The sequence below is a fragment of the Halostella salina genome, assembly GCF_003675855.1.
Classification (GTDB): domain Archaea; phylum Halobacteriota; class Halobacteria; order Halobacteriales; family Natronoarchaeaceae; genus Halostella; species Halostella salina.
In genome coordinates this window covers 1-57,671 of the sequence record NZ_RCIH01000012.1, presented here as the reverse complement: position 1 = coordinate 57,671, position 57,671 = coordinate 1, and the positions used below count along the sequence as shown (strand labels likewise).

Here is a 57,671-nt window from a genome sequence, read left to right as displayed (position 1 = left end):
GACTACGAACTTTGCGCCACCGCTGGGACCGTCGGTCACGCGAATCGACCAGCCGTGGGCCTCGACGATCGTCCGGACGATTGCGAGACCGATGCCGGCGCCGTCTCCCGTCGACACGCCGTACTCGAAGATATCGTCCCGCACCGACTCGGGCACACCCGGACCGTCATCGGCGACGGCAAAGCCCGTCTCCGTCGGTTCGATCCAAACCGTCGTCGCGGTGGCCTCCCCATGAACCCGCTCGACACCGTACTCGCGAACGTTGCCGAAAAGGTTCTCGAACAGTTGCTGAAGACGGGTCGGATCCCCCGCTAACGTCCGGTCCCCGCCCAGTTCGAGTTCGAGGTCGCCGGTGTCGGTCACCGCCCACGCGTCGGCGGCGATATCAGCGAGCGAACACTCGACGGCCGTCTCGACGTCCGTACTCTCTCTGGCCAACCGCGGCAGGTGGTCGGCAAAGCTCTCGAGGCGGTCCAGCGTCGCTCCGAGACGTGCGATGGGTTCGGCGACGGACTCGTCCGGCTCTTCCAGTTCCAACTCGAGCAACTGCAGGAGTTTCGTGGCCGTCGACAGTGGCGTCTGTATGTCGTGGGCGATTACGTCCGCCAGCCGCTCCAGCCGACGATTCTGCGTCTCGATGCGCGTCTCGTAGCGCTTGCGATCAGTGACATCGCGCGTGAGTGACAACAGGCCGTAGCGGGTGCCGTCCTCGTCGACGACAGGCGCGGTGTACCGGTCGAACCAGCGTCCGTCGATCAGTTCGATTTCCGTGCGTGCCGCCTCGTAGGGGGGCTCGTACAGCTCCTCCGTTGCCTCCCGGAAGCGCTCCGGATTCACGACGGTGTCGAGCACCTGCTCGATCGCCCGCTCGTTGTCGACTGTGTTCTTGAGGACCTCTTTCGGAAGGTCCCACATCTCCCGGAACTGGGCGTTGTACCAGAGTATTTCGCGGTCGGTCCCGACGACGAGTACGCCTGCGTCGATGGACTCGGTGACCGCCTCGAACAGAGCTGTGCGGTAGCTGAGTGTCCGCTCGCGTTGCTTGCGCTCGGTGACGTCACGGATTGTCACCATGATCCCGTCGATCAACGGGTCGTCCAGATAGTTGCCGCCGCGGGCCTCGGTCCACTTGATCGACCCGTCACTCGCTCGGACGCGGTAGTCGACCCGATGCTCCGCACCGGGCGTTTCGAGTTGGTCCACGAACGCGGACCGCACTCTCTCCCGATCCTCCGGTACCACGTACTCGAACGCGTCCGTACCGACGACCGCGTCGGGCGCGTATCCGAGCGTCTCTTCGACGCCCGGTGACGCGTACTCGATGACGCCCGGTTCCGAGAGGATCACCACGTAATCCGATAAGTGGTCGAGTATCCGACGGTACCGCGTTCGTGCCTCGGCCAGTTCGGTTTCTCGCTCCGGTCGTTCGCTGATCGGCCGGACCGTCGTCAACACGACGTCGACGTCATCGACCGTCACCACGGTGCTGTGGGCCGCTAGGAGGAACACGTCTTCGCTGGCCGTTTCCAGCGGCCAAGTCCACTGGACCGGCCCGTCGTCGGGCTGGGAGAGTCGGTTGGAGCCGACTATCGAGTCGGACATCCGGTGGCCTGTCGCGGTGTGAGATGAGAGAGTCGTTCCCCGGACGGCGGACTGTTCGACCCCGAGCAGTTCACAGAGCTTCTCGTTGACCGCCAAGATCTCGCCCGTTTCGGGATCCGAGGCGAGTGCGCCGTCGGGGACCCGCTTGAAGAGATCGGCATCGAGGCCGTCCGTAGTCATCCGTTCGGTCCTCTATCATATCGTTCAACCGAGAAACCGTATAATTATCGGGGCTCGAGAACCGGAGCGGCTGGACACCGCCCTCGGTACCCTATGCAGGTACCACGTTTATCCCGATGCCGAACCATCCCCCGACAATGACCGTCTCCTCTCGCACGTCGACCGACAGCGCGGTGATACCGGAGGAGGTGACGGTGCTACTGGTCGACGACGACGAGCACTGGGCGTGGGCGACCGGCGAACTCCTCGAGCGGGAGGGCGACTTCGACGTCGAACTCGCACACAGTCTCGCGGCGGGCAGGGAGCGGTTCGCCGAACTCGATCCGGACTGCGTCGTCTCGGACTACCAGCTGGGTGACGGCGACGGACTGGAACTCTTGGCGACCGTTCACGAAGCGGATCCCGATCGTCCGTTCGTGCTCGTTACCGGCCGGGGCGACGAGAGCGTCGCCAGCGAGGCCATCGGCCGCGGCGTAACCGACTACGTCCGCAAGGGCGAGGACGACGCCGGCGAGGTGCTCGCGAGCAAGGTCGCGACCGGGGTCCACACCTATCGCACCGACCGCGCACTACAACGCCAGCGCCGGACCAAGACGGCCGTCCTCGACGTCCTCCGGGACACCGCGAGCGAGGCGGCCCTCTGCCGGCAGTTCTGCCGCCGTCTCGTCGAGGACGACGCGTACGCGATGGCCTGGATCGGGACCGCCGAGCCTGACGGAACTATCCGTCCCCGAACGAGCGCCGGTCACGACGATTATCTGGATGCCGTGACGACGACCGACGGGCTCCAGGAGGGCGAACCCGTCCGGCGAGTCAACTTGGAAAACGAGACGGTCGTCGTCTCGGACCTCGACGGCAAGGCGGCGTCCGCAGAGTGGGCAAGAGTCGCACGAAACTGTGGGTTCGAGAGCGTCATCGCTACGCCGATTCAGTACGAGGGCGTGCAAAGCGGCGCCCTCGGCGTGTACCTCTCCTCAACCCCGCCCGATCCCGACGAAGCGCGTGTGGTCGAGGAGTACGCCGAGACCGTCGGCTACGCGCTCCGGTCACTAGACCGCAAGCGCTCCCTGTTAGCCGACCAGAGTGTCCGGGTGGAGGTCACCGTTTCGGATCCGGGTGTCCCGCTACTCGCACTCGCCGGGACCCTGCCCGGTACTCCCCGGATCGAGTGTCCGTCCGTCGTCGGCCGGACCGACGGCTCGACGGTGTACCTCTGTCACTTCGATGGGCACTCACCCGAGGCGGTTGCCACAGCCGCTACCGACGTTTCCACCGTGACCGTCGATGATGTCGACGTGTCGGACGGATCGGTCCGCTGTGCGGTGGTTGCCGAGCCACCAACGCCCGAGGAGGTGCTCGGCTCCCAGGGAGTGCGCTTCGAGCGGACCATCGTCGAAGACGGCACGGCGACGGTGCGGGGGCGCGTCGGCGAGGAGCAGCCGGTCTCCGGTTTCCGATCGGCCCTCGAACGCGAGTTCGAGGGCGTCTCCGTGCAGACGATTTGGACCGACGACGACAGCGACCTGGTCACGACCCACCCGTTCGACGACCTCACCGACAAGCAACGCGAATACCTCCGCCACGCCTTCCACGAGGGGTACTTCGATCGGCCGCGGGGCGCGAACGGGACCGAGATCGCCGAGCGGCTCGGTATTGCGCGACAGACGTTCACCCAGCACCTGCGTACGGCCCAGCGGAAGGTCGTCGACCGGCTGCTGGACGAGTGGCACTCCGGCTAAGGTCGGCGCCGGCCATCCTACTCTTCTCCGAGACGTGTCCCGAACCGGACGCCGCCCGTCTTCGGTGCCCCACCTCCTAATGGTCTGAGGGTCGGACCGTCCGAGAGCTGACTCGGGAGAGAGCAAGCAAAAATGCCAGTGCGAGGACGAGACCGCCGATCGACTGCAACCACGTGTGTGCTTCGGCAAGTGGCCGAGCAACGACCATCCCGAGCGCCACGACTATGAGGGGAACGAACCGCCGATCGACGAGCGACAGATAGCCAGCTGGTGTCATCGCATACAGGACGTGGCTCGAAATGTCCCAGAAGGGCGTGATGAGGAGGTGAGGAACGGTCACTCCCACCAGAAGGAGAGCGAATTCGGGCACAGTGCTTCCCCAGTCCCATATTCGCCACCCAAACCAAATTACCAGTATACCGATAGCTAATCCTGCACTTCCCGTTGCGTTAGTTCCCCACTCCGGAAGTGTCCCAACGACTCGTGGAACCCCCTGATAAATAGCAAATGCGATGCCCCATCCACACGCGACAACAATGACACGCTTACTGAGCCCCCCGAGAGAACCCTCCGACGACGTGCGCCACTCGTAGCCGACGACGAGCAGACTACAGAGAAGCACAAAAAGTTCGGGGGCGAACATCTCCGAGTACGTCCGCGCCACCTCCAACATAGGTTAGCTCACCGCTCGGACCCTTTGTGTGGATTTCGATTCGGTCGAACGCTGTCTATCGGAGCTAACCGACTGCAACCGATGCCTGAGGTTTTTTAGCGGCGCGTCTGTGGATGAGCGTGCGATGATCGTACTTCATGCTTCGTTCCCGATTGCGCCCGAAAAGCGCGAGGAAGCACTCGACCTGATCGAGGATCTCGTCGAACGGTCCCAAGCCGAAGAGGGGATGATCGACTACCGGGCAACGACCGACGTCAACGACCCGAACGTGGTGCGATTCTTCGAGCAGTACGAGGACGAGGCCGCCTTCGAGGCACACACTCGGACCGACCACTTCCAAGAGTTCGAGGCCGCGCTCACCGACCTGCTCGACGGTGAGCCCGAAATCATCCAGTTCGAAGTCGACTCCGCAACCGAACTGGAACTGTAACGCTGAACGGATCCTTCACTCCCCCAACCGTGGGCACCCGTAGTAGGGCGACGGATCACCTTCTATCCTCACCACAAATCAAAAAATGGGTGGTCGCTCACCCGATTCTGATGGAGAGCTATGCTCTCGACGATTCCCAACGGCACCTCGAACAGCAGGGCGAGCTGTCGCTGTCCAGTCCCCAGTTCAGCGACGGCGAGCTGATGACGAATTCAGTAACGATGTTCATTGTATTCTCCTACGGTCTACGGGCGCTTAAATTCTGGAGAGAAGGATTAGAGGATCGTTCTTAGAGTAGGCGAGACCGCTACACACTCCAGTAGGGGTCAGTGATGGGGGCAGCGATAACGACCCGAAATCGGAGTAGTGTCCCAGGAATCTGACCGGAATCAGTACTGTTACACCTGCGTGTTAGGCGTTGGTCAGATGCTGATCGAAGAATTCGGTCAGCTTCTCCACGGCCGGAGAGACGTACTCGTCCTTGTCGTAGAGGTCAACGTACGTCGCACCCTCGAGCATGACGAGTTCGGCGTTCTCGCCGGCCTGATCGATCGCGTCTTCACTGTGGGGTAGCGTGGATGCTTCAGTACCGGCGATCATCAGCAGGGGTCGTGGAGCGATCTTGTCGATGTCGGCGAACGCGTCGAACTGATCGAGCAGGTCGGCGCTGCGGGCCACCCACTTGTTGGTCGACCGGGGGTGCTGGCCGCGGGGCGTCTTGTAGTAGTCGACAAACTCACGGACGGTCTGCGGAGTCGAGTCATCGACTTCCTCCGGTTCAGGCAGCGCACTGACCAGCTTAGCGGGGAAACCGACGGCCTCCTCGCTACGCAACGCGCCTGCCTGTTTGACCATCTCCTGGAATGCTTCGGGATCAGGCTCTCGGAAGTATCGCGCAAGGTCCACTGCGCTGACGGTGGCCACAGCCTTCATCCGGTGGTCGGTCTGTGCGGCGAACGGGACGTAGCCGCCCGATCCGCAGATTCCGAGCACGCCGATCCGTTCGGAATCGGCCTCTTCGCGGGTCGTTAGGTAAGACACGGCGTTGCGGAAGTCCTCTGCGCGCTGGAACGGATCTTCTAGACCGTGGGGCTCGCCCTCGCTCTCTCCTTGGTAGGCCGCGTCGAATGTGAGCACAATGTACCCTTGTTCGACCAACCGCTGGGCATACTCGGCCGGTCCCTGCTCTTTCACTGCGGTCGTTTGGTGCCCAATCACGATGGCCGGGGACGGCGTCGAAGATGAATTATCCGGTGTGTAGAGGTGCCCGGCAAGCGTCAGGCCCTTGCTCGGGAATTGGACGCTCTCAACCTGTTCTTCCAGTTCAGCTGGGTCGTCAACTGACATCATCAGAAACGAGGGCAGAGATCAGCTTGCGTCCAATGTTATACTAAAAATGTGTTTAAATACTCCACCCAGTTTAGCGGTAGATCATCACTGGGCACCACAGCAGATCACAAGAAGTCACTGATCGCGTGGTGTTGTTCCTGCGCCGGCGATGGGTGCCGGCGCACACGCGCCGGCGAATACCGATGTCGACACGGAGTCAACTCCGATTCGTCCAACGAGTCGAACAGCCCGATGAGACAGATGACAGCACCGATCGCGTCGCGCAGGTGTACCGACATTCGGATGGCTACCCAGGGAGCGTCCTCCGGGATCTCGCACAGCTGAAAGAGCTTCTCGATGCGACTCGTGCCGAACGCGGACCGGGCTACACGGCGGCGACGTTCATGTTCCTCGACAAGCTCTCGACGGTCGACCTGTATCTGGATGGTGACCCAGACCGAACGGTCGACGCAGCACAGCCAGCAGACCTCCTCGACCCGGACAATATGGAGCACCTCGACCAGCCGATGTTTCTGCTCGGACACGGCGTCGAGAATCCGGACGACGGCATCCACGGCGACGAAGAGTACCTCTACGTCGTCGAACTTCCGACCCGAAACCCGTTCGACGACCCCTCCGAGTGGACCGTCAAGGTGAGTGGTCACTCCGCCTTCCCGCGCTGGGATGGCCCGACCGAGTAAGCCTTCGAGCGGGCTAGCTGGCAGTTCCACGGCCCGCTTGAGCACGCGCTCGAGGAGATGGTCGCTGAGCCGGCGTGAACGCGTAGCCCGCTCAGATGATGCCGCCGATGACGAGTAGTCCGACGATGAGCAGCACCGTCGCGACAACGCTTCCCCCGGCCAGCCACTTGTTCTCCATCGCCTTCTCGTGAAGCGGCATATCGGCGTACTCCTCGCGGAACGCCTCGAGATTCTCCTCGTCGTAGAAGTAGTTCGTCTTCAGCGCGAACCGTTCCGTCACCGCACAGCCCGTACAGACCGGTTCGCCTTCCAGCCGCTCCGTTTTGATGTGGCTGGAGCAGGCGATGGCCCCGCAGTTCGGACAGTAGGTGTACGTCTCGTCGCCGCTCGTGTCACAGTGGACGCAGCGGTGGATTCCGTCTTCGGCGGTCACTCGTGACGGGCCTGCCACGTAGTACTCGTAGGGGTAGGTGTACTCCTGGATGTCGGTGGTCTGCCGAACTTCGGGGAGGTACACTGGTTCGATCGACTGCACGGAGATGTCCGAGCGGTTCGGCTCGCAGGTCTTGTTGTACGTGACGTTGTTGTCGCCGGTGTAGGTGACCGTCGTCGTATGGTGTTGCTGGAGGCGCTCGACGGCCCAGTCCTTGTACTCCGTTTGCGTCTGGCCGAACCGGCGCTCTTCAACGTCGTCGAACACCTCTCCGAACTGCTCGGCGTCGAGATCGACCGTCGCGTGGAGGTTCTCGGTGACCAGCGTCGCGACGTCCTCGTCGACGACCTGTGGCTGCCCGCGTTCGGCGTGGGCAACGAATCGGGTCCGGTCGTTGATCCGGTGGATAACGCCCACCGACGTCTCGAAGACGGCGTTCGTGTCCGCGGTGACCGCGACCACCGGGCGGAACGTCACCGCCGAATGCGGTTCTGGAAGGTCGGCGGCCTCGATGTTCTCAATGTCGCGGAACGCCTCCGTGACGGGTGCATCGACATCGGTCGCCGGATCGTACGGCCGGAGGGTTTCGTCACAGAGGATCTCGATGCGGCCGTTGTACAGGTCGAGACCGACCTCGTCTGCGATCTCCCGGAGGTCTTCACCATCGATCAGCTCGATCGGATAGGGGTCGTCGTTCTGCTGGAGGCGCTCCGCGTACTCCTCAGCCGGACCCGTGAACCGACCGGTGGTAACGACCATCCCCCGCTTTGGACCGTTGAACTCGAACGTCGCGATCGCCGAGTGGAGCTTCTGGACGACTGGTCGCCCGACGGTATCCGTATGCTTGCATTCGACGACAATCCCCCGCCGAGTGCCGTCGACGACTTCCTCCATGATAATGTCCCGGCCCTCGTCGGCCGTCCGCTCGGCCTGGCGGACGTTCTCGTAGCCGAGGTTCCGGAACACGTCCTCCATCACGTCCTCGAACTCGAACCCCGAGAGATCGTCCAGTACCGCCATTCTGAATTATGTGGTCAATACGTTGCAACTACCAAATACGTTGCCGAACGCTACGGCGTCCTGTTTGTTTAACCCCTGAGAGGGGTGTGGAGGTCACCGAACCCCCCAGGAGCAACGAATGAACGGGAATGTAGCTGCAGCCAGTTCGGAATCGGTCCCAGTCGCACCGCCCACATAGTCCCACCGAGACACAGTCGAGTACGTTAGCTTCCGCGTCGAGGGCCAAGCCGTCGTGCTGAACCTCTCAGAGCATCGGCGGCTCTCCCTCAAGCGCAGTCTGGACCTCGTCAACCACAGTCTGAGAGGCCGATCAAAACGACTGACGTGAGACAGGATTCTAAAAAAGTTCCCACGCTGGACCGGGTGAATCGGTCAGTATAGAAGTGTGCTGCGGGAGTCCAAGACGTGATTTGCCCAGTATCTGTCAGAAGGAGGTTGCTGAATATAATTACAGCGGTAGCGAGGCGAAAGCCCACCCCTTCAGGGGTGGGATGAAGCCGACAACTGGGAATCTCTCCACGCTCATAGCCATGGTTGGGGTTGGATGTTTGCATAACATCTTTAGGTGAGTGATTTCTATATACTGACGATGCCTCGTGGGTTCGACAGGGAGCGTACCACCGTCCACAAACTCCAGTACCACTTCATCTGGTGTCCGAAGTACCGCAAATCGGTGCTTGAGGGCGAGGTACGCGACCGGCTCGAAGAACTCATCGAGGAGAAAGCCGACGAACTCGGGCTAAAGATACTGGAGTTGGCGATTCGCCCCGACCACGTCCACTTGTTCATCACGGGCGACCCGACACTCGCCCCGAACAAGATCATGCAACAGGTCAAGGGCTACTCCTCGCGCCACCTCCGCGACGAGTTCGACTTCGGCTTGCCGTCGCTGTGGACGCGCTCGTACTTCGTTTCCAGTGCAGACGACGTATCCAGCGAGGTTATCGAGGAGTACATCGACGCCCAAGCAGGTGAGTAGTCATGCAACGGAACGTCTCAACCACGGTGCGGGTCAAACTCCACTCGCTGACCAACAGGAAAGCCGACCTGCTCACCCGTGAGTACGAGGCGTTCCAGACCGAGGTTCACGGCGGAGACGCCAACCTCTACTCCGCGACCAAACAACAGGCGTCGAAAGTCCAACAACAGAAAGACCCGAACCCCGACACCGAACAACCTGTCATCCTTCGCAACGACGTGTTCGACGTGGCCCATGACGAGGACACAGTTCTCTCGTCGTGGTGGGTGAACGTCCCCGTCTACGACCCTGAATGTGGACAGGGGAACTCGATATGGTGTCCTGCCCACGTCCCGCATAAGGACGAACAACTCGTCCGCAAGGGCGATATTCGGGACAGCGAACTAGTGCGCCGTGACGGTGACTGGTACATCCATCTCGTCGTCAAGCGGTCTGTGGCCGTCCAAGACGAGTACGACGACGTACTGGCTATCGACATGGGCGCACGGTGGGTCGCTACTTGTGCGTTCCTCTCCGACCGCAAGACCACGTTCTATGGCGAGGAAGTGCGCCGTATCCGCGAACACTACAAGCAACTGCGGAAGTCCATCGGCAAATCCAAATCCCGACAGGGACAGCAGGTGGTCGAGCGTATCGGTGACGCGGAAGCGCGGAAGGTGGACGACCGCCTCCACAAGATTGCTCGCCAAATCGTGGAGGACGCCGAAGAACGGAACGCGGTCATCGTTGTGGGCGACCTCGGTGGGATTCGCAAAAACAACGACAAGGGGCGGTACGTCAACGACAAGACCCACAAGATGCCGTTTGCCCGCCTGCTCAACTACATCGAGTACAAGGCCCACGATGCGGGCATCGACGTGCAGTTGGTCGAGGAATACGACACGTCGAAAACGTGCAACCGCTGTGCCTGCGAGGGTGTCCGTGAGACGCAGGGACGCTTCGAGTGTCCTGAGTGTGGACTGGACGATAACGCGGACAAGAATGGCGCGCTGAATATTGGCAAACGAGCCTTGGGCAAGTTCTCGAAACCGCTGTCCGAGGCGGGGGCCGTACTGGCACGGCCCGAAACGCAGGTCATCGTCCAACGTGACGACGAACCTGCGAACCCCTCCATATCCGTGGGTTCAACCCCCAGTGGGGGAACCCCACGGCTTTAGCCGTGGGAGGATGTCAGTCCAAGGCGGATTCATCCGTTCGGTATTCGTCTTCGGTTGTGACTTCGAGGAACACGTCTTCGAGCGTTTGTTCTTCATCGATTGCTTTGCGACTTGTGAGCTCTCTGGGGTGCCCCTCCGCGACGAGGTCGCCATCGTAGAGGATGCCGACGTTGGTCGCAATGTCCTCGACGACGGGGAGAATGTGCGTGGATAGGAACACGGTGGTGTCCTCGGCAGCGAGGTTCGTAATCGTCTCCCGTACTGTTCGGGCGGCACGCGGATCAAGCCCGGACGTCGGTTCGTCGAGAAAGACTACCTCCGGTTCGTGCATAATCGCCTGGATTAGCCCGGTCTTCTGTCGCATCCCTTTCGAGTACGTGGCGATTCGCTGGTCGGCAGCGTCGGTCAACTCGAATCGGGCGAGGAGTGTTTCGATCCGGTCGCCGATGGCGGCTGGAGTCATATTGCGTAGTCCGCCGTGGTATTCGAGTTGCTCGCGGGCGGTGAACTCCCCGTGGATCGGTGGTGACTCGGGCAGGTAGCCGATGTGTTCGATGAGCGCCTCGCGGTTAGTGATTGATGTCCCCGCGACGCGTCCGGAGCCACTGGTCGATGGCAGCAATGCCGTCAGCATTCGGATCGTCGTCGTTTTTCCTGCCCCGTTCGGACCGAGAAACCCGTACACTGCTCCCCGTTCGACCGTGAGATTGAGGCTATCGACGGCTGTCGTGTCGCTGTACGTCTTCGTCAGATCGTCCGTGCTGATTGCTGGTTGCGTATCCATTCCGGTGCGAGGGTCTCGGTCATCCGCACTCGCCATGTCGTTTGTTCTGTTGGTCATCGTCTGGAGGTCACCCGAGTTGATAGTCTCGGAACCGGTGTACTGCAGCCCTGAATGCGGTTCTCGTGAGGATAGCGGCAAGCAACAGTGTGAGGAGAAGCGCACCGATTTGGACGACGGCGGTCGGCACCCCCTGGGCTGCGATGGCCTCGTAGATCGGCGGAGCGGTTCCCAGGAAGGCTGGTATACTGACGAACACCCCGATGGTAAGAATCAGTCCGTGACGAAGGAATGCGGCCGCGCCCAGTTCCGCGTAAATCGGTACGTCGGTGAAGAAAAACGGAACTGGAGCGTATTTGAACCGCTCGACGCCCAGTCCGACCATAGTGGCGACCGCCGCGGTACACGTGCAGACGGCACCGCCGAGGAGGGCAATCAAGAACGTTTGTCCAAACCCAACGGGACCGACGATGCCAAGTGGAACGATGATAAGGGCGATGAGCGGGATACCGACTACGGTCGCAGCGAGGAGTGACCCACCAACGAATTGCCGGCCCGTGACCGACGTGAACAGCATCGGCAAGGCATGATATTCGGTGCCGATTGGATCCGAACTGAACGCGACGCCAGTAACGAGGCCGAGCGTAACTGCGAATAACACCAGCAGGCTGGTTGTACCACCGGCAAGTGCGACCACCGGGAATCCAACCACGCCCATGAATAGGAGGGCATAGCCCGTGGACAGAAGTCCCTGTGGAACTCGGCGTTCCATCAGCCATCGCTCCCGAGCGACGGTGTACATCGCTCGCGGGATGCGTTCACCGACAAATCGCTCGACCACCCCTGTTTTGAGAAGTGAGTGTGAACCGCGAATCCCTGTCGAACTGGTAGAATCGTGTTCCCAGACCTGGCGAGCGAGGAGCGTCGTCCCGGCCGTGAAAATCGGGACTGTGGTACCGAGGAACGCAACCACACGTAGCGTGTAACGAGGTGAGCTGACTGTGTCATTCGGAGTGCCGATTAGCGCGAGGTCCACGAACCATGCCAGCGGTAACGCACCGAGGAGTCCGTCCAACGGGGCAAGCGAGAATGACAGCTCTTGCAGCAGCATCGCAGCGAAGATGAGCGGAATCCAGCCGAACACGATGAGGAGATCTCGATAGTACCGTGCTCGCACGAGTCGAAGCGCGACGAGTCGGGCGGCGAGTCTACTGGTGGCTCCGAGTACAGCGGCGAGCAAAGCAATGCACGCACTTGCGAGAGTGATCGTGAGTACGACCGTTGGCGACCGGAGTCCGATTGCGGTGCCGATTGCGATTCCGAGCGTCGGCACGACAAGCGTAGTGAGCAGTCGCGCGTAGACGAACCCCAGTAGACCCAGAGCAGCGGTTCTGACGGGGACAGTCGTCAACAGGAAATTCGGGTCCAGGCGCTCGAACCGAATGTGCGTGTACTTCGAACTTCGCCAAACCATCCAGATGAACGCAGCACTGACAAAGAGACTTACCACGCCCTCTGGAAGCGGCTGTCCGGCGATGAGGTCGCGTCCCAGTGAGTACCCGAGCCACCCGAGAGCGCTGGCGATTCCGACCAAGATGACGAGTATGACCGGACGACCAGTCAGTGGAGTTCCGAATTCACGATGATGGCGTATCCACTCCGCCCGCGCGATTTTCATTCCCTGCCGGACATACGTGGGTATGTGAGTTGGTCGGATCATCGTGTCTCTAAGCCCGCAGTTCATCGGAATCAGTCGCTAGATTCGCCCGTTCCACGGACCGCCGAATCGGTCTCCAAACCGCGGGTAGACGCTGAGTTGTCACTGCCAAGCGCACTGAAGTCCATGTCATCGAAAAATTCCGGCGCAGTGCGTTCGGTCGCGTAGACGTACAGCCCGGTATTGGCGATGCGGTCATTTGTCAGTTACCCCGCCAATCAGTCGGAACAGGTCTTGCCGCCCGTATTCCCAGACAGCGATGTACAACAGGAACCCAGTCACGAACATCCCCGTTCCGATCCCAGATGAGTCAAGTGCCGGAAGTATATCCAGGGCGGCAAAGCCACCGGTCAACGCCGCCGCCACGCCGACACCACAAACTGTTCCGAGAGACCTGAGACAGACTCGATCACCGTTCACGAGCCCCCGCCCGACCTGATACACGAGTCCGAGACCGGCCAGTCCCGCGAGCGCGAGTGCAATCGTCTGTAACGACGGCACGACAAACCCCGCGAGCACGGTGACGAAGCCGCCGATGGAGACACCCGTAGCGACCCGGCCAAGCGTCCGGACGCGGCTGAGCCCCGAGGAAGCAGTCACCTCGGACGGACCAGCTGTGTCCTCGGATCGATGCGGCGCACCGTCAGTAGTATGTGACACCCGCTGGCCGACGTGAATGTAGCGGCCAGACCCATCCGGTTCCGTCCAGCCAGTCGCTTCAACAACATCTACCCCCGGCGTGTCCACGTCAACGTCGTCGAACCGGATCGGTAATCCCGCCGAGATCTCGAACGTCGGGTGATCCTGGAGCTGGAAGTGGAGATGTGGCTCTGCGGAGTTCCCCGAATGCCCACACCGGCCGACCTGCTCGCCGCGCGTCACTCGATCTCCGGGTTCGACCTCGATGCTGCCCGGGACGAGGTGAATGAGACTGCCGTACTCGTTTTCGGCGTGGCGGATCGTGACGGCGTTCCCGGTCACACTCCGTTTGAGCGGATGAGAAAATCCACCGGCTCGCCCGAGTTCCGGATCATCGTCACGCACATTGACGACGACGCCGTCGGCCGGTGCGAGGACCGGTTGGTCGTAGCAGTAGTAGTTCTCGATGCTCGTATCCGTGCCTGCTGGACGGCTCCGTCCCTCCTCGTCGGTGATCACGAAGTCGTAGGCGTAGCGCTGGGTCGCGGGAAACCACGAGTGTGAGTACTCTTTGATCGGACTCCCGTTCACGACTGTCCACGTCCCCTCAACGGGCAGTCGATAGCTCGTGGCCTGGTCGTGCGTTTCTGGATTGGGGAGCGAACCCCGGTGTCTCCCGATAGCGACGAGACTCCCCAGCAGTTGCATCGCGTCCTGTCGAAACAGGAGTGGATTCAAAAACGACAGTGGGATACCGATCAGAAAGGCGAAGTGGCCTCGCCATCCGGAGTCCATTTCGAGCCAGTCTCGCGGCCCCTCGTCGTCAGTGCTGAATCCGAGAGAGTGCTTGGTGCTGCTGAGTAGCATCGACAAGAACGGCCAGAGTGCGAAAAACCAGAACAGGTGGAACAACTTGAGTATCTCAAGCTCGGGGAATAAATTCCCAAGGACCCCGATTAACCCTAGCAGCGTCAGGGAGAACGGGCTGATAGACTGGATTCGCTTGCGGAGACGCGATCCCAGAGACGGTGATGTAGCTTGATTCGACATCCGTAGGTACTGCGTAAGAAATGAGTATTCAGGTGTGTAAGTATTCTGTGAGCCCAAATTCACAAGAACAACTCACACACATCGCGGAGGGGAGCACTCAATGACCCCACCGTTCAACGAGTCTGTATGACGAACAGTGATCACGGGGGAGTGGCGTCGGAGGAGGCGTTCGCGCTGCTCGGCCACGAAATCAGACTCGACATTCTGCGCGCTTTTTTCGAGCGATACTCGCCAGTGGATCCGGATTCACGGTCGGACGTACGGGAGCAGCGCACGCTCTCGTACGCAGAACTGATGGCAGCAACAGAGATGGAAGACAGCGGGAAGTTCAACTACCACCTGGAAAAGCTCCGCGGTGTCTACATCGAAGAGATCGCGGAGGGGTATGTTCCTACGGCGAGCGCTATCGCACTCTACGAGGCAGTCATTGCGAACCGACCAACAGAGTCGATACCGACCGACTTCGATATTGAGGAGTCCTGTCCGAACTGCGGGTCCGGGCTCCGAGGGAAGTACGAACAGGAGTTTCTCACCGTCGAATGCCCCGCTTGTGACCTGTTCTGGGGAGCTACGTACCGATTTCCGAAAAACGGGCTCGCTGTCCGCGAAGGAGAGGGGATCTACAAAGCACTCTACGACCGAATGATGCACCACGTCGGACTGGCTCGCACGGGACAATGCCCGTCGTGTGCTGGCATTACCAGCGTCACTGTGCCGCGGGAGCGGCTTGATGAGGACTCGACACCGACTGCGGAGCTGACCTGTGAGACATGCTCGTGGTTCATCACTGTCGATATCGTCAGTGCACTACAGTTCGAACCGCAGGTGACGAAGGCGCTGATCGAACTCGATGTTCCGCTCAGTGAGGCAAGTAGCATGCGAGCGACAGAGCAGGTGCTCCCTGACGTAATCGGTTGGGTCAGCTCCGACGATCCGTTCTCCGCCACGATCAGCATCACGTATGACGACGTCGTCGCTAAAATTACTGTTACCGACGAACTCGAAATCTGTTCTGCTGTCGTTGAATAACTGGCTTGGTGTCCGTCAGTCAGCTCAGCTGCAACGTCTGAATTATTGGAAAGTATACCGAGACGGCTCTATTAAAATCCTCGTCGGATAATAAATTCTGATGAAGGGGGATCGGTAAGTAGAGAGCACGTATACGACACGTCGCACACTTCGGCAGGTGTGACTGTACAGGAGCCACCGCCCGCCAGGAGAAAGGATTCTGTTTTGGGGAAAGGAATCACGCCCCTAGGAAGGCATAGAGGACCGAGGCCAGTCCGGCAATCGAGACGCCGAAGAAGACGCTGAGGAGAACGAGCGGCACCTCGCCGACGGCCAGGAGGGCACCGATCGAGGCGAGCTGGCGGCCGGTGGTCGCGAGGAACAGTCCCGCACCGAGGAAGAGCACCGCACGGTTGTCGTTGCGCCGGTACCCCCGGTAGGCCTGATAGCCGACGTACGCACCCAGGACCAGTACCGCGGCCGTCACAACGACCGTCGCATACTCGACGGGCCCGCCCAGTTGCCCAACCAGTTCGGCGAGGGAGTCCGCTCCGGCGGAGGTCGACGTATGCTCACTCACCGTGCATCACCCCGATGACGACCAGCAGGCCAACGAGTTCCGTCAGCCGGATGACGAGCGCAGACCAGGTCCCGCCGGGCAGGACCGACCCGAACGCGAGCCGCAGCAGCGTCGGCACCGCGGTGACGAGGACGATCCCGGCGGCGAGTCGGAGCGCTCGCCTGCTCCCGTCGCCGCGTCGGTACCCGCGGACGGTCACGACGACCACCGCAAGCGGCAACAGCACCGAGAGGGTCAGACCGATGACGAGCACGGCGGCCGTCGCCGAGAGTGAGTTGAGTATCATGATCTGAGGGTGTCGAATGCCGCCGAGAGACGGTCTGCTGGGTCAGTTGGTTCACGGTCGACGGCCACCTCGACGCCGTCGGGGGCGACTTCGATGACGACTCGGTCAAGCCGGGTGCGATAGGTTTTGTAATGGTGGCCGTCAGGGTCGATCTCTTGGTGTTCGACGACGAGGTCGTGTTCGCTAAGGCGCGACAGCCGGTCGTAGACCGTCGAGCGGGCGGTGCCGAGCGTCTCGGCGAGTTCGTCGGCCGGGCGGGCCTCGTCGTAGGCCACGACCAACAACGCCCGGGCATACTCGTCGTCGAGCAGCGAGACGATCTCGGCGTCCGCCACATCCGCCGTGACCTCGGGCGGGCCCGCCGCGGCGCCACTCCCGTCCTCATCGCTCATCGGGTCACCCTCCGGCCGCCCGTCCCGTAAGTGTGGAGGGTCACGCGGTCGCTGTCTCGTCGGCCCCGGTGGTTTCGCCGTCGGGGTCCGGACCGTCGTATCCGAGCGATGGACCGACGACCCACAGCAGGACCGCGACCGGGATCCAGACGCCAATCACCTGGGCGACTATCACCGGCAGTGGGAAGGGCGCCGTCAGCGCCTCGCTCCCGGGGAGCGGGAGGAGACCATTCGCGGCGTTTTGGGCGCCGTGGAGGACCATCACGACGAGTACGCTTCCGGACACGTTGTACAGCCAGGTGAAGAAAAACGCCATCCCGACGACCATCGGGAGATAGGCCACGAAGGGGACGTTCGTGGCCCGCCAGGTCGTCATGAACAACGGCAGATGCCAGCACGCCCACGCGACCCCAACGGCGACGGTCGCTGTGACCGGCCCGTAGTCGGCTTGCAACCGCGGGAGGGCGAACCCGCGCCAGCCGAGTTCCTCCTGCCCGCCGCCGACCAACGTGACGACCGCGACGCCGACGAAAAACGGACGATGCGTCCGGGCAGCATAGACGGGTCGAACGACCGACCGAGCGCCGCGTAGACGGTGGCGTTCGGGACCGCGAAGTACGCCACCGGGAGCGCGATCGCGAGGAGGTACCACCGTGGCGAGACGCGGGGGGCGAGCGCCTCGACGAGGAACGTCCGCACGCGGCGGCCGGCCAGCCACGTCACGGCGAGGGCCGCGACCGGCGGGCCGAACGCGCCGAGAAGGAACAGACCATTCACAAGAGCAGGCGAGTCCGCCACGAGTCCGGTCGCCGCCGGCACCCACAGTGCCCACGAGGCCGCAAACGCGAGCGCGAAGAACGCGACGGTCGAGTGTCGAGTCGCCAGTTCGCCGAGGACGCCGAGTCGGGGCGTCCGGTCGGAGCGAGAGGTTGAGTGGTCCATTGCAGCTCATCCTTCGGGAGCCGTTTGAATAGCCCCCGACGGACGGTTCGCCGGTCGCGAACTGGCCGACAGATATATATACGAGAGCGCCACGGAATCCGCTCTCGAGGACGACGTCTCCCGGAAGTGGGGAAGCCGGCGAGGCAGGGCAGTTGCTAGTTGGCACCTACAGCGTCTGGTAGCGATCTCAGACCTCGAAGACGCTGTCGCGGTTCCGCAGAGCCCGCTGGACAGCGTTCTCGGTTTCGAGTTTCTTCCTCAGTTGAGCACCTCGTCGACGATGTTGTCCTAAAACTACTCGGTATTGAGCTACCCACCGCTAAAGCGGTGGGATTCAGCGTGGACTCCCGTTCTGGCCTCGGATGAGGCAGGAGAATAGCCTCCGTTCACGGTCAACGTCCCGCTGTTCAAGCGCACACCCAAGGATGCGCCTCCGCCGTCCCCAGTTTGGTTCCGGCGGAGATACCGCAACCCGATGTTCTTCGCGGCGTTGTAATCCGCGTGATTCTCATACCCACACTTCAGGCACTCGAAGTTCTCGTCGTCGCGGTTGTCGGGGTGTGTGAACCCGCAGTGCGAGCAACGCCGTGACGTGTTCTCGGGGTCTACCTGATCGACTGTGATGCCGTGTTCTTCGGCTTTGTACTCGACGTAGTCGTACAGGCGGTCGAACGCCCATTTGTGTCCCCACGACGCACCAGTTCGATCACGGATGTCGGTCAAGTCCTCGAACGCGATGACCATACACTCGTTCTCACGGGCTTCAGCGACGAGTTCGTTGGCGATTCGATGCATCATGAGCTTGAACCGACCTTCCTCTTTCTGTCCGACTGACTGGATGTTCTCGTGCGCCCAGCGCGTGCCGCATTGTTGGAGTGAGCCACGCCGGTTCTCGTACTCTTGACGCCAGTGGTCGAACTCGTCGCCTGTCCAGAACGTGCCCGTACTAGTAACGGCGAGGTTGTTCACGCCGAGGTCAACCCCAAGAACCGTTCCGTTCTCGGTGGCTGCCTGTTCCGACGTGTTACACTCCACCTCTTTCTTGCAATGGATGTGAAGCATCCAGTCACTGTCACGATAGTGCAGTTCCGCACCCGTGATTTCGTATTCGTCCGAGAACAGGTACTCAGAGTGCGGTGTATTGCTGTCCTCGTTGGGTAGTATGTAGTCGGCTTCGATGCGTCCGTCTGTGGTGGCGAGACTCACGTAGTCGTCGTGGAACGTCGCGGTGCGGTGGTCGTAAACGACGTGTGGACTGGTGAAGGTGGGTTTGCTGGCTTTCTTGCCGTTCTGCCAGCGTGCGACGACGCTTTTGCAGGCTTCGGCTGCTTTGTTCCGAGCAGCCTGTACGAGGCCACCGTTGAACCCGTCCGTTTGCTCTCGCACGTCGTCGTAGGTTTCGTCGTCGAGCGTGGTTTTGCTGGTGGTGACGTACTCGCCTTCGAACGCGTGATCGACGACGTATTGCGCTGACCAGAGGAAGGTGTCTACGGTGTCTTCAAGGAATGCGGCGTCGTCGCTGTCCACGTCGAGTGCAACGGGGACGGTACGCCGCACCTCCATATCTTATATGTAAAACCGGTACTTCTTGAGTATTGGGGAGTCAGCCTGCCACTGTCGCGTGGTTTGATTCCCAGTTGTCGGCTTCATCCCACGGCTAAAGCCGTGGGTTTTCGCCTCGCACTTTCTATAACGGTAGTAGACCACGATGCTCGCGACCGGCGGCACGATGGGATGCTGCAACGCCCCGATGAGCGTCCGGAGGATCCAGTACGATGAGCCGCCGCTGTCGACGTTCAGGTAGAACGCCCCCCAGATACCGACTGTCACGAGGAAGATGAACACGCCCAGCAGGATCTTGGCGATCCGACTGGGGGCCTTCCGCGGATCGGGCGAGAGCCGCTGGAAGAAGCGCACGACCAGCGAGGAGTCGGTTTGTTCCGCGACATGGGCCTGCGTTTCGTCGTCACCGTAGCGGTCAAGCGACACGGTCAGTCACCCCCACTCGCCGAACCGACGCCCGTGCCGGTTCCCGACCCGGTCCCGAGCGAATCGCCGGTCGGGACCGACGACGGCTGGCTGTCGTACCCACACGCACTCGTGAGGTCCTCGATCAGTTCCTCGACCTGCATTCGGGTCTGTCGAACCTCGTTGCCGCGCTTGTACTCCTTCTCGGCGACGCGGAGGGCGCGTTCGATGTTCGAGAGTGCCGTGGCAGCGTTTAGTCGCGGGTCGACGAGGATGGGCTTGAGCCACGTCTGCTCCCGGAGTGTTCGCTGGGTCACCGGGTCGACCTGCAGCAGATCCTCAACCCCGTGATGGGCGTAGACGATGTCGCCCTCCTCGTCGTACAGCACGTCGCCGTTCTCGCCTTTCTGAATCTCCCGCGGTTCCACGTCGCGGGCGTCGGCGACAGCGACCTCGGTCGCGTGGCGGAAAATCGCGTCAGTGCAGTTCGTGAGCCAGGGGACTTTCTTGTACATCACCACGCGTCGCTTGAGCGTGTGCGGGTCGTGGACGACGCCCTGTTCCTCGAACCGGTCCGACAGCCGGTGTGCGTGGCGTAGCGCCGCCTCCTTCGAGAGCCGGCCTTCGGGTGGCGCATCGTCGACTGCTCCGCACTTGCAAACTTTTTTTCGGCGGGGTTGCCCGTTTCCAGGACTGTGGAACGTCGAGTTCGTCGGCCTGATCAGCGACCGTCGGCGGGTGGCAGCTGCCTGCATCGTGTGTGGGTTCGAACGTGGTACATTTGACAGCCCCATCTGCTGTTTCAGGATCTACATCGGCCGACAAGGCAGTCATGTCGTTCTCTGCGTGTTCGACCGGGACCAGTACTACAACGGGCTTGAGTCGCCGACGGAAGCAGTTCGAGCAGACGGTGCTCTCCGTCAAGATCGCCTCCTCGAACACTTCCTCTGGGGCGTGCTCGTACTGTTGTCTACTGGAACGGTGCTGCTGCTCCGATCGGCTGGCTTGAATACTCATGGATTGGATCACTGGAGAAATACGTCGCTGAAGGTCGCCTCACGGCTACCCGTCACGTGGGGGTACTCCCGGGCAGGAGTTGTCCACGGCGACGATGCTAACGCTGGAGTGCGTGTACTCTCAGCGACCGGATCCGGCGGTTAAAAACTATCGGGGGTAGCAGAGACGACTACGTAGTGCTCACTACCTGTTGATATCTGTCCGGAAGCGAATATTCCATCGACCTCCCGGGTGTCTGGGGGGATAGCGGGTCGATGAAAATGACTTAGTGTGAGTGGCCAGTAGCGTGGCTTACCCGGCCATATTCGGCCGGTTTCCAGATGCACCCATGTGGGTTTGAAACTTGAACTCCATCGTCGGCGGGAACTCCCCCCACAATTTCCAGATGCACCCATGTGGGTTTGAAACGAGGTGCGTGACGAGGATTATCGCCGCCATCTGAACGGTTCCAGACGAACCTTTGAGCGTTTGAAGCACTGCTGATGGAAAGCGTGAGTGGTTACAGGAAAACGTTCCAGCGTACCTTTGTGGGTTTGGAGAATGCTAGTGAACAGCGAGAAGGTACACTCTCCCAGTTCCAGGCGAATTCCCAGCAAGTGGTACTGAGACATCCCCAACCAGAAAATATCTATTCTATCTCATTCTGAAGATAGCGGAATTGTCTCATTGTTGAGTTCACATATCTCCGGTAATCCGGAACGATCCCAGCCACTAACCAGGTGCGAATGTGAGAACAAAGGGTCAACTAGTCCAAGACAAGCTTATCGACTATCACTACCATCTCCCGGTGCTGCAGCCTGCGACAGCAAGTGACTGTCTGCTGGAGGTTTTCAATGCCGTAGTGGCTTTGCTGACTCCTGCGACGTCTTTCCGCCTTGCTGGGGGGCGATATACTCCGGTTTCAATGCCGTAGTGGCTTTGCTGACTCCTGCGACAGCAGGAGACGGTCATGCCCGGCGAGACGACAATGTTTCAATGCCGTAGTGGCTTTGCTGACTCCTGCGACGGGCCTCCGGGTCGGGGATACGAGGCGTTTCGAGTTTCAATGCCGTAGTGGCTTTGCTGACTCCTGCGACAAACCACTCAGTTGATAACAGCGACAAAACTCGAAAGTTTCAATGCCGTAGTGGCTTTGCTGACTCCTGCGACACTACCAGCAACTTCAGAACGATGCCTAAGACAACCTAGTTTCAATGCCGTAGTGGCTTTGCTGACTCCTGCGACACGCCGCGCCGTCAACGCTGACGACCGCCGTGTCCGTGTTTCAATGCCGTAGTGGCTTTGCTGACTCCTGCGACAACGCCACAATCTTCGACTGGCGCACGAATCGAATCGTTTCAATGCCGTAGTGGCTTTGCTGACTCCTGCGACGTCCCGCCGGTCAACCAGAACCGGCCCCACGACTAGTTTCAATGCCGTAGTGGCTTTGCTGACTCCTGCGACGGATGAGTGTTTCTAGACGAGGATCAACTCCTAGAGTTTCAATGCCGTAGTGGCTTTGCTGACTCCTGCGACAAGAAGACGTGGAAGGCCGGCCCGAGGTGTTGCCCGGTTTCAATGCCGTAGTGGCTTTGCTGACTCCTGCGACGCCGTCAGCACGCCGTGAAGGTCTGCTACGACTACCTGTTTCAATGCCGTAGTGGCTTTGCTGACTCCTGCGACGCGAACGGCCGTCGTCCGTCTCGCGTCCGACCCAGTTTCAATGCCGTAGTGGCTTTGCTGACTCCTGCGACTCGAATCCGAATGCTTCTCGCAGTCATCGAGCGGGGTTTCAATGCCGTAGTGGCTTTGCTGACTCCTGCGACCACTCCCGTACCGCGATTGAGGGTGATCCATGGCGGTTTCAATGCCGTAGTGGCTTTGCTGACTCCTGCGACTACCGTGTTTACGGGGTTGCTCTCCCCGGGCTTACGAGTTTCAATGCCGTAGTGGCTTTGCTGACTCCTGCGACCGGACGGCAACGACCGAATGCTGGCGATATGCAACCGTTTCAATGCCGTAGTGGCTTTGCTGACTCCTGCGACGGGTGGCGCTGTCGCTGCCGCGGATCGACAGTTCCGTTTCAATGCCGTAGTGGCTTTGCTGACTCCTGCGACGCCGCACCGCGAAAGTTGTAGTCGCCCGCCGGGTTGTTTCAATGCCGTAGTGGCTTTGCTGACTCCTGCGACCTTCTCGGGCCAGTCGAGCACTCCCATGTTAATAGTTTCAATGCCGTAGTGGCTTTGCTGACTCCTGCGACAAACGGTATCCGACCGACTTTCGCGGGTCCGATGGAGTTTCAATGCCGTAGTGGCTTTGCTGACTCCTGCGACCTCGAGCCCGGCGACGCTCGCGACGACGAGGTCCTCGTTTCAATGCCGTAGTGGCTTTGCTGACTCCTGCGACGGGGCCGCTGATGCCGTGGGACGGGGCCGCCGCCCGGTTTCAATGCCGTAGTGGCTTTGCTGACTCCTGCGACGCTCTCAAACGCCTCGTAGCCCGGTGTCGCTGTGTTTCAATGCCGTAGTGGCTTTGCTGACTCCTGCGACCAACCGGTGGACTGGGGGGATGCCCGAGGCGATGCTGTTTCAATGCCGTAGTGGCTTTGCTGACTCCTGCGACGCTGGGTGGTAGCGATGAGTGAGACCGCCGACGAGTTTCAATGCCGTAGTGGCTTTGCTGACTCCTGCGACAGGGGGTGAAAATCACGCCATAGAGGCAATAAAGCTTGTTACGTGACTCGCTCAAGGGTAACTCTTCGTCGACCGGGGCCGTACAGAGATACTAAAAAGGTCGACGAAGGAGGTCTTCAGATCACGTTCGACTGTTCATCTGGTTGAGAGGCACCAATGTCCGTAGTGTCGTCTACACAGGACTCACAGAGACGGTAGATTCGGATTCTATCTCCGTCGGTTGGGTCGATGTGACTCTTGAGTTCGTCCTCTAGCTCTACACGGTCAGTTTTGGAGACATCTAGCTCGAAAACACTATACTGTTTCCAGGCACCGTATCGCTGAAGAGTTCGATACACTCGTCGTCGATTCGAATCGTCACTGATGTCGTAGGCAATGGCGAGACGCATGTTATCGGCTGAAAGTAAGCGCGTGGTAGCTATCCATCTCGTCTGTTATCGCTTTTCGGAGTAGGATCACCTGCTGCCGGATTGCCTTCCGTCGAGACACGGAGTAGTCGAAGTGCGGATGCACGAACTCTTCCTGCATGTACTCGTCGAACTTCGAAAGGTACGTTTTGAATGGGTCATCTGCAAGGTGATTATCCGCTGTAAAATCGTCGTGGGTGATCACACCGCGGTTGACCAATCTCGTTACGAGTGAATCACAGAATAGCGGTCGGAACTCCTCTTGGAGATCAAGTGCAAGGGACGGCCGGCCGTGCCGATCGGCATGCAGAACCCCCAGAAACGGATCAAGATTGTACTGTCGCAAGCCGCTCAGAACCTCGTTCTTGACCATCACGTAAGTCAGCGAGAGTAGTGAGTTGATGTGATCCTCTGGCGGTCGCTTCGTGCGCTTTTCGAAGGTCCAGCCGTCCGTGAGTGTCTCGTCCAGACGATCGAAGTATCGTTCAGCAGCTTCTCCCTCCGTTCCACGCAGGTCATCTTTACTACTCGCGTTTTCTGCCCGGACTCCGAGATCTTTCAATACGTCCGTTCCGTGTACACCTTTTCGGGATAACAGCGTCCGGGCATTCCGGATCTTTCCTGCGATCATTGCTTTAGCTATCTCGAGTTCGTCTTGCTCCGAGAGCGCATACTGTGCCCGGCGAACTTCGGCGATCGTGTTTCGTTCAGGAACGAAACTGCCACGGTACTGTCCGTTCTGTGTGAAGTAGTTGAGAACGATCCCGTGTTCGTTTGCCTCAGCGACGAACGGGGTACTGAAATTTACGCCACCGAACACATTGATCGTATCGAGTTTTTCGGTCGGGTAGCTTGCGAGTTCACCGTCATCCCCATCTACGTCCCATACGACGATCCGGCCGCCGTCAGTCCGTACCTGTGTCCCCTGTTTGGTGACGAATACAACCGATTCGTCGAACATTCCTTCAGCAGCCTTCATTCCGAGATCACCTCCTCAAATCCGGTTCCTTCAGCTTGCTCCGGTTCGAGCATCACCGTTTCCTCGGGCATACAGTACTCACGGGTGGAGCACGCCTCGCACTTCTTCGGGTTATCGGTTAGTGACGGGATCGAATCGATAGACATCGCCTGGATAGCGTTCACCTGCTGGCGAACGGTCTCACGATGGTCTTCGGTGATCGGAACATGCATTCGCTGGTCGGTCTCGTATAGGTAGATCGCCCCCTCTCGAACTGGTTCGTCAATATGCTCTTCAAGTAGAAGACAGTAGCCAGCAAGCTGTAGTTCATCGCTCCTGTAATACTCGCCGCTCTCGGCTCGCTTCCGCTCAACCGGAACAGGCTGTGCGTCATCGATATCGAGCACATCGATTTTGCCTTTCAGCCCCAGTTGCTCCGACTCCAAGTAGAGTTCATTCACCCAGTCTCCACGCGTCGATTTGTTTTCGTGGGTCGTCTTCCCCTCGATACGTTCGTAATTTCGACCTTGCGTATCGTAGAAGTGAAGATACCAGTACCGTCGCGGACAGTACGCGTACTGGTTGAGGTCGGAGACGTTGATTAGCTCGGAACTCATACTTGCCGACGGTTTGCGTTGATATCTGGTGGTCCATCCCCGTTGTCGTCAACTTCAATCTCGTGTGTCGCCGTCGTGATCCGCTGAGGGATGATCGCCTCCGTGATCCGGACGATCTGGAAGAACCTATGCATGAGATCCATGGAGACTTCACAATCGTTGTCCTGACAAGTGCGATCGATCCGACGGTGGATCTTTTCCTGTAGCGTGTCTTCGATCGCAGTCGTTGGTTCGTCGTATCTGGTCGGTTCCGTTTCGTAGGCCGGTAGCCGTGCCGTTACGACGGAGAGAGAGTTCTCATCAGCAGGTTCAACGGCAAAGACGCTATCGTCACGAACAGCCTCAATCTCGTATCCACGAAGCGTTCGGGAGAGGTCATACGTTGTCAGTCCGATCCGATCTCCGCGAGGGTATTCGATCTGGGCTTTTAGCGACCGACCGCGAAGCCCTCTAAAGGTTTTGAAACACTCCTTTGTGAATTCCAAGAGCGATTCTCGCTCTCCATTCGGTACCTTCCCACCGAGTCCACGCAGGGCGTCAAGTTCAGTTTCAATGTCCTCAATGAACCGCCGCCAGCGGCCGTACTCTTCGACATTGGATGCAAGATCCTCGTATATCTCGGGGTTCAGGCCTCCGTAATTCTCCTCTCGGGTTTTGATCCCGTATGCACCTCGAAACCCGACCAAGTCTGCAAGTGCCTGGGTCTCCATCCGGTCCTCTCGTAGCCCAGTGTAGATTTGGTCGACAAAATCAGGGAACGCAGTATCCGAGTCACAAATATTCTGACCCAAGCCATAGACGTGGACGGAGGCTTCCGACGCCCGACCAGCACGCCCGAATCGCTGGATGAACGCACTCGCGCTATGGGGCGTATCCATTATCAGGGTCCGCACATCGTAATCAAGACCAACCTCACCCTTGGAGGTGGTATTCAGGATGTAGAAATCTGTTTCATCAAGGTCAACGCGTTCGTCGTGCGTGTCGAATCCATTGTCCTTTTCGGCGTGTTTGTATACTGACTCGTACTCGTCAGCTAGGAACTCATGAAAGTCGTTACTGTCTTTGGCACTATTGAATGTGAGCACGACACGAGGTTCCTCATACTGGTCCGCAGCTTCAATTTCATCCTGCAGAAGTTGAGCAACGGTTTCCCTGTCGTCCATGATCCGTCGTTCCTCATGCCGGTAAACGTCTACTGGATACCGAAACTGATCGCCGTTCGATACGTATTCGGCTTCGATGTCCTCGACATCCAGTTGAAGCTGAGTCCGAACGAAGTCCACGAAATCCTCATTCGGAGTCGCGGATGCGAGTAGAATGTGTGGGTCCGGGCTTCGTTCTGAAATGATTTTGATCTGTAGGAGTAACCCACTGGCAGCAAGCGGATCATAGAAGTGGAATTCATCGTAGACGATCGCATCAAACCAGTTGAAGAACCGCATGGCCTGGCCTCCACGGTACATGTCCTGAATCGTAGCCTGGAGGATGTCAGGGTTGGTCAGAACCACTTCGTTGTCGCTGGCAAATGTATTGACGTAATCAAGCAGGTTTTCGGTCCGCATGTGACCATGGCCTTCCAGTGTTGACCCGTTCAACACTGCTGCATCGACACCAGCGTCGGTGAACCGATTACGCTGTTGACGAAGTAGCGCATTCGTTGGATAGACCAGAAGGGTAGGATCGTGGTTCTCTATGAGTTCGTGGAAGGTAGCAGTTTTACCTGCCCCAGTCGGGGCACGAAGTGCAGCAACCGGAGCATCACCGTCATGCACCCACTCTACGACATCATTCTGAAATGCACGTGCCTCAGGGAAGTCACTGTCTGTCAGTCCGTATTTGGGCTCTTCCGTCGCAAGGCTGGCACCAGAAACTGCGAATTGGTCCATCAGACCACCTCCGGGATAATCCGATCGCGAACGAACTCCGGATCTGAACCGACAAAATGTTGCAGTCTCGGATCATTGCCCCGCTTGAACGAATCACAGTGTTCCATCAGCTCCGTGAGCAGTTCCTCACTGACATCATACACCTCCGAGAGCAGGTACTTGTTCAGGATAATGGAGTTTTGTGATGATTCCTCTGCTCGGAATTCACCGGTCTGTTTGATACCCATCCTGAAGAAGGGCCGGTCGGGGATGGGTTGCTCACTCCAGATAGTGAATTCAAACGTAGATCCCGGTGAGACACCGAGGTAGTTGCGGATCGTCTGATAGGCCGCTCCGGAGTCCTCCAGTATCGACGGAATCGATTTGTCACCAGAAATCTGTCTGGCCAGATCAGTATCGTTCGTGGTGAAGTTCCGTTCGGATCGGTAGTCTGTACTCCGGAACGTTCGCTCATCAGTTTCGACTGCCACCGGACGCATGTCCGAGACGAAAAACGACGCATCCCGAAGATGTGAATAATCAGGTGTAGTAGCGTGTTCCCCGAATTCGGCGTACCGCTTTTCCATATCGAAGTAGCGGTACCCAAGTGCGTGCATTAGTGCAGTCGCTGACAGCGTTGGTTGGGTTCGAATTGCCCGCCCCTCTGAGCTAGAGTAGAAGAGGGGCGCGTAGAGCGTCGCCTCGAACGTCTGTTCATTCATCGGTCAGTTCGAAGTTCTCCCGAGCCTCCGTCATTAGGCGACCGAACTCTTCTTTCATGATCTCATCTGCGTCATCGGCTTCACGGGCAGCCACGCTCAGCAGGTCATCAAGCCAGTTCGGGGCAGCTTCGGCACCCTCGAACTCCCCGTACACGTCCCAGTCCTCACGGCGAACCCCCTGAATGTACTCACTGAGGCTTTCGACCAAATCATCGTCGTCACTGTGATACTCCATTAGCAGTTCGCCGGTCGAAAGGGACGTATCGTGATCCCCGAGAATGACACCAAGGACATCGTTGCGGACATTCCGACCCGTTCGGGTCTCTCGTGCCCCATACTTTCCGGTATTCAGGATATTGTGGAGCGTGTAGAGCAACATTGGCCCTGTGGCTGCCTCCAGCGTGATGAAATGCACGAGGTCGTTTCCTGGCTGGACCTTCACAAAGTCGAACAGTGCCTGTGACTGTTCGCCTTCGTTATCTTGCATGGTCCCGGTTTCATACACAGCGTTCCGGGTTTCCTTGTTCATCAGGTCGTATTCGTCGGTCGTATAGGTGTAGCCCTCCACGACCCGGGATTTGATGGCGAAATCCTGGTCCCCGGTCCCCGCGAGACCGTAGGTGAGCGTCCCAACGTTCAGGGAATCCGCCAAGTCATCTGGTTCGTTGTACGTATATTCGTCATCAATGAGCGTTCCATCGTCGTCCAGCCGCCGAAGCAAGTCGAGTCCAGTGAGGCGCTCTTTGCTGGTGAATTTCTCACCGTTGACCTGAGCGTGGAGTTTGTCACCGAACTCCTGCGTTTCGGCGCGGTCGTGGTTGGAGTTCCGGAACAGCGTCGGTTCAGTCACGTCCCGCTTGACGATCAACGTCACCGTCGGCTTTCGTTTCCTGTAGATGCTGTGCGATTCGACGAGGCCTTTGTCGGGGTATTCGAGTGTCATTATTGGTCCTGAAGTGCTTGGTCGTAGGCGTAGTAGTACGAGTTCACCAGTGCGTCTTCCCAGTCCGAGAGTTTCTTGAGGTCGTCAAGGTCGTTCTCCACCAGATAGGTGTGTATCGCTTCGACGAACGCCTCTGCTTCACCAGTTTCGACGTAGCCGGCGTAATCCTCACGTTCAGCAACGGCATACACCTGACTCTCAACGTACTCGATGAGTTCGTCATCCTCCATCCGCTGATTCTTTCCGCTGAGGAACGCGTCGATAGCCTCGCGGAAGACTTTCGTTTTCTTGTACTTGCTGTCGAACTGCTTGCCGAACAGGTCGATCCCTCGTTCGGCAATGGTTCTCATTTCCATAAGTGCATCTTGATGGTACGTTTCGAAGTACTCCCGGAGGTCCGAGAGTCGGGTTGCGTGTTCGTGATTGACGACTGCGAAGTCGGCGATACTGTGGAACGTGTCCCTGTCGAGTTGGATGTATGGATTGGACATGTTGGCCTCCTGTCCAACCATACTCATGATTTTGAACAGCTGGAGCGAGCGGCGGAGATGGGAATCGGTCCGATCCTCCGAAACGAAGTCGGGGAGCGGCCCGAAGCGTTCCGCTTCATCCAGCCCGAGGAGTTCTTGCGGTCGGGTGGCCTCCTCGTCCGTGAAGACCGCATCCGCGCTCTCGAAGCGCGTGAACGGTCGTCCCACGACCACCTTCATCCCGGCATCCTGGGCAGCCTGCATCACCTGCCGGATGACTGCCATCCGGTGGTTCTCCCCCCTTATGAATATTGGTTGAATAAAATACTGTGAACTAACGAGGCCCGTAGTTACCTTTGTGTCATCAAGTTCGTTGGCATCACCATGGACAACATTTCCAATTCGGCGTCTTCTAACTCGAACATCCCCAAGGAAGTCGCTGAAATAGAAATATGCCGTCTCTAAAGATTCACTCGTATTAATGTCATGTTCTCCACAAACATGTGAAAATAGGGCATATTCTAAGTTACATACACCACAAATTGTTTTATATTTGGAATGTGGAGAGACACGCCGAGAATACCCTTGTGTCTGGTATATACCATATCCTTTCTGGTACTTTGTATCAGCTTCTGCTCCACATAGGAAACACATTCTATCTTTCGGTGCAAGACTTAATTTCGTTGTAATAGAGAAAAACCGCTCTATGATATCGCCTGTTGCATCTGTCTCTGGCGTCAGATCTCCATCAAGTTCCTCTCCAATTTCTGCCTGTAGAGACCGAAGATCATCTCTATATTCGTCAAAATTTTTACATAGGTATTTTAGTAGTTTTATCTTTACTTTTTGACCCTTCGTGCTTTTTCCACCCTCGATGGAATGGTAAACAGATTCATAGGCTTCTGTCAAGTCCTCCGTAGGATATTCCTTCCGGTTATCTTCATATATCGCTTTTATTAGTACCGGTAGATATTCAGTAAATTCATTTGGGATTAACTCAAAAGGCTCAGTTCCACCAGCATCCGATTTGATTAGTTCAGTTGCCTGTTCCCGAATCCTATCCTTTTTCCTACCAATCGGGATCTCTATCTCAGCTAATATATCGTAGTCGAATTTGTTCCATCCAAGCTTACAGGAAAATGTGAACTCATCTTGGATTCTTTCTGGAAGGCGATTTAAAGTCAGCTTCTGGAGTTTTTCCCGCTCAATTGAGTTACCAAGATAAAGTACACCATCCGGTGTACTCCCTATTATAACACCCTTCGTCTCAAAGTTACCCTCTCCAGCTATAACCTCTTTCACCGTACTGATGAGCAAGTCGTTCAACACCGGCTGTTCTAACTCCGTGAATTCGATATAGTGAACCTCATCACCGAAATAGGTAGCAAGCTTCTCAGCCACCTCGGTAATTCCACCTCGCAATGCAACCGAAGCGATCTGGTCGCCGATCCGACAGTATCGCTCTAATCCACGGAACTCTGTATCAGTCGCCCGTGTCTCTCGCGTGTCTTCACGGACTTCGGTCCGCTGAACAAGATAATGAAGATCATCACGATATCCATCACCTAGGAATTCCTCAATCCCGAAATCATCGCCCTCACCATCTTCGGGGTCGAAATAGTAGTCGAAGGCATCTGCAGTGTTTCCGTCGGCGTCAAACCCGTAGGCTTCTCGAACGTACTTGTTCGTATCGTGTAGCGCGAGAGCGGCCGCAAGAACCCGAATCTCCTCCTCATACTCTGTAACGTCTTCATCGGACCGAACAGCGTTATAGACGAACGTATTGACACCAACCGTTACCGCATTAAGGATATGGGCCGCCAGCGATGAGTTGGCTGAGGAATCAACCTTCGCATCGTACGCACCAGCGTGATCGATTACGTTAGTGTACAAATCCTCTTGCTCTACGAGCCAGCTGTGTGCCATTTGAGCAGCTTTTGGGTTCATTATGATGTCACCTCCACAATGATGTTTCCACAGCCTCGTGCAACGGCACTCCCTACTCCCGAATACTCCCCAAACATCGCTAGAGCAGTTACCGCGTTTTCCACTGAGTCACTAGCATCCTTGAATTCATACGCACAACGGCCGGAAAAACCCTGTTTGAACCGATTCCGATTTTCTCCCTTCTCGTTCTTTACGCGATTCACCAGGACACTATGAGTATCGTACGAGCGTTCATCGGGCTTCTCGATAACGCCAGCAGCGAGAGATTCACGCCCGATATCGAGTTCCACTTCCTCGGAAGCACTCTGATTCCATTTTCCAAGGAGGCTGTTGAACACTGCAACCCGGTAGGGGAACATGGTTGTTACCTCACCTGCCTCCTCAATGCAGGTTGCAGTCCGGAAGTTGATCTCGATGGCTGGGTCGTCGTACCCGTTAGCCTCCTTCAGAATTTCCTGCCGAGTTGTGTTCTCACTCTCGAAGCTTTCGACGTGAAGCGTTCCGTTCGTCAATTCGAGTTCGTCGCCCTCCAGCACGAGCGCTTGCACGAGCGTCTGGAATATCTCCTGATCCTGTGGGTCCACGACCCCAAGAGTTAGCTCGTAACTCTGGTTCGGTCGGACCGATTTGTGATAGGACCGGTCACTGTCCCCGAACACACCCAGCAGACCGCTGCAGTGCAGGCTTCCGAGCGGTGAGTCGTGAATGTGTTCGCTGACGGATTCGTCGACTGCGTCCAGTGCCGAGAGGAGTGAACTGTAGACACTGTATCCATCCGAGATCGGTACCGGAAACCGTGTAGTCGGGCGGACGGTGACTGTGATATGGCGCATCTCAATTGAGTTTGCTGGTGGTGATCATGCGGTGATGCTGGCCCTATCGGATTGCTTGAGCGGATGGGATAATAAATCAAATGACTGATTGACATGATACGACAATAGTCGCATTCGGGCGCAGTAGTTGCAGTCAGATGCAACGGTGGTATTATTCCTGTGGGGACGGCACAGATCAGCAATGCGGACGTACCTCTCAACGCTTGGCTTCGACGAAGCCCGGGTGACACGACCGATCCTGAAACACGGGATCGACGAAGGAGACGAGGTCATCGTGGTTCGGCCAGCAGAGAGCACGGACAATGAGCGTGCGTCGGAAGCACTCACTGGCGTCGAACAGTTCGTCAATACGATCGAACCTTCCGTCTCGTTTCTGCAGGAAGACGTTCCAGTGAGTAGTATCGAGAATAGTATTCTGGCCTGCTGTGATCTCATTCAGGCTGCCGAAGGTACCGTTATCGTCAATCTTGGTGGCGGAGCCCGCGATGTGCTCCTTCCGTTGACCATCGCAACGCTGGTTCACCGGGACTGTGTCGATACAGTCCTCTTTTTCAGCGACCTGGATCGCTCGTTCGAGGAGTGGTCGCTACCGAATATCACGGCAAGTCCACCGGAGAAATCGCTGGAAACGTTGCGCCTTCTCGCAACTGTTGACCAGCCTGTTTCGATTTCCGAGTTGGCAGATGAGAGTTCAGTGGCCAAGAGCACTGTTGGGCGACACGTCGACCAGTTGGCCGTGGTTGATGCCGTCGACACCGAACATACCGGGAAGACCAAGCTCGTAGAGCTGACGCTCACCGGTGAGCTATTGCTACAGCAAGTGGAATAATCGTCCCAGCCCGGCCAGTCTTCGTGGACCTTTTTAGTATCTCTGTACAGCCCCGGTCGACGAAACGTGGGTACTGAGCCAAGCCAGTAACAAGCTTTATTGCCTCTATCCCGTGATTTTCACCCCCTGTCGCAGAAGCCAGAAAAGCCGAGACGGCATTGAAACACGCTTTTGTGCGCCAGCTCCGGGTAGTCCTGCAGCGTCGCAGAAGCCAGAAAAGCCGAGACGGCATTGAAACAAACAGTCCGGCATCGGCTCGTCGACAAAACGGCAGGTCGCAGAAGCCAGAAAAGCCGAGACGGCATTGAAACTGTACCACGTCGTCGAAGCCGTCCCACGACGTATTACGTCGCAGAAGCCAGAAAAGCCGAGACGGCATTGAAACAAGTCACCATCTTCGGCGGGATCGGACACGTCAACCGTCGCAGAAGCCAGAAAAGCCGAGACGGCATTGAAACCACGCGACGCGGCGCGTGTGTGTATCTCGCGCGTCGCAGAAGCCAGAAAAGCCGAGACGGCATTGAAACGACACGCTTGAGGTGCGGGGACGCGACGGGAGCGTGAGTCGCAGAAGCCAGAAAAGCCGAGACGGCATTGAAACAGACGATCGAATCCGGGGACCTCAAGCGGACCGTCCAGTCGCAGAAGCCAGAAAAGCCGAGACGGCATTGAAACACAGTTCGGCATTGAGGCCGATCGGGAGGTCTTCCAGGTCGCAGAAGCCAGAAAAGCCGAGACGGCATTGAAACGGTTCGTGTGGCGAATATCCACAGTGCGAATACTGACGCGTCGCAGAAGCCAGAAAAGCCGAGACGGCATTGAAACAGGTTGGCGTCGCTCTGGATGGCGCACGCAGGCTCGTCGCAGAAGCCAGAAAAGCCGAGACGGCATTGAAACCCGTCGCTGTACTGCGGGAACAGGTGGACCCAGAGGTCGCAGAAGCCAGAAAAGCCGAGACGGCATTGAAACATGACGGACGGCGGCCAACCGACCGACGAGGTATCCGTCGCAGAAGCCAGAAAAGCCGAGACGGCATTGAAACAAACATGAGTCAGAGCTACGACGGACCGACCGAAATGGTCGCAGAAGCCAGAAAAGCCGAGACGGCATTGAAACGGCGGTGAAAAGCGGGGCGTGCATGGTCTGGGACGTCGCAGAAGCCAGAAAAGCCGAGACGGCATTGAAACTGTATGAACGATCGTCCCACGCGGACACGTAACGCCACGTCGCAGAAGCCAGAAAAGCCGAGACGGCATTGAAACAGCCGGAGTCGTCAGTCTTCGATGTCGGAGAGGTCCAGGTCGCAGAAGCCAGAAAAGCCGAGACGGCATTGAAACAATCAATCAAGCCCATGACTGACGAAGAAGAACTGAGTCGCAGAAGCCAGAAAAGCCGAGACGGCATTGAAACCTCCCGAGAGAGTGAGAGCACTATGAGTTCGCAATCGTCGCAGAAGCCAGAAAAGCCGAGACGGCATTGAAACGGTTCCGTTCTCCTGATTGTCTCTGGGGTCGCTGGTCGCAGAAGCCAGAAAAGCCGAGACGGCATTGAAACCCAGCTGCGGCATGTCCACTGACTCGTCCATGCCAATGTCGCAGAAGCCAGAAAAGCCGAGACGGCATTGAAACGGACAACGGCGGCGGGGATCCGGCCGAGATAGCACGGTCGCAGAAGCCAGAAAAGCCGAGACGGCATTGAAACCGGCGGTGGTGGTGGACTGTACGGCGGCGGTGGCGGCGGTCGCAGAAGCCAGAAAAGCCGAGACGGCATTGAAACACCGCATCGGGCGCGCTCCGGGCGAGCGTCGCGGCGCGTCGCAGAAGCCAGAAAAGCCGAGACGGCATTGAAACTCGATTGCCCGAGCGTTAACCAGCTGGCGGATGTTGTCGCAGAAGCCAGAAAAGCCGAGACGGCATTGAAACCGCTCGAACCGTCCCGGCTCCCTGCCGGGGCGTTCAGTCGCAGAAGCCAGAAAAGCCGAGACGGCATTGAAACTGTTCCATATACCACCCGTCGCTGCCGTCGTACAGGGTCGCAGAAGCCAGAAAAGCCGAGACGGCATTGAAACAAGAACCACGCCCAGAAAGCCCAGATGACGCCCGGTCGCAGAAGCCAGAAAAGCCGAGACGGCATTGAAACGACGGCGACGGCGCGATCGGCGACCCCGACAGCGCCAAGTCGCAGAAGCCAGAAAAGCCGAGACGGCATTGAAACACGGTCGCGCCGTCGGCGTTGGTCTCGACGAGCCATGTCGCAGAAGCCAGAAAAGCCGAGACGGCATTGAAACTATGTCGACTGGAACGTGGACGCGTGGCCGGAGGACGGTCGCAGAAGCCAGAAAAGCCGAGACGGCATTGAAACTTCATCTTCCCGCGGGGCGACGGCACCGACGTGTACGTGTCGCAGAAGCCAAAAAAGCCGAGACGGCATTGAAACTCCACCATCGACATCATCCCCGCATGGCTGGCGGGTCGCAGAAGCCAGAAAAGCCGAGACGGCATTGAAACTCGTACATTTGCCACGGGTCCGTATTCAGGTCCGACGTCGCAGAAGCCAGAAAAGCCGAGACGGCATTGAAACTCGTATGCCGAAAAATACCTCCGGCGCGCCTACGTCGCAGAAGCCAGAAAAGCCGAGACGGCATTGAAACGCGGCGTGCATATGGCGACGGCCGGCACGCCCGCGGGTCGCAGAAGCCAGAAAAGCCGAGACGGCATTGAAACCCCGGCTCGGGGCTGTCCACGGCCTCGATCTCGACGAGTCGCAGAAGCCAGAAAAGCCGAGACGGCATTGAAACGACTTGCGACACCCACCACCCCCACGACGGGGAGTGGTCGCAGAAGCCAGAAAAGCCGAGACGGCATTGAAACTTGGCGCACCAGCCCGGGGAGTTTCTCCCGAGCGCGGTCGCAGAAGCCAGAAAAGCCGAGACGGCATTGAAACTCGTCGGGGATCGCCTCGTCGAACACGTCGGTGTAGGTCGCAGAAGCCAGAAAAGCCGAGACGGCATTGAAACATGCTGCGTATATACCGCAGTCTGCGCTGTCCCAGCGTCGCAGAAGCCAGAAAAGCCGAGACGGCATTGAAACTGCCACGACGCCCCGCCTTTGATGGCCGCCCAGATCATGTCGCAGAAGCCAGAAAAGCCGAGACGGCATTGAAACTTATGCAACCGCCGGCACGTACTGCTTTCGTGATAGGTCGCAGAAGCCAGAAAAGCCGAGACGGCATTGAAACACGGCGGCTCTGAACCGTCTAAACATCGTTGCGGCAAGTCGCAGAAGCCAGCAAAGCCCAAACGGCATTGAAACAACATGGCCTGCAAAGGCAAGACCTTCAGCCCCCTCGCGTCGCAGAAGCCAGCAAAGCCCAAACGGCATTGAAACCGATCCTCGGCACGGCCGGCTGGTTCTTCTGGCCGCTGTCGCAGAAGCCAGCAAAGCCCAGACGGCATTGAAACGAAATCTTCAACCGGGATGCACAGCCTGAGAATGTCGCAGAAGCCAGCAAAGCCCAAAAGGCATTGAAACTCCCAAGTGCGGGTCGCCCGACTGGTTCGAACCCGCGGTCGCAGAAGCCAGTAAAGCCCATTAGGAATTGAAACAAGAACCCCGGGTATCAGGGTCGGATGTTAGCGCGCCGCAGAAGCCAGCAAAGCCCAAAAGGCATTGAAACGAGACGGAGATGACACTCCGGTGCCCGGGGTATGATATCGCAGAAGCCAGCAAAGCCACTACGGCATTGAAACAGTTGGCTGTAGTCGCTCCGGCCGTCGCCGCCAGCGGTCTCAGGACTCAGCAAAGCCACTACGGCATTGAAACATGTCGAGATCGAGGAGCTGCCAGTCCGATGTCCCCGTCTTAGAAGCCAGCAAAGCCCAAAAGGCATTGAAACAGCACACGCGAGATTCCCGAAGGCATCCCGCTCGTGGTCACAGAAGGCAGCAAAGCCCAATAGGCATCGAAACTGGGATCCTGCGTGGGCGCTGTTTTCGGCGGTGTGTCGCAGCAGCCAGAAAAGCCCAGACGGCATTGAAAAATGGTGTGATCGCCTGTCGGCCGGGTATATCGTGATATGTTGTGGTGGCCCATGAACTCACTCAACCACTGTTCTGGTTCACGTTAACCAACACAGTCCACCAATCCCGGCTTCTGTTGGTTAAGACTGCCACTGGAGGGGCTGTCTGAACCCTTCAACCACTGCCAAAACGGGTGCGTGATATCACGCCTATCTTCAGTAGAATCGAACTGTTACTAATTTGATTTGGAGAACGTCTCGATTTCACCGATAGCTGAGTCGTCCGATGACGATGGCCGCTGTGACCCAGCGTAATACTTTTGCACTATTGGACACCATGAGTGTCCATGAACACCAAGAGTGACCAACAAACTATACTCAACGTGCCATTCCCCTTCGGGGAAGAGCAAGTATTCCGCTACCGGGCAATGGAGGACATTCTCGTGTTGCTGATTCGAAATCCATTCAGGGAGCTCACCGTCCGACAACTCCGAGAACTGACCGACAACGGAACGAAGACAACAACGCGGGCCGTGGAATTACTCGCGCAACTCAGTCTCGTTCGGGTGGATACTGGCGGCCGCAGCAAGGATGTCAGTTTAAACCGGGAGCAGGTTACAATTCCCGAGGACCCGTACTTCTCCATACCGCAGGACGAGTTTCGAACCCCGATCCGGACGTTCGTCGAACGGGCACGGGACGAAGTTCCAGGCTTCTCCGCGTTGCTTGTATTCGGAAGTGTCGCTCGGGGCGAGGCGGATCGTCGGTCCGACATCGATATCTGGATCCTCGTCGAGGACAGTGACCAACTCCTCCAGGCACGGCGAACTGCAACGGGAATCGGAAGCGAGCTGGAGGAAGAACGGTTTCCCGTACAGCGAGCAACTGAACCCCAGCCCCGCGAAGAGCGATACAATTTCGAGGTACTCGTTGAAGCTGTTGACACGGCGGGAAGCTACGCTGAGGACGTCTCCGAAATACTGACCGAGGGCATCGTGATCGTTGATTCGGAACGCTTGCAGGAGGTTAAGGACGTAGTCCTGCAGGGCAAGGAGGACGTTACTGATGAATGACGACGACCCATGCAGCGAGCAGTTGAGCAAGGTAATCCACCAGTTCAATCGTCGCGGCGATATCGAACCGGGACTGGACGTCGAGGAAGGTGCACTTCTCCAGCTCCGGAAAGCCTGCCGAATCCTAGACGGTATCCGCGCACTCCGGGATATCGACCGTCACTACACACTCGTGGTCGAAGGCTCGTTTGCAGCAATCGAACGAACCATTCAGTTCTATGTAGTCGACTCAGGGGTTGCGGATTGACCTCCTCCTCCGCGTGAACGCGGAGGAATCTCGCCACGGGATTTCAGGCCGGGTGTAGCGGCCTGTTGGTTTCAAGACGCATACGTTCCACGCGTCGTCTGCTGGGTTTCAGCATCGGCGTGGCTGTCTTGTGGCCCGGTCAAAGAGGCCCCATCCGTAGCCGAGTCATCGTCACCGGCCTTCTGCCGGGAAGCCCGGTCGCTTTGGTGGTGACTCTCTCCACTACGGTAGCGGTCTGCAATGTTTATCGCCCCGTTCACGTCGGCCTGATACTCACCGACCCAACAACCGTCGTTCGAGCATCTGAACGTCGCCTGTCGTGGTCGGGAGCCGTGTTCACCGCAGGTGTGGCACGCTTTCGATGTGTTCCGGGGATTCACCGTCTCGACGGGAATCCCCTTCTCGGCGGCTTTGTAGCGAATCTGTGCGTGGAGTTTCGCAAAGCCCCACCCGTGCAACCGTCGGTTCATGTACGCGCCGCAGTCCATGTTCTCACGGATGTACGTCAGGTCTTCCAGCACCAGCACTGGGTTCTCGACAGACCCGGCGTACTCCACGACCTCACGGGTCACACGGTGAAACACGTCGTCAATCTGGTCCCACAGCGATTCACCGTAGGACTCTGCGATTCGCTCACTGCCACGCTGCTGAAGGCGTCTCTTGGCGGTGGAGTAGGTTTTACGGAGCCGACGAACGGCCTTGCCGTCGTCGGCCCATAGTTGGGGGCGAACCGGAGAACCGTGCTCGTCGCGGTGACACACCGTAACGAGACTCGCTTCTCCAATGTCCACGCCTATCGGCGTCCGCTCGTCGGAGGATGCTTCAGATTCGTCCTCCACGTTGCGGGTAGCGGTGACGTGGAGATACCACGTTTCGTCTCGCTCGAACAGCCGACTTTCACCCATTTCGGCGTCGTCTACGTACACCGCTTCGAGCCACTCCCGCTGTTCGGGATTAGCGCGTGCCGGTATCCAGAGGTGGTAATCCTCGTGGTGTGGGATTTTGATGTACCACTCGATAGCGTTCTGTGGCTGGTGGTCAAGTTGCAGTCCCTCGTTGGTGAACCGCACCGGGTGGTCGTCGTGAAGTTCGTCAGCGTCGTAGCTGTTGTGAAGTTGTGGAACGTACTTCTTGAGGGCGTTTTTGGCGTAGCCGCTCAGGTCATACTCAATAACCACGTCGTTGGCCGCTGACTGTGTCTCACAGCCAGCGTTGAAGGCGGCCCGAAGCGCCTGGTGATATGCGTCCCGCGTTTCACGAAGTTTCTGTCGCTTGTGGACGTTCGGGTCCACAAGCTTCAGCTCGAGGGTTTTTGTGACCACTCCCATCGTCGCCGTATTCCACGTTTTAGTTGTGAGAGGCATATACCTCAGCCATCCAGAGTGGAAGTTAAACTGTGGGAAATCCCCACTGCAATAGAATAGTGGATTGTCACACTATGTTGTCCGCTCGACCCCCGCCTGTTCGCTCCTCGGTTCCGATAGAGTGTCGGAACCTCGTCACTCACGGAAAGGCGGGGGTATGCGCTCGTATCTCTATCATGAGTTCGATTGGTGAGACCGGAAACCGGGAAACGGCCCCAGTTCGCTTTTTGAACACCATCGGAGAGGATCACCCATGCTCCGACATGATGTCCTGTCGCACGAGATGGTCCCCGAGCGTGATCTTGTCGTTCACCGGGCGGACGAACTCACGCAGATTACCAACGCGCTCGCACCCGCTCTCGATGGGCGAACGCCACCGAACCTGTTCCTGTTCGGCCCGAGTGGGGTCGGCAAGACAATGGCCGCACGCATCGCAGTCAGGGAACTCAAGCAGGAAGCTGACATCGGTGACGCGTACGTCAACTGCTGGGAAACGTACGAACGTACGGGGCTCCAGTACAGTGTCGCCACCCAACTGCTCCACGGAGCCGCGATCCACCGCCAGTCAACGCCCCGGAGCGAGTGGCTGACAACCGTTCGCGAGAAGGTGGACCACCCGTGTCTCGTCATCCTCGACGAAGTCGACCAGCTGGAGGACAAGCGCGTCCTCTACGATCTTCAGGAGTTGCCTGCGGTGTCGCTCGTCTGTATCGCGAATCAGGCCGAAGGGCTGTTCGCGGGAATGGATTCGAGAACGCGGTCACGCGTGGGCATCGGCCACCGTATCGAGCTCGACAGCTACAGCGTGACCCAGCTGGCGTCGATTCTGCGGAAGCGCATCGACCAGCTGCAGCTGGGCCATGCAGTGTCCGAACGCCAGCTCGAACGCGTGGGAAGGGTTGCGGATGGTGATGCCCGAATCGCTATCTCCATGCTCCGGATCGTAGTTGAGAACGCACGCGCCGAGAACGGCCCGGTTGAGATCACCGACGACATGATCGAGGCGGCTCTCGGCGAAGCACACAACGCGCTCCGGTCGGAACACATGGACCGGCTGACCGACTTCCAGTGGACGCTGTACGAAATCGTCAAGGCGAACGAACCCATCCCACCCCGGGACCTGTATGAGGAATACTGCGAGCGTGCGGAGAATCCGAAGACGGACCGCACGGTGCGAACGCATCTGGGGAAGCTTGTGCAGTACGATATTCTGGCTGAACGGGGCGCGAGTCAGACGAAGCGGTATCTAACGGCGTCGCTGGACTCGGACAGGTGAGTTCAGCATCAGAGGAAGTATCGCAGAACAAGCAGCTCGAGACATACTGCAGCAGCATCAACTAGCAAGTACCGTCGCCGGCGTCTGGTGCTATCGTTCTGCTGGTTTGAGAAATAAAAAGGCCTTATCGAAGGCGAACTCCACTGAGGTACAAGCCGCTGAGGACAAAGATGCTGCCGAGAGCAACATAGAGAATCATCGCAGTACTTGAGATACTGTAAACGGCAGGGAATGAAACACCAAATCCGATGAACACCAGTATGACCCCGAGTAGTTGCAAACCGACTGATGCCGGCACAATCCGTATCGGTCCGAAACTGCGAGCAGTGTGAACAGACGGTTCGTCTGAGGTCATTCGTGTTGGCCGTTCAGGGCACGAATGGATAGTCTCTCTGCTTATGCTGAGCGATAGGTGCTTTCCCTGTATCGACCACTGTCGGAAAACGACGGAGTCTCCGACACGTTCCAGCTATCCTTCGTTGAATCCTCTGTTAGATAGATGGGCGCACTTTTCGATCAGGCTGTGTTGACACTGTAACAACATCTTTAAGAAACTAATTTCGTGTATGTTGAAAAGCGATGCCCCCTGAATCACGGTAGTGTTCAGATTAGCTGATTCCATGCGAAGCTGAACGATTTGAGCCAGTCGTCAGCTGTGTCTGCGTCGGCATTGCTAAAACAGTTTGAAAACGAAGAGGTTCGTCGTTTTACTTCCCGAAAGACACGTTCGACACTGTTCCGATTTCCATGTTTTTCGTATCGGAAATCGAGGCCGTGTCGTGAACAGGCGTCTTTCAGCGAGAGTGAGCCATCGATGAGAAACACGGCGTCGTCAACGTCGTGTTTCTCGCGTAGCTTCCTGAAGAACGAGTGAGCGATCATTTTGTTTGTGGTTGGCTCAAGCGTTGTATGGAGTAATTCGTTGGTTTTGGGATCGACTGCGGCGTACAGCCAGTATTGCTCGTCATTAAGTCGGATCACGGTCTCGTCAACTGCGACGTGATCCGGGCTGTGTCCATCTTCGGGCTGTAGATCGGCTTTGTGAACCCAGTCGTGAACGGTTGAACGTGCCCGTTCGACATCAAATATATCAAGAACAGAAACAGTATTCGAAAGGGATAAGCCAGCGAGATGCAGCTGAATACTGAGCTTCATTAGCAGTCGTGGTGTCGCTTCTCGTTCAACAAACTCTAAGTTGATATCGTCTAAACACCCGTTGAGGCGGTCGTTTTCGGGCATAGAGCACTCAGAAAACGCACTGCCTCATCCTTCAGCCTTATCTGAACACCGCCGTCAGGTGGACCAGTATACTTATATCGTGATAGACTCGTTAATTGTCATCATGAGCCGTGCATCAGTAGAGTCATGTAACCGTGCTTTGCTTCAGGTCTGGCATGAGGATTGCTGGGGCATCGATGCTGCCGACAAAACAGCCGCAGAAATGCTCATGCACCGTGTTCACCGGATCTCCGACGGTACTGCAAAAGGGCACTTTACGGTATTCGACAAGAAAACGGACGAAATTGAGTCGTTCATAGATTCCGTCGAACAGTCACCGTACACTCAATCAGTGAATATTCTACCGAGCCAGCAACTGGAATACGAGTCGCTGTTTGGGATCCCTTCGACGGATATCATCGTTGATTACGACACAGGCCACAGCGTCGGAGACGCGTTGATATCAGAGGGATTCATCAATCATAGTCCTGTTCACGTACAGGGAACCGGCGAACGATGGCCAGTATTTATTGAAGAATCCAGAGACGAAATCGAAGCCCGGTTGGATAGGATCCGTGACCAGGTTGATGCTGAGATCACCGTCAACCAGATCATTTCCGGTAACCAACAGTTGAGCCACGGCCCTTTACCGATCCAGTATAATCTTTCTCCGAAACAACAGGAAGTAGTCAGCTTTGCACGGCAAGCCGGATATTACGAATGGCCGCGTGAGACGACGGTCCGAGATATGTGTTCGGAGTTTTCTGTGTCGAAGACGACTTTTCTAGAGCATCTTCGAAAAGCTGAGTCAAAAATAATGGATCCCTGATAGTGTGAAGGTACTGAATTTCCAGAGAGAGGTTCCGCCTGACCCGCTAAGGATCGCTACGTCTCGAATCGGACCGTTTCGGTACTCACAGCAGAATCCGGGCCCTCGGCAAAGACTTTCTCAACGCTTCGCGGGATTCCTCGATCTTCATCGACGAGTCCCAGAGCCAGGTAATAGGCGTGAAGTTCCGGGAATGAGTCGACGTAGCCGGAGAGCGTAAACCGGATCCGTGTTTCGCTTTCGATCCATGATAGCGGAATATAGCCCGTATTCGATGTAATCTGCCGACCAGTATCGGACCCAAAGACTTCGATCTGAATACCACCTTCAGTTTCGACATTTGCTTGAGTTCTTATGTACAGTTTCGAGTTGAGCTCGTTCTGCTCTTGATGGTCGGTTGAATTGTGGTCCGCGAGCAGAATCACGAGCCGAGTTGTAAACGATCCAGTATGGAGATGGAGTGCTTCCTCAGCGAAGTCGAGAGCCCGCTCAGGTTCCCCAGCGAGATAATTTGCCCACGCTGCAAGAACTCGTGACGTAACCTTGTCGTCAGTCGTCGTGCCCTTCCCGATAGCAGTTGTGAACCGTTCAGCAGCGGACTCTGGATCGGCTGCATTCAACGAATCGACGCCTTGTTTGATCTCCCGACGAACGTCCGGAGAGAGCTCGAGAGCTTCTATACCCACTGGGTCACCGCTCTGGATAACGCGATAAAGCCATGCTTCACGCTGATCGAATTCGATCGTAACCGTATGTTCCACGGTTAGCTTCACATCGTTTTGGATCAGCGCTTGCGAGACTTCAGCGATACTAGTATCAACTATATCGTCTACCTCCGCCTGTTGTTGGTCCGCCTGTACCTCTCGGAGTGCCGTCTTGAATTGGTCACGTTGGTCAGGCCTAAGTGCTGTCTCATAGGCCTCCGAGATGACGGTCCGCGAGGTGTCGTCCGAGAGGAGCGCATTCTGATCTAGCGCTATATCGGCTACTGCATTAACGAGAATAGACCCCACTGAATCGTTGTAGGTGTATTCAGTACTCATCAGCAGTCACAGTCGTAGTCAGTTGCTGACCGTGCTTCAGCCCTTCGTCATGAAGATGACAGCTGACGGTCCGACTCTCACCGTCATCGAACTCCACCGGGACCGAATCTTCACAGACACTACTGTAGGATTGGTCCAGGAGTTCGGCCGGGTCGTCAGAGGAGAACAGTCCATCGAGTGCTTCGTTGAGTGTCCGTTCGACATCGGTCGGGAGCTCAATAGGATCGAATCCATCAACGTTTGTCCGAAGCACGTACTCTTCGAGAATGGCGTCCTTCACTTCGTCTTCTGAGGTAGTCCCAGCGCCGTCTCCTGTACCCGATTTGAACGCTTGGAGACGAACATCGCCGTTATCTAGCGCGGATTTGAGTCGGAGTACCCGTCGCCAGAGCTCCTGGCTGTGCGACCATTCGTCTGGGGGTATCACTTTCGGGCACCGGGGATGGAACTGACACCCGGAGGGTGGGTTTATCGGTGTCGGGACTTCCCCCTCAAGCGTGATGTTTTCGCGGTCCACGGAGGGATCCGGAATCGGGATACTCGAGACGAGAACCTCTGAATAAGGATGCATTGGATCCTCAAACAGGTCCTTCGTCTCCGCTCGTTCAACGATCTCACCCAAGTACATGACTGCAACACGGTCGCAGATCTGACGGATAATAGAGAGGTTGTGTGAGATGAACAGCATCGTGAGCCCCATTTCATCCTGCAGTTCCTTGAGAAGATTCAGGATCTGCATCTGGACACTTACGTCAAGGGCCGATACCGGTTCGTCGGCCACAATGAGCTGTGGCTCTACCGCGAGCGACCGTGCGATCGAAATGCGCTGCCGTTGTCCGCCGCTGAACTCGTGTGGATACCGGTCGAGATGGTCGCTATCGAGACCGACCCGCTCGATGAGTTCTTTTGCACGCTGTTCACGGTCCTCGCTCGAGTCGCCGATGTCGTGCACCTGCATCGGTTCGACGACAGTCTCTCGAACAGTGTACCGTGGGTTGAGCGACGAGAAGGGGTCCTGAAACACCATCTGTACATCGCTCCTGAACGAGCGAAGCCTTCGGTCGCTGAATTCCGTGATGTCGTCACCCCTGTAGTAGACACTGCCGGCCGTAGGCTCAATGAGCCGCAACAGGGCTCGGGCAAGCGTACTCTTACCACAGCCGCTCTCGCCGACCAACCCGAGTGTTTCTCCCTCTTTGACTGCTAAGTCGATACCGTCGACTGCTTGCACGGTCTTTACCTCTTGATCAGGCCTCAAGCGGGTCAAAAGCCCGTCATTCTCGTAGAAATATTTCTGTAGCCCATCGAGTCGGAGTAGAGGAGCATCAGTCATTGTGGGTCCTCCCAAATACAGGCGCTGTAATGGTCATCCCCGACCTCTTGCATACGTGGATCGGTTTGTGTACACTCCTCAGTTGCATACTGACACCGTGGCGCGAAATTACAGCCTGCTGGCGGATCGGAGAGATCGGGTACGTCTCCTTCGATCGACGTTGGCGACACGTCCGTCTCCCGCGGGTCGGGAACGCAGTCGAGAAGTCCTTGCGTATAGGGGTGTCGCGGGTCGTGGAAGATGTCTTCGACATCTCCATATTCGACGATCCGACCAGCATACATGACGGCGACCCGGTCACACACCTGTGCGACCACACCGAGATTGTGCGTAACAAGGAGGACACCCATGTCCCGTTGCTCGTTGAGTTCTTCGATGAGATCGAGGGTCTGTGACTCGATCGTGACGTCAAGTGACGTCGTCGGCTCGTCCGCGATGAGTAGATCCGGTTCACAGGCGAGTGCCATCGCGATCATCGCTCGCTGGGCCATTCCACCGCTGAACTGATGGGGATACGAATCAACCCTGTCCTCTGCGCTCGGAATTCCGACTTTCTTCATCAGTTCCAGCGCGCGCTCCCGGGAGGCGGCCTCACTCATGTCCTCGTGAACGCGAAGTGGTTCTCCGACCTGCCACCCGATGTCGAAGACCGGATTAAGAGCCGACATCGGTTCCTGGAATATCATCGAGATATTGTTGCCCCGGATATTCCGGAGCTCTTCCGTCGATGCGCTCACGAGATCCATTCCGTTGAATTTGACCTCACCTCCGTGAACGTATCCCGGCGATTCGAGGAGTTGCATTATCGAGAGGGAAGTGGCACTCTTTCCACACCCGCTTTCCCCGACAATGCCGAGGATTTCGCCCTCCTCGATCTCGAGTGAGACGCCGTCAACTGCCCGAACCGGCCCCTCGTCCGTATCGAACCTAGCTTCGAGGCCACGGACCGACAGCAACGCGTCTTCGTTTTGCGTGACGCGGTCGGCCTCGGACTGAGTCGTGTTATCTCCCGTTGACGCCATCAGGCACCACCTCCAGTTTCGGTCTCCGACCGCGGATCGAATTCGTCCTGTAGGCCATCACCGAGTATGTTGAATGCAAGTACCGTTATCATGATTGCGATACCCGGGAACACTGATATCCACCATTCACCGGGTAAATACTGTCTTCCGCTTGCGATCATCATTCCCCAGGTGGGTCGGGGGGGCTGAACCCCAAGCCCGAGGAACGACAGCGATGCTTCCAGGATGATCGCCGTTGCCACGTGATACGTCCCCTGGACAATAACAGGGGTGAAGGAGTTCGGCAGGACATGTTTGACCAGGATCGAGACCTTTCCGAGCCCCGTGTTTTTCGCCGCCTCGACGTACTCCTCCTCCTTCACCGAGAGTACACTTCCGCGAATGATACGGGCGTACTGCGGCGAGTACACGATTGCGACGACCGCAATTACGTTGACGATACCGGCCCCGATCGCTCCGACAATCGCCAGCCCCAACACTAATGCCGGGATCGAGATGATGACGTCCATGAATCGCATGATAACTTCGTCAGTCCAGCCCCCAACGTAACCCGCGATGCTCCCGAGCGGGACACCGATGAGGATCGCCATCCCAACGGCGATGACTCCCACTGCGAGCGAGGCTCGTGTTCCGAAGATGAGTCGGGAGAGAATGTCCCGGCCCAGCAGGTCCGCTCCGAGTGGATGTGCGACTGACGGCCCCTGAAGTGATGCGTCATAGTGGAGTGCCGCGGGGTCGTAGGGTGCCAGTATCGGCGCGAAGATTGCGGTGTTGACGATTGCAAACACTATCCAGAACGAAATTCTCGCGCTGGTGTCCAACTGGTAATACGTCTGTCTGAACTGGCTGTAACGCTCCCGAATCGGTTCGGATATCGTCGTTCTATCGATAGTAGTGCTGGACATGTTAATCGTACTTTATTCGTGGGTCGAGGTACGCGTACAGGAGGTCCACGATGAGATTCGCTATGACGAAGATCGTCGCGATGAACAGGATGATTCCCTGGATCAACGGCAGGTCCTTCGCGACAACTGCCTGATAAAGGAGGCGGCCTAGACCCGGCCACTGGAACACCTGTTCAACGACGACTGACCCGTTGAAGAGGAATCCGATCTGGATTCCCAGAACGGTCACGATCGGAATCAGTGCATTTCTGAACGCGTGTACCGATACGACAACCGTCTCTTTGACTCCTTTGGCGCGTGCTGTCTTGACGTACTCCTCGTTCAACACGTCAACCATCGTCGAACGCGTCATCCGGGCGGTCAAGGCAGCGTACCCAACTCCCAGCGTAATTCCGGGTGCAGCGGCGTACTGGATCCATTCGACGAGACTGTCGCCGGGTGCCACGTAACCACCTGCTGGTATCAATCCGAATCCGAACAGCTGTTGCCAGAATAACGCAAACACCAGGATGATCATGATCCCGAGCCAGAACGCCGGAACACTGATCCCGATGAACGCGAAGATCCGGCTGATGTGATCCACGTACGTATTCTTGTACACCGCACTCACGACACCGGATGGGACTGCGATGAACAACGCCACGAGGAAGGCGATCAGCGCTAACTGGGCTGTTGGCCAGATTCGGGACAGGATCAGATCGGTTACCGGTTGACCCAAATTGTACGAGTACCCGAGGTCACCTTGGATAGCGTTCGTGAGCCACGACCAGTACTGGACGTGAAGCGGTTCACCTAGCCCAAGCCGTGCTCGCACCTGTGCAACGTTCGCCGGAGTGCGGGCCTGCGTGGGAAGGATCGCGTTAACTGGGTCTCCCGGCGTCAGCTTGATCAGGAGAAACACCCCGATCGAAACGCCCAGTAAAACTGGAATCCCCAAGAGGACCCGCTTGATGAGATAGTTTACAAATTGGTTGTTACCAGACATTGGTGGTTGAGCCGTTGGTTTCTATTCGTTTACCACGCAGTCCATTCAGCCATCGACCCAGACTTCCTCAAGTCCGAGATACGCTGACGGCCACACCCGGTAGTTCCGAACGTTCGATCGATGTCCCTGAATGACGTTCGTCCAGAGCTGGAACAGCTTGGGCATATCATCTGTCACGATGTTTTGAACTTCGCTGTATAGCTCTTTCCGTTCATCCCGGCCGGTTACCGTTCTCGCTTCTTCGACGAGTTCGTCCACCTCCTCATTTGCGTAGTGGGTGTAATTGAACGCCGCGTCGGAGTGGAACGTGCTGTACGCGTAATCGTCCGCCGAGAAGCCCCAAGTGTAATCACCAATGAGGGAGTGCCAATCCGAGTTTGCCGGCCCACTGTTAATTGGTTCCCAAGCTGCTGTCTTCGAAACAGGCTCGACTGACATATCGATACCAACCTGCTGGAACTGCTGCTGGAGAATGGTTGCCACGTCGACGTACTTCGGCTGGTTCTCCGGTTCACACTTCAGTTCGAACCCGTCTCCATATCCAGCATCGGAGAGAAGGCTTTCGGCTTTGCCAACGTCGGAATCGTACGTAACGGCAGATTCATCGTCGTATGCCCAATGCCAAGATGGGAAGAGACCATCCGAAACCGTGGCGTGTCCGTCGAACTTCGTCTCGACGATGGCCTCACGGTTCATCGCGTGCATCATCGCCTTCCGAACCGACTTCTGTGAGGTGGGCTCGTAGTTCACGATATTGAGCCACTGGCTCATCCGGGCCGTGCTTGCCTTTTCACGGACCTCGACATCCGAGTTCTGAACCGAGCTGATCTGCGTTGCCGGAACGGACTCACTCACGTGTACGTCGCCGGACTTGATCTGAGTGTTTCGAACGCTGGCCTCAGGAATCGGCTTGTAGACAAGCCTGTCGACGTATGGAAGCTGGTTCCCCTCCTCGTCCGTCTTGAAATAGTTCGGGTTTCTGTCAAAGACGTATTCGGACCCCGATACAGACTCATCGGGATTGTATTTGAACGGGCCAGTTGACCAAACGCCGTTCGAGAGCGCACCGAAATCTCGCCCGTGTTCATCGACAGCTTCCATCGGCACGATGGTGAACCAGCCAAACGCCGACATCGACGCCTGCTTGACCAGGAACGGAGCGTACGGTTCCGCGAGTTCAAACGTTACTTCGTACTCTCCGGTCGCCTGCACCGTGTTCTGTGGATCGATATCCTCACCGACCAGTATACCCACGTAGTTCCCGCGTCCGTACGCGCCGTACTCCTCATCCAGGATACGGTGGTAGTTTTCAACTACGTCTTCGGCAGTGAGTTCGCGGTCGTACGGGTCCTGAAACATGACACCCTCACGGAGCGGAACCGTGTAGGTCATCCCGTCATCAGAGATTTCCGGCATCTCCGCCGCGATGTCGGGTTGGATCTCCCCGTTGCTGTCTACCTTGTAGAGGGAGTTCCCAAGGTTTTCGACCATCGTGATGTCGGTCGTTTTGGCGACCTTGTGGGGATGGAGAGTTTCGATGTCGGTCGTCATCGCCACGACGAGCTCACCGCCTCGTTGCTGCTGGGAGGGGGCTGACTTCGTCGCAGTTTCCGTATCTTCGCTCGTGTTACCTGAGTTACTCGAGGTGGTACAGCCTGCTAAAACGGATCCCGCTCCAGCGGTTACCGCTCCACCAGTAACTTTCAGGAACGATCGCCGTTGCAAAGCCTCACCCTTGCCAGTAGATGGCATAGCATAACAAGAATACTGATCCTATTTAGTATTTTCTAAATCCAGTACTTTCTTCCATACCAATGTGACTCAGAATCCCCTGGACCACCGTAGCTCTCGAACTGAAAATTTAACCACACCAAAACTTGGGTTGGGTCCTCACCGGACAGCGACAGAAGTCGGGCCGTTTACTCACCCCCTATCCGCGTCCACGTCTCGTCGAATAGCTCCGTGTCGTCCCGTGTGATCGTTGTTTGCATCTCCAGAATCGTCTCCGACAGTCGGTTCTCAGCGTGTATCTCCATAACTTCCTCGTCGTATTCCATCGTCATCGTCAGCTCGTTGACCGCGTTCCAGCTCGATGGATCGTCGCTCTCGACTGACGCCTCGTACGTGCCGGACTCATGGATGCGCACGTGCGGAAGGTTCAACGTGTTCTCGAAGTCCTTGGTCACTTTCCCAGTATTGGTCGTCCGCTCCCGGGCGGTTTCCCAAGAGACATCCGAGTGACCGTCCGTTTGCGGCGTTGGTGCTGGTGACGTGACAGGGTCGGCCATTTCGATCCGATCTGTGTCCCTTTGAGCCCCAACTGGTAGCTGGACATGTGATGGGTTATCGGGTGATGACCGAATGACGAACGAGCCATGTTCTCCAGTCGGTTTCGTGAAGGGGAAATACGACGCGGAGATCGCCACCCGGAGTTTGTGACCGGCATCGAAGACGTGTGACTTCGGATTCAACGGCACCTCGATTTCATATTCTCTCCCCTCCTCGAGCGGGTCTTCGGCGTCGAGGCCGTTCCTCCGTTTAGCACGAAGCGCTCCGACCGTAACGGTATGGGCAGTTCCGTCCGGGGCAACGTCGACGAGACGGACCGTCACTGTCGGATCCGCAGATGTCGACTGCAATCGAACTGTCGCCAACCCTGACCCCGTCAGTTTGATTGCATTCTCCAGTGGCTCCGTTTCGAAGCAGAGCGATCTGGCATCGTCGGCACTCGTGTCCTGCGTCGAAACGGGCGACCGATACGGAATCGTGGATTCGAGGCCGACTGTCTGGTCAAACTCGTACTCCGTTACGAGCGCCTCGCCTTCGTGGTTGGCAGTCGGCTCCACCCCATCAGCAGTCAGATCGAACTGTTGCATGCGGTAGCCATCTGGCATGCTGGATTGCGTAGGCCACTCTTCCAACGCTTCCCACTCGCCGTTTGATCCGGTTCCATCGAGTTCCGTCCACGTCTGGACAGTCGGTTGATCCAGAGGATCCGCTCCTTCCTCTTTCAGGAAGTAGTCAAACCAGTCCGCCACCTGCTCTCGGAAATTGATCGCCTCCTCGACGCCCCGGTGTGGCATCGTGTGACGCCACGGACCAAAGAGCAGTCGCTTCGGTGCATCGATCTGCTCGAAGTAGTCCACGGTATCCATCGCGTAGGGATCCCGGAATCCACCGACAGCGAACGTCGGTACGTCGATTTTATCGACCGAGATATCCTTATCCCCCCAGTACTCCTCGTTCTTTCGCTCGTGGTCGAAAAACTGGAACAGCCACGGCTTCCGCGTTCGGACGTGTTCGAGTCGTTTACCCCACGTATCTGCCCAGTCACCGTTTGCGTCTCGTCTACTCGGTGGTTTCACGTCCAGAATTTGCATCAACGCCAGCCAATCCATCCCGATCGTCAAGAGTTCGTGGAGCCCGCCGTACGTGTAGCTATTTCGATAGCCCATGTACGGAGTCTCGATCGGGACGATCGCCTCGAGAGCATCCGGTTGTCGTGCAGCCGCTGCAAGACTGGTTATTCCGCCATATGATTTCCCGTACATGCCGACCGACCCGGTTGTCCAGCTCTGGTCAGCCAACCACCGGATTATATCGGCCGCCTCATCCCCCTCTCTTGCCGCGACGAACATCTCGTCAATATCACCGGTTGCACCTCCTGTACCGACCATATCGGCTACGATAACCTCGTATCCACGGCTGGCAAGGTACTGGTTTATCGGGTCGTATGAACCATAGGTAATCCAATCATCCTTGTGATACGGTACGTACATCAACAAGGCCGGTGACGGCCCGTCGGTGTCAACTGGTTCGTACCGCGTCGCAGTTACCTGCTCAGAGCCAACTGGAATTTTGAGATCCGTATGTCGGCGGACCTCGGAGCGTACATTAGTATTTGTCATGCTGAAGATCGAACCCTTCTATACGCTTTCGCGTTACGAGCGGATGTTTCGAATACGTCTATTTAAAACTATTTGTCGGCCGGATTTTCAGCACAAGATACTCCACTACTACCGCAATGTTCGTGTTCGATATATCCGTACAAATACCGCTAAAACGATCTCCAGATTATCTTGTGGGGTATAAATACATATAATATATAGTAAATATAATAACTATACAGGAGATTTCGAGACTGCATTACAACCATATCACTGTAAAACACCACCAGAGACCTACATCTGATCTCCCCGTTCGGGAAATGAGAACAGTTAGGCGATCCCAGCTACCGGTCAAAGTGGTTGAACAAGGTACTCCTTCGGATATTCGACGTATTCTGGGAGGATATCTCTGGGCTATTCACCGACCTGGTTCCATGGTCAAAGTAACAGTGAAGCGGAAGCTTGAGATCAAGAACTCAGTGTTCCCAAATATCGAATATCGTATTCGGGTCATCCTGCGACAATTCTAATCTGTGACCCAGAATGGCTGCACTCACGACTATACCGACGGAATTTGGGTGCGATCATCAGTTTAGTGGAAACGTTTATACTAACAGGAAAAATAGCCAGCATTGCGAACATGACAGACACCACTACGATACCAGCGGAATCTTCAGCCAGTAGCAACGAGATCTCGCTTGTGGATGCAGACATCCACCAGCGCTGGGCAGATGACGAGGAGATAACTCAATATCTACCACCGCGGTACAAGGACGACGGGATCGTTGCCCCAACGCTCCTGTATCGGAACCCTGGCGGTTTCTTTCGGCAAGAGGACGTTGCGGACGACGGAACGAAACCCGGTACAGATCTAGAGAAGTTAGCAAGCACGCATCTCGACGAGAACAACATCGATTACGGAATGCTGACGGGGAATTCATGGTTCAATTTAGCCGCACTTCCGAACCGGGACTACGCCGTCGAACTCGCACGTGCGTACAATGAATGGCTTGTCAACGACTGCCTCCCGGTCGACGATCGGTTCCTTGGCTCGCTATACGTGGCACCGAAAGCACCGGAGGAATCCGCGGAACTCATTCGGGAGTACGGTGACAATCCGCAGATCCGTCAAGTGATGATTCCGGGTGGAGCTGAGGTCCCTTATGGTCGGCCTCAGTACTGGCCTATGTACGAAGCTGCCGAAGAAATGAATCTCGCGATAGCGGTACATCCGTTTTCAGAAGGACATGGGACCAGTAACGCTCCCACTGGCGCAGGACATCCGAACTCCTACATCGAGTGGCATACTCTTCTCGGCGCATACTATATGGGTCAGCTAGCGAGTATCGTAACTGAAGGCGTCTTCGTTGAGTACCCGGATCTCCGCTGGGCGTTCATCGAAGGGGGCTACGGATGGCTTCCGCACTTCATGTGGCGACTTGACAAAAACTGGAAAGGGCTTCGTTCCCAAGCACCCTGGCTTGAGCAGCGTCCCAGTCAGTACATCCGCGATAACGTTTGGTTCGCGAGCCAACCGATTGAGGAACCCGAAACGCCGGAACAGCACAACCAGATTCTGGATATGATGCACGCCGACGAGATGCTCGTTTTCGCCAGCGATTACCCTCACTGGGACGGAGATGATCCCACCTGGGGGCTACCACCGATGGAAGATTCGGTCGAACGTGCTGTTCGATATGAAAACGCGATGGAACTCTGGGACCTACCACGCAACCAATGACTGAGAAGCGATTCGAGATCTGTCCGACTTCCGAACTCCCCCCGGGAGACCGTGTCATCACGACACTCGATGGAATCTCAATAGGGGTGTTCAATATCGACGGAGAGTACCACGCCCTAAAAAACGACTGCCCCCATCAGCGTGCACCTCTCTGTGAGGGGAAACTGACAGGGACAACCGAATCAACTGCGCCCGGCCAGTACGAGTGGACAGCCGACGGCCAAATCGTGCAGTGTCCCTGGCACGGATGGGAGTTCGATGTTACGACGGGTGAGTCGGTGTTCAACCCACATTCGGTGAAAGCAAAAACGTTCCAGACAACGGTGGAATCCACTGGCGAGGCTCGTGGCGGTAGCTCTGCAGAGGCCGCTGGTGGCTCCCCCCCGTGTTCCAGCTGTGAGACCAGCGAAGTCGATGGTGAACCTCCAGTAGACACCTACGATGTCGAAGTCGAACACGACACTGTCGTCGTCTACCTGTAACGGGTGCTACTGCGCGAGGAGGACGACTGCACCAACCGCGAAGGCGATTCCGACGAAATTGGTCCCACTGAGTGTATCTCCCAGAAAGATCATCCCGAGGATCGCTGTTCCAACGATGTACATGCCGCTGATGCTTGTGACGACTGTCGCGGATCCGGTGTCAAGAGCTATATAATAGGCTAGCGTGCCGGCTCCGATCAGGACACCGGCGAGTAACGAGAACCCGATTCCACGCGGTTCTACCTCCATTGGCGTGTTGCTTGCGAAGAAGTACCCAGACACAATCAGTATACTGCTCACGTAAGTGAATATAACACTCTGTTCTGGCGGGATCACGTCCGTAGCGAGCTTCGCGAAGAACGCCCAACCTGCGTAGAGTGCCATTGCCGAAACTGCGTACACGAGGTAGTTACCCATCGATCTACACCTATGAAGTGCGCTGATTTAAAATTGGCTTCGAACATAGATGTCATCCATACGTAACTCTTGACCATATTTAACCGCAATACTCAATTGACTCCATGAGTACTGTTATACTGCCTTATGGCTGACAAGACCGTCGTGCTAGGCGGATCGGGAGCGATGACCTCGTCCTGCGTTTACGATCTGCACAAGCACAGCGAATTCGAGGAAATAGTCGTGGCCGATGCTGATGACACGAACGCCAAGCGGTTATTAGAACTCATCGACGATGATCGGTTCTCGTTCGAACCAGTCGACGCAACCGATGCAGAGGACATCGAACGTATCCTTGCTGATGCCGACTATCTGGTGAACGGACTCCCATATCAATTCGAGAAGAATGTTCTCACTGCTATCGAATCGGTCGGTGGTATTACCGGGGTTGATCTGAACGCATTCGACTTCGACCAGGTACTTGGGCAGTCGGAGACGCTCGCTGACACCGGGAACTCACTCTGGTTCGCAAACGGGGGTCTCGTAAGTACAATCGCCCTTGGTATGCTCGCCTGTGATCACTTCGACAATGTTGACACTGTCAACTTCTACTGGGGGATGTGGCGTTTACTCACACAGACGACGCCTGGACTCACTGATACCGTTACGTATGAACATGATCCGAACGTCGACGAACGAATCGTCTACGAGGATGGTGAAATCATCAAAGATTTCCCACCATTTGGCGAACCTCGTGACTTCGAGTTCCCTGAACCGATGGGGGAACAGGAGACGTATCTTATCACCCACACTGAACCCGTCACGTTTCCCAAAGCGCCGGTCGCCCGCGAAACGGACGTCAACCGCGTGGTGACTCGTGGCGTTTGGCATCCTGAATGGCGGCAGTACGAAGAGACGTTGCATGCAATGAACGCTTTCGATGCGGATCCGATCGAGATCAAGGGAGTCGAAGTGGATCCACTCGAGGTGTTCCAACAACAGATCAAAACAGAGGGGAGGGAGACGGAGTGGCGACCGCCAGAACAGCTATCACCGGAAACTCAGTGGACCCCACAGACGATCCTCTCGGTTGAGGTAACCGGGACGGTCGATGGGGCGGAAGACAAGGCAGTGTATCATTTCGAGCAACCGTTCCCATTCTTCGACGGGAACGATATCACGTTGATGCGGGAGTACGGTTGTTACGTCGGCGTACCCCTATCGGTAACTCTCCAACTGATGGCCGACGACGAAGTCGGTTCCGATGGCGTTTTTGTCACGGAGACGAGCGGACTTGATCCGAATCGGTACTTCGAAGCGATGGAATCACGGGGTTTCGAACTACGTCCTGAAACGCTACCAGCCGGAGCAATACCAGCGGGGGAGCAATAACGAATCAGTTCCTCCCGCTGTAGTTCAACTCCATGATATTTACTTTTGATAAGAGTTTGTTACTAAGAGATGATTTGACATCAGAGTCCGTCATATGTTGTTCTGGGCCGGTTATACTGATCCCCCCGAGTGGGGTATCATCTGGGGAAAGTATCGGTGCCGATATCGTCGCCATTCCCGGATGATATTCGCCATACTCGTAGCTCACACCACGATTCCGAATCTGCTCAAGCTCGTTCAAAAGTTCCGCACGCGACGTGATGGTTTTCTCGGTGAATTTCTGGAGGCCGTGTCGTTCGATGATTGCATCGACCCGCTCCTCGGGTTGATGGGCCAAAATAGCCTTTCCCGAGCCCGAACAATGAATCGGAAACCGCATTCCTGGATTTGTCTCGTATTCGATATCTTCTCGGCTTTGAATGACCTCTAGAGCGACGACAGTGCCCTCTTCTTCGACAGCAAAGCTGACCATCTCGTTACTCAATTCCTGTGCTAACCGTCTGAGTTCCGGCCGAATAAGATCGTAGATGGAGACCCGATTTCGAACTTTACATCCCCGATCTAACCAGCGAAGACTTAAGCTGTAGTTCCCCCCGTCATTCACGATGTACTCCAGCTGTTCCAATGTACTGAGATAGTCATGAACTACACTTTTTGGGCGATCAAGTCGGTCAGCCACGGCAGTGACAGTCGCATCGTCGTGTTCATGGACATCGTTCAGTATCTCCTCCATCTTCAGGAGGGCTTTGATCGGTCGGTTTGCCTGTGGCCCCATGAATACGGTCTTTAGCTCATGTTATTGTAAAGGTTCGCATATATCGAACTGGGTCCTCGGACTATGATTACTGTGATCAAACAGTATTCTCACATCTTCGATATCCTTTCGAGGTCAACCTGTACACGCCTGGGCTGTTCGTAGTGACAAAACCAGTTTTGAACAAATGCATACAACATTTCTCGACCACAAATGGATGAGCATCAATCCGGGCTACAATCTGCTCTATTTCGATCGGCTCTGATCTGTACATGAGATCTAGAACACGCGCTTCCATCTGTTTCAATGACAGTTAATCAGCTCCCTGTGGATACAACCATACGCACTCGGTACAGCTTTCCACGCCACCAACATTCTGCGTCGGTGCGCCGCAGGCTGGGCAATTTCGGTCAAGTGCTATCATAACATCTTCTGCGTACTGAATGCGAGTATAACCGGCCCCGACCATGGAAGGGGCCGTTCGAGAACGAAGACAGCGCTTTCTATTCCTATATTAATTGATACTAAATATCATACACAAACTTGATACAAGTGCTTTCAGCAGTCACCGAGTAGTACCCAATCACTGTTCCTGCCCACTTCGTAGTAATACCCGCTCAGTCGTTAGGGGGAAAAACAGTGCGACTACGGCACGGATACGCTCCGCGATCCTCGCCGCTTAGTCGTCACTCGTTACGAAGGAGCGATCGCAGTTCGGACACGCCTACCGGCGGTCCTCCCCGCTCAATCGTCTCCTTCGGTCTTGATGTCCGCGGACAGCCCCTGTGCCATCTCGATCTCCTTCGAGTTGTTCAGGGTGA

General features: G+C 57.0%; 45 protein-coding genes, 1 pseudogene and 2 CRISPR repeat arrays (1 of these 48 running past the window's edge). Of the genes and pseudogenes, 14 read left to right on the top strand and 32 right to left on the bottom strand.

Annotation, left to right across the window (positions count from 1 at the left end; translation table 11 throughout):
- Window positions 1–1,782: the 5' portion of a PAS domain S-box protein gene (locus D8896_RS18535; RefSeq protein ID WP_121823598.1), read on the bottom strand. It extends 12 nt beyond the left edge of the window; only the first 1,782 of its 1,794 coding nucleotides appear in the window; the start codon lies at window positions 1,780–1,782; the stop codon falls past the left edge of the window.
- 137 nt (window positions 1,783–1,919) lie between these two features.
- Here D8896_RS18535 and D8896_RS18530 point away from each other — a divergent pair, with 137 nt between their 5' ends.
- Together D8896_RS18530 and D8896_RS18520 are read left to right on the top strand one after the other, a co-directional pair.
- Entirely contained in the window at window positions 1,920–3,521 is a 1,602-nt protein-coding gene (locus D8896_RS18530) for a helix-turn-helix domain-containing protein (protein WP_162991653.1), read from the top strand.
- A 797-nt stretch (window positions 3,522–4,318) separates the two neighbouring features.
- Window positions 4,319–4,624 carry a putative quinol monooxygenase gene (locus D8896_RS18520; RefSeq protein ID WP_121823595.1) on the top strand — a complete coding sequence of 102 codons (306 nt, stop codon included), beginning with the start codon at window positions 4,319–4,321 and terminating at the stop codon, window positions 4,622–4,624.
- Between the two features lie 411 nt (window positions 4,625–5,035).
- Here the strand turns inward: D8896_RS18520 and D8896_RS18510 are convergent, their stop codons facing one another.
- Entirely contained in the window at window positions 5,036–5,971 is a 936-nt protein-coding gene (locus D8896_RS18510) for an alpha/beta hydrolase (protein WP_121823609.1), read from the bottom strand.
- A 185-nt stretch (window positions 5,972–6,156) separates the two neighbouring features.
- Here D8896_RS18510 and D8896_RS18505 point away from each other — a divergent pair.
- Window positions 6,157–6,732, top strand: a pseudogene (locus D8896_RS18505) (hypothetical protein).
- 13 nt (window positions 6,733–6,745) lie between these two features.
- Here D8896_RS18505 and D8896_RS18500 read toward each other — a convergent pair.
- Window positions 6,746–8,107 carry a restriction endonuclease gene (locus D8896_RS18500; protein ID WP_121823593.1) on the bottom strand — a complete coding sequence of 454 codons (1,362 nt, stop codon included), beginning with the start codon at window positions 8,105–8,107 and terminating at the stop codon, window positions 6,746–6,748.
- A 589-nt stretch (window positions 8,108–8,696) separates the two neighbouring features.
- Here D8896_RS18500 and tnpA point away from each other — a divergent pair.
- Window positions 8,697–9,086, top strand: coding sequence for an IS200/IS605 family transposase (gene tnpA, locus D8896_RS18490; protein WP_121823592.1), 390 nt, complete (start codon window positions 8,697–8,699; stop codon window positions 9,084–9,086).
- Window positions 9,087–9,088: 2 nt separating this feature from the next.
- Window positions 9,089–10,243 (top strand): RNA-guided endonuclease InsQ/TnpB family protein, encoded by a 1,155-nt coding sequence (locus D8896_RS18485; protein WP_121823591.1) that lies wholly within the window; start codon window positions 9,089–9,091, stop codon window positions 10,241–10,243.
- Between the two features lie 13 nt (window positions 10,244–10,256).
- Here the strand turns inward: D8896_RS18485 and D8896_RS18480 are convergent, their stop codons facing one another.
- The 3 genes from D8896_RS18480 to D8896_RS18470 form a co-directional block, all read right to left on the bottom strand.
- Window positions 10,257–11,084, bottom strand: coding sequence for an ABC transporter ATP-binding protein (locus D8896_RS18480; protein ID WP_121823590.1), 828 nt, complete (start codon window positions 11,082–11,084; stop codon window positions 10,257–10,259).
- Between the two features lie 10 nt (window positions 11,085–11,094).
- Window positions 11,095–12,768: a hypothetical protein gene (locus D8896_RS18475; RefSeq protein ID WP_240452094.1), complete on the bottom strand. Its 1,674-nt coding sequence runs from the start codon at window positions 12,766–12,768 to the stop codon at window positions 11,095–11,097.
- Between the two features lie 168 nt (window positions 12,769–12,936).
- Window positions 12,937–14,430 (bottom strand): M23 family metallopeptidase, encoded by a 1,494-nt coding sequence (locus D8896_RS18470; protein ID WP_121823589.1) that lies wholly within the window; start codon window positions 14,428–14,430, stop codon window positions 12,937–12,939.
- Between the two features lie 126 nt (window positions 14,431–14,556).
- Between D8896_RS18470 and D8896_RS18465 the strand changes: the two genes are divergently transcribed.
- Complete coding sequence (locus D8896_RS18465) at window positions 14,557–15,459, top strand: DUF7351 domain-containing protein (RefSeq protein WP_121823588.1); 903 nt, start codon at window positions 14,557–14,559, stop codon at window positions 15,457–15,459.
- Window positions 15,460–15,676: 217 nt separating this feature from the next.
- Here D8896_RS18465 and D8896_RS18460 read toward each other — a convergent pair whose 3' ends face one another.
- From D8896_RS18460 to cas6, 15 genes are all read right to left on the bottom strand, one after another.
- A complete protein-coding gene (locus D8896_RS18460) occupies window positions 15,677–16,018 on the bottom strand; it encodes a DUF7521 family protein (protein ID WP_121823587.1) in 342 nt (113 codons plus the stop codon).
- Window positions 16,011–16,304, bottom strand: a complete 294-nt coding sequence (locus D8896_RS18455; RefSeq protein WP_121823586.1) for a hypothetical protein — start codon at window positions 16,302–16,304, stop codon at window positions 16,011–16,013. The genes D8896_RS18460 and D8896_RS18455 overlap by 8 nt, the downstream gene beginning before the upstream one ends.
- Window positions 16,301–16,696: a winged helix-turn-helix domain-containing protein gene (locus D8896_RS18450; protein WP_121823585.1), complete on the bottom strand. Its 396-nt coding sequence runs from the start codon at window positions 16,694–16,696 to the stop codon at window positions 16,301–16,303. The genes D8896_RS18455 and D8896_RS18450 overlap by 4 nt, the downstream gene beginning before the upstream one ends.
- A 40-nt stretch (window positions 16,697–16,736) precedes the next feature.
- Window positions 16,737–17,648, bottom strand: coding sequence for a CPBP family intramembrane glutamic endopeptidase (locus D8896_RS19930; protein ID WP_121823584.1), 912 nt, complete (start codon window positions 17,646–17,648; stop codon window positions 16,737–16,739).
- A 299-nt stretch (window positions 17,649–17,947) separates the two neighbouring features.
- Window positions 17,948–19,201, bottom strand: a complete 1,254-nt coding sequence (locus tag D8896_RS18440) for an RNA-guided endonuclease InsQ/TnpB family protein (protein WP_121823583.1) — start codon at window positions 19,199–19,201, stop codon at window positions 17,948–17,950.
- Between the two features lie 3 nt (window positions 19,202–19,204).
- Entirely contained in the window at window positions 19,205–19,627 is a 423-nt protein-coding gene (locus tag D8896_RS18435; protein WP_121823582.1) for a hypothetical protein, read from the bottom strand.
- Window positions 19,628–19,629: 2 nt separating this feature from the next.
- Window positions 19,630–20,361, bottom strand: a complete 732-nt coding sequence (locus D8896_RS18430; protein WP_162991651.1) for a hypothetical protein — start codon at window positions 20,359–20,361, stop codon at window positions 19,630–19,632.
- Between the two features lie 1,089 nt (window positions 20,362–21,450).
- Window positions 21,451–23,295: a CRISPR direct-repeat array (repeat unit 37 nt; unit sequence GTTTCAATGCCGTAGTGGCTTTGCTGACTCCTGCGAC).
- Between the two features lie 116 nt (window positions 23,296–23,411).
- Entirely contained in the window at window positions 23,412–23,684 is a 273-nt protein-coding gene (gene cas2 / locus D8896_RS18425) for a CRISPR-associated endonuclease Cas2 (protein WP_121823580.1), read from the bottom strand.
- A 1-nt stretch (window position 23,685) separates the two neighbouring features.
- Window positions 23,686–24,681: a CRISPR-associated endonuclease Cas1 gene (gene cas1, locus D8896_RS18420; RefSeq protein ID WP_121823579.1), complete on the bottom strand. Its 996-nt coding sequence runs from the start codon at window positions 24,679–24,681 to the stop codon at window positions 23,686–23,688.
- A complete protein-coding gene (cas4, locus tag D8896_RS18415) occupies window positions 24,678–25,277 on the bottom strand; it encodes a CRISPR-associated protein Cas4 (RefSeq protein WP_121823578.1) in 600 nt (199 codons plus the stop codon). The genes cas1 and cas4 overlap by 4 nt, the downstream gene beginning before the upstream one ends.
- Complete coding sequence (gene cas3 / locus D8896_RS18410) at window positions 25,274–27,163, bottom strand: type I-D CRISPR-associated helicase Cas3' (RefSeq protein ID WP_121823577.1); 1,890 nt, start codon at window positions 27,161–27,163, stop codon at window positions 25,274–25,276. Before cas3 ends, cas4 begins: the two co-directional genes overlap by 4 nt.
- Window positions 27,163–27,864 (bottom strand): hypothetical protein, encoded by a 702-nt coding sequence (locus D8896_RS18405; protein ID WP_121823576.1) that lies wholly within the window; start codon window positions 27,862–27,864, stop codon window positions 27,163–27,165. The genes cas3 and D8896_RS18405 overlap by 1 nt, the downstream gene beginning before the upstream one ends.
- On the bottom strand, window positions 27,857–28,807 hold the full coding sequence (gene cas7d / locus D8896_RS18400; RefSeq protein WP_121823575.1) for a type I-D CRISPR-associated protein Cas7/Csc2: 951 nt from the start codon (window positions 28,805–28,807) through the stop codon (window positions 27,857–27,859). The genes D8896_RS18405 and cas7d overlap by 8 nt, the downstream gene beginning before the upstream one ends.
- Window positions 28,807–31,224: a hypothetical protein gene (locus D8896_RS18395; protein ID WP_121823574.1), complete on the bottom strand. Its 2,418-nt coding sequence runs from the start codon at window positions 31,222–31,224 to the stop codon at window positions 28,807–28,809. The genes cas7d and D8896_RS18395 overlap by 1 nt, the downstream gene beginning before the upstream one ends.
- Window positions 31,224–32,057, bottom strand: a complete 834-nt coding sequence (cas6, locus tag D8896_RS18390) for a CRISPR system precrRNA processing endoribonuclease RAMP protein Cas6 (protein ID WP_121823573.1) — start codon at window positions 32,055–32,057, stop codon at window positions 31,224–31,226. The genes D8896_RS18395 and cas6 overlap by 1 nt, the downstream gene beginning before the upstream one ends.
- A 181-nt stretch (window positions 32,058–32,238) precedes the next feature.
- On the opposite strand from cas6, the gene csa3 reads away from it, so the two are divergent.
- The 3 genes from csa3 to D8896_RS18375 all read left to right on the top strand — a co-directional run bounded on the left by csa3 (window position 32,239) and on the right by D8896_RS18375 (window position 38,223).
- Window positions 32,239–32,886 carry a CRISPR-associated CARF protein Csa3 gene (gene csa3, locus D8896_RS18385; protein WP_121823572.1) on the top strand — a complete coding sequence of 216 codons (648 nt, stop codon included), beginning with the start codon at window positions 32,239–32,241 and terminating at the stop codon, window positions 32,884–32,886.
- A 128-nt stretch (window positions 32,887–33,014) separates the two neighbouring features.
- A CRISPR array of direct repeats spans window positions 33,015–36,634; the repeat unit is 37 nt; unit sequence GTCGCAGAAGCCAGAAAAGCCGAGACGGCATTGAAAC.
- Window positions 36,635–37,250: 616 nt separating this feature from the next.
- A complete protein-coding gene (locus D8896_RS18380) occupies window positions 37,251–37,976 on the top strand; it encodes a nucleotidyltransferase domain-containing protein (RefSeq protein WP_121823571.1) in 726 nt (241 codons plus the stop codon).
- The gene (locus tag D8896_RS18375; protein ID WP_121823570.1) at window positions 37,969–38,223 is read left to right on the top strand and encodes a hypothetical protein; all 255 of its coding nucleotides are present in this window, start codon (window positions 37,969–37,971) and stop codon (window positions 38,221–38,223) included. The genes D8896_RS18380 and D8896_RS18375 overlap by 8 nt, the downstream gene beginning before the upstream one ends.
- Before the next feature lie 71 nt (window positions 38,224–38,294).
- On the opposite strand, the gene D8896_RS18370 is transcribed toward D8896_RS18375, so the two are convergent.
- Window positions 38,295–39,551: an RNA-guided endonuclease InsQ/TnpB family protein gene (locus D8896_RS18370; RefSeq protein ID WP_121823607.1), complete on the bottom strand. Its 1,257-nt coding sequence runs from the start codon at window positions 39,549–39,551 to the stop codon at window positions 38,295–38,297.
- A 319-nt stretch (window positions 39,552–39,870) separates the two neighbouring features.
- On the opposite strand from D8896_RS18370, the gene D8896_RS18365 reads away from it, so the two are divergent.
- Complete coding sequence (locus D8896_RS18365) at window positions 39,871–40,863, top strand: Cdc6/Cdc18 family protein (RefSeq protein ID WP_162991650.1); 993 nt, start codon at window positions 39,871–39,873, stop codon at window positions 40,861–40,863.
- Between the two features lie 603 nt (window positions 40,864–41,466).
- Here the strand turns inward: D8896_RS18365 and D8896_RS18360 are convergent.
- Window positions 41,467–42,102, bottom strand: coding sequence for an IS6 family transposase (locus tag D8896_RS18360; protein WP_121823568.1), 636 nt, complete (start codon window positions 42,100–42,102; stop codon window positions 41,467–41,469).
- Between the two features lie 103 nt (window positions 42,103–42,205).
- On the opposite strand from D8896_RS18360, the gene D8896_RS18355 reads away from it, so the two are divergent.
- Window positions 42,206–42,910 (top strand): helix-turn-helix domain-containing protein, encoded by a 705-nt coding sequence (locus D8896_RS18355; protein WP_162991649.1) that lies wholly within the window; start codon window positions 42,206–42,208, stop codon window positions 42,908–42,910.
- Window positions 42,911–42,966: 56 nt separating this feature from the next.
- Here D8896_RS18355 and D8896_RS18350 read toward each other — a convergent pair whose 3' ends face one another.
- From D8896_RS18350 to D8896_RS18320, 7 genes are all read right to left on the bottom strand, one after another.
- Window positions 42,967–43,953, bottom strand: coding sequence for a tetratricopeptide repeat protein (locus tag D8896_RS18350; RefSeq protein WP_121823566.1), 987 nt, complete (start codon window positions 43,951–43,953; stop codon window positions 42,967–42,969).
- On the bottom strand, window positions 43,943–45,286 hold the full coding sequence (locus tag D8896_RS18345) for an ABC transporter ATP-binding protein (protein WP_121823565.1): 1,344 nt from the start codon (window positions 45,284–45,286) through the stop codon (window positions 43,943–43,945). The genes D8896_RS18350 and D8896_RS18345 overlap by 11 nt, the downstream gene beginning before the upstream one ends.
- On the bottom strand, window positions 45,283–46,308 hold the full coding sequence (locus tag D8896_RS18340; RefSeq protein ID WP_121823564.1) for an ABC transporter ATP-binding protein: 1,026 nt from the start codon (window positions 46,306–46,308) through the stop codon (window positions 45,283–45,285). Before D8896_RS18340 ends, D8896_RS18345 begins: the two co-directional genes overlap by 4 nt.
- The gene (locus tag D8896_RS18335; protein ID WP_121823563.1) at window positions 46,308–47,213 is read right to left on the bottom strand and encodes an ABC transporter permease; all 906 of its coding nucleotides are present in this window, start codon (window positions 47,211–47,213) and stop codon (window positions 46,308–46,310) included. The genes D8896_RS18340 and D8896_RS18335 overlap by 1 nt, the downstream gene beginning before the upstream one ends.
- Window position 47,214: 1 nt before the next feature.
- Window positions 47,215–48,198: an ABC transporter permease gene (locus tag D8896_RS18330; RefSeq protein WP_121823562.1), complete on the bottom strand. Its 984-nt coding sequence runs from the start codon at window positions 48,196–48,198 to the stop codon at window positions 47,215–47,217.
- A 45-nt stretch (window positions 48,199–48,243) separates the two neighbouring features.
- The gene (locus D8896_RS18325; protein WP_162991648.1) at window positions 48,244–49,749 is read right to left on the bottom strand and encodes an ABC transporter substrate-binding protein; all 1,506 of its coding nucleotides are present in this window, start codon (window positions 49,747–49,749) and stop codon (window positions 48,244–48,246) included.
- 368 nt (window positions 49,750–50,117) lie between these two features.
- The gene (locus D8896_RS18320) at window positions 50,118–52,106 is read right to left on the bottom strand and encodes a CocE/NonD family hydrolase (RefSeq protein ID WP_121823560.1); all 1,989 of its coding nucleotides are present in this window, start codon (window positions 52,104–52,106) and stop codon (window positions 50,118–50,120) included.
- A gap of 619 nt (window positions 52,107–52,725) precedes the next feature.
- Here D8896_RS18320 and D8896_RS18315 point away from each other — a divergent pair.
- Complete coding sequence (locus tag D8896_RS18315) at window positions 52,726–53,826, top strand: amidohydrolase family protein (RefSeq protein WP_121823559.1); 1,101 nt, start codon at window positions 52,726–52,728, stop codon at window positions 53,824–53,826.
- The gene (locus tag D8896_RS18310; protein ID WP_121823558.1) at window positions 53,823–54,308 is read left to right on the top strand and encodes a Rieske (2Fe-2S) protein; all 486 of its coding nucleotides are present in this window, start codon (window positions 53,823–53,825) and stop codon (window positions 54,306–54,308) included. Before D8896_RS18315 ends, D8896_RS18310 begins: the two co-directional genes overlap by 4 nt.
- A 6-nt stretch (window positions 54,309–54,314) precedes the next feature.
- On the opposite strand, the gene D8896_RS18305 is transcribed toward D8896_RS18310, so the two are convergent.
- Complete coding sequence (locus D8896_RS18305; protein ID WP_121823557.1) at window positions 54,315–54,725, bottom strand: EamA family transporter; 411 nt, start codon at window positions 54,723–54,725, stop codon at window positions 54,315–54,317.
- Window positions 54,726–54,851: 126 nt separating this feature from the next.
- On the opposite strand from D8896_RS18305, the gene D8896_RS18300 reads away from it, so the two are divergent.
- Window positions 54,852–56,096 carry a saccharopine dehydrogenase family protein gene (locus tag D8896_RS18300; RefSeq protein ID WP_121823556.1) on the top strand — a complete coding sequence of 415 codons (1,245 nt, stop codon included), beginning with the start codon at window positions 54,852–54,854 and terminating at the stop codon, window positions 56,094–56,096.
- A 4-nt stretch (window positions 56,097–56,100) separates the two neighbouring features.
- Here the strand turns inward: D8896_RS18300 and D8896_RS18295 are convergent, their stop codons facing one another.
- Window positions 56,101–56,871 (bottom strand): IclR family transcriptional regulator, encoded by a 771-nt coding sequence (locus D8896_RS18295; RefSeq protein ID WP_121823555.1) that lies wholly within the window; start codon window positions 56,869–56,871, stop codon window positions 56,101–56,103.
- Window positions 56,872–57,671: the final 800 nt, after the last annotated feature.

Coding starts and splice junctions, on each gene's coding strand:
- D8896_RS18530 (WP_162991653.1), top strand. CDS start 1,920: ATGACCGTCTCCTCTCGCACGTCGACCGACAGCGCGGTGATACCGGAG.
- D8896_RS18520 (WP_121823595.1), top strand. CDS start 4,319: ATGATCGTACTTCATGCTTCGTTCCCGATTGCGCCCGAAAAGCGCGAG.
- D8896_RS18510 (WP_121823609.1), bottom strand. CDS start 5,971: ATGTCAGTTGACGACCCAGCTGAACTGGAAGAACAGGTTGAGAGCGTC.
- D8896_RS18500 (WP_121823593.1), bottom strand. CDS start 8,107: ATGGCGGTACTGGACGATCTCTCGGGGTTCGAGTTCGAGGACGTGATG.
- tnpA (WP_121823592.1), top strand. CDS start 8,697: ATGCCTCGTGGGTTCGACAGGGAGCGTACCACCGTCCACAAACTCCAG.
- D8896_RS18485 (WP_121823591.1), top strand. CDS start 9,089: ATGCAACGGAACGTCTCAACCACGGTGCGGGTCAAACTCCACTCGCTG.
- D8896_RS18480 (WP_121823590.1), bottom strand. CDS start 11,084: ATGACCAACAGAACAAACGACATGGCGAGTGCGGATGACCGAGACCCT.
- D8896_RS18475 (WP_240452094.1), bottom strand. CDS start 12,768: ATGAACTGCGGGCTTAGAGACACGATGATCCGACCAACTCACATACCC.
- D8896_RS18470 (WP_121823589.1), bottom strand. CDS start 14,430: ATGTCGAATCAAGCTACATCACCGTCTCTGGGATCGCGTCTCCGCAAG.
- D8896_RS18465 (WP_121823588.1), top strand. CDS start 14,557: ATGACGAACAGTGATCACGGGGGAGTGGCGTCGGAGGAGGCGTTCGCG.
- D8896_RS18455 (WP_121823586.1), bottom strand. CDS start 16,304: ATGATACTCAACTCACTCTCGGCGACGGCCGCCGTGCTCGTCATCGGT.
- D8896_RS18450 (WP_121823585.1), bottom strand. CDS start 16,696: ATGAGCGATGAGGACGGGAGTGGCGCCGCGGCGGGCCCGCCCGAGGTC.
- D8896_RS19930 (WP_121823584.1), bottom strand. CDS start 17,648: ATGAGCTGCAATGGACCACTCAACCTCTCGCTCCGACCGGACGCCCCG.
- D8896_RS18440 (WP_121823583.1), bottom strand. CDS start 19,201: ATGGAGGTGCGGCGTACCGTCCCCGTTGCACTCGACGTGGACAGCGAC.
- D8896_RS18430 (WP_162991651.1), bottom strand. CDS start 20,361: ATGCAGGCAGCTGCCACCCGCCGACGGTCGCTGATCAGGCCGACGAAC.
- cas2 (WP_121823580.1), bottom strand. CDS start 23,684: ATGCGTCTCGCCATTGCCTACGACATCAGTGACGATTCGAATCGACGA.
- cas1 (WP_121823579.1), bottom strand. CDS start 24,681: ATGAAGGCTGCTGAAGGAATGTTCGACGAATCGGTTGTATTCGTCACC.
- cas4 (WP_121823578.1), bottom strand. CDS start 25,277: ATGAGTTCCGAGCTAATCAACGTCTCCGACCTCAACCAGTACGCGTAC.
- cas3 (WP_121823577.1), bottom strand. CDS start 27,163: ATGGACCAATTCGCAGTTTCTGGTGCCAGCCTTGCGACGGAAGAGCCC.
- D8896_RS18405 (WP_121823576.1), bottom strand. CDS start 27,864: ATGAATGAACAGACGTTCGAGGCGACGCTCTACGCGCCCCTCTTCTAC.
- cas7d (WP_121823575.1), bottom strand. CDS start 28,807: ATGACACTCGAATACCCCGACAAAGGCCTCGTCGAATCGCACAGCATC.
- D8896_RS18395 (WP_121823574.1), bottom strand. CDS start 31,224: ATGAACCCAAAAGCTGCTCAAATGGCACACAGCTGGCTCGTAGAGCAA.
- cas6 (WP_121823573.1), bottom strand. CDS start 32,057: ATGCGCCATATCACAGTCACCGTCCGCCCGACTACACGGTTTCCGGTA.
- csa3 (WP_121823572.1), top strand. CDS start 32,239: ATGCGGACGTACCTCTCAACGCTTGGCTTCGACGAAGCCCGGGTGACA.
- D8896_RS18380 (WP_121823571.1), top strand. CDS start 37,251: ATGAACACCAAGAGTGACCAACAAACTATACTCAACGTGCCATTCCCC.
- D8896_RS18375 (WP_121823570.1), top strand. CDS start 37,969: ATGAATGACGACGACCCATGCAGCGAGCAGTTGAGCAAGGTAATCCAC.
- D8896_RS18370 (WP_121823607.1), bottom strand. CDS start 39,551: ATGGGAGTGGTCACAAAAACCCTCGAGCTGAAGCTTGTGGACCCGAAC.
- D8896_RS18365 (WP_162991650.1), top strand. CDS start 39,871: ATGGTCCCCGAGCGTGATCTTGTCGTTCACCGGGCGGACGAACTCACG.
- D8896_RS18360 (WP_121823568.1), bottom strand. CDS start 42,102: ATGCCCGAAAACGACCGCCTCAACGGGTGTTTAGACGATATCAACTTA.
- D8896_RS18355 (WP_162991649.1), top strand. CDS start 42,206: ATGAGCCGTGCATCAGTAGAGTCATGTAACCGTGCTTTGCTTCAGGTC.
- D8896_RS18350 (WP_121823566.1), bottom strand. CDS start 43,953: ATGAGTACTGAATACACCTACAACGATTCAGTGGGGTCTATTCTCGTT.
- D8896_RS18345 (WP_121823565.1), bottom strand. CDS start 45,286: ATGACTGATGCTCCTCTACTCCGACTCGATGGGCTACAGAAATATTTC.
- D8896_RS18340 (WP_121823564.1), bottom strand. CDS start 46,308: ATGGCGTCAACGGGAGATAACACGACTCAGTCCGAGGCCGACCGCGTC.
- D8896_RS18335 (WP_121823563.1), bottom strand. CDS start 47,213: ATGTCCAGCACTACTATCGATAGAACGACGATATCCGAACCGATTCGG.
- D8896_RS18330 (WP_121823562.1), bottom strand. CDS start 48,198: ATGTCTGGTAACAACCAATTTGTAAACTATCTCATCAAGCGGGTCCTC.
- D8896_RS18325 (WP_162991648.1), bottom strand. CDS start 49,749: ATGACGACCGACATCGAAACTCTCCATCCCCACAAGGTCGCCAAAACG.
- D8896_RS18320 (WP_121823560.1), bottom strand. CDS start 52,106: ATGACAAATACTAATGTACGCTCCGAGGTCCGCCGACATACGGATCTC.
- D8896_RS18315 (WP_121823559.1), top strand. CDS start 52,726: ATGACAGACACCACTACGATACCAGCGGAATCTTCAGCCAGTAGCAAC.
- D8896_RS18310 (WP_121823558.1), top strand. CDS start 53,823: ATGACTGAGAAGCGATTCGAGATCTGTCCGACTTCCGAACTCCCCCCG.
- D8896_RS18305 (WP_121823557.1), bottom strand. CDS start 54,725: ATGGGTAACTACCTCGTGTACGCAGTTTCGGCAATGGCACTCTACGCA.
- D8896_RS18300 (WP_121823556.1), top strand. CDS start 54,852: ATGGCTGACAAGACCGTCGTGCTAGGCGGATCGGGAGCGATGACCTCG.
- D8896_RS18295 (WP_121823555.1), bottom strand. CDS start 56,871: ATGGGGCCACAGGCAAACCGACCGATCAAAGCCCTCCTGAAGATGGAG.